The organism is Prosthecobacter fluviatilis (genome assembly GCF_055388355.1).
In genome coordinates this window covers 4189587-4247257 of sequence record NZ_AP043782.1, presented here as the reverse complement: position 1 = coordinate 4247257, position 57671 = coordinate 4189587, and the positions used below count along the sequence as shown (strand labels likewise).

38 protein-coding genes (2 of these 38 cut by a window edge) are annotated in these 57671 nt (G+C 60.6%); 15 read left to right on the top strand and 23 right to left on the bottom strand.

What is annotated here, in order from left to right; all coding sequences use genetic code 11:
- Window positions 1-6327, bottom strand: the start of a protein-coding gene (locus tag ACZ5WW_RS16635) for an autotransporter-associated beta strand repeat-containing protein (protein WP_377166221.1). 11514 nt of this gene lie to the left of the window's left edge; only the first 6327 of its 17841 coding nucleotides appear in the window; its start codon is at window positions 6325-6327; the stop codon falls past the left edge of the window.
- 422 nt (window positions 6328-6749) lie between these two features.
- On the opposite strand from ACZ5WW_RS16635, the gene ACZ5WW_RS16630 reads away from it, so the two are divergent.
- The gene (locus ACZ5WW_RS16630) at window positions 6750-7910 is read left to right on the top strand and encodes a hypothetical protein (protein ID WP_377166223.1); all 1161 of its coding nucleotides are present in this window, start codon (window positions 6750-6752) and stop codon (window positions 7908-7910) included.
- 6 nt (window positions 7911-7916) lie between these two features.
- Here the strand turns inward: ACZ5WW_RS16630 and ACZ5WW_RS16625 are convergent, their stop codons facing one another.
- From ACZ5WW_RS16625 to ACZ5WW_RS16610, 4 genes are all read right to left on the bottom strand, one after another.
- The gene (locus ACZ5WW_RS16625) at window positions 7917-8618 is read right to left on the bottom strand and encodes a response regulator (RefSeq protein WP_377166225.1); all 702 of its coding nucleotides are present in this window, start codon (window positions 8616-8618) and stop codon (window positions 7917-7919) included.
- A gap of 20 nt (window positions 8619-8638) precedes the next feature.
- Window positions 8639-10390, bottom strand: a complete 1752-nt coding sequence (locus ACZ5WW_RS16620; protein WP_377166227.1) for a PAS domain-containing sensor histidine kinase — start codon at window positions 10388-10390, stop codon at window positions 8639-8641.
- A complete protein-coding gene (locus ACZ5WW_RS16615; protein ID WP_377166229.1) occupies window positions 10387-11436 on the bottom strand; it encodes an ABC transporter substrate-binding protein in 1050 nt (349 codons plus the stop codon). Before ACZ5WW_RS16615 ends, ACZ5WW_RS16620 begins: the two co-directional genes overlap by 4 nt.
- A gap of 90 nt (window positions 11437-11526) precedes the next feature.
- Entirely contained in the window at window positions 11527-12723 is a 1197-nt protein-coding gene (locus tag ACZ5WW_RS16610) for a hybrid sensor histidine kinase/response regulator (protein WP_377166231.1), read from the bottom strand.
- An 82-nt stretch (window positions 12724-12805) separates the two neighbouring features.
- Between ACZ5WW_RS16610 and ACZ5WW_RS16605 the strand changes: the two genes are divergently transcribed.
- Genes ACZ5WW_RS16605 through ACZ5WW_RS16595 form a run of 3 tightly spaced genes read left to right on the top strand, consistent with a single transcriptional unit; the run spans window position 12806 to window position 17419 of the window.
- Window positions 12806-13267, top strand: a complete 462-nt coding sequence (locus ACZ5WW_RS16605; RefSeq protein ID WP_377166233.1) for a response regulator — start codon at window positions 12806-12808, stop codon at window positions 13265-13267.
- An 11-nt stretch (window positions 13268-13278) separates the two neighbouring features.
- Window positions 13279-13503 (top strand): PAS domain-containing protein, encoded by a 225-nt coding sequence (locus ACZ5WW_RS16600; RefSeq protein ID WP_377166235.1) that lies wholly within the window; start codon window positions 13279-13281, stop codon window positions 13501-13503.
- Window positions 13478-17419, top strand: a complete 3942-nt coding sequence (locus tag ACZ5WW_RS16595) for a PAS domain-containing protein (protein WP_377166237.1) — start codon at window positions 13478-13480, stop codon at window positions 17417-17419. The genes ACZ5WW_RS16600 and ACZ5WW_RS16595 overlap by 26 nt, the downstream gene beginning before the upstream one ends.
- 11 nt (window positions 17420-17430) lie before the next feature.
- Here the strand turns inward: ACZ5WW_RS16595 and ACZ5WW_RS16590 are convergent, their stop codons facing one another.
- Both ACZ5WW_RS16590 and ACZ5WW_RS16585 read right to left on the bottom strand, forming a co-directional pair.
- A complete protein-coding gene (locus tag ACZ5WW_RS16590) occupies window positions 17431-21126 on the bottom strand; it encodes a PAS domain S-box protein (RefSeq protein ID WP_377166239.1) in 3696 nt (1231 codons plus the stop codon).
- A gap of 442 nt (window positions 21127-21568) precedes the next feature.
- Entirely contained in the window at window positions 21569-23239 is a 1671-nt protein-coding gene (locus ACZ5WW_RS16585) for a response regulator (RefSeq protein ID WP_377166241.1), read from the bottom strand.
- Window positions 23240-23587: 348 nt separating this feature from the next.
- Between ACZ5WW_RS16585 and ACZ5WW_RS16580 the strand changes: the two genes are divergently transcribed.
- The 7 genes from ACZ5WW_RS16580 to ACZ5WW_RS16550 all read left to right on the top strand — a co-directional run bounded on the left by ACZ5WW_RS16580 (window position 23588) and on the right by ACZ5WW_RS16550 (window position 33225).
- A complete protein-coding gene (locus ACZ5WW_RS16580; protein ID WP_377166243.1) occupies window positions 23588-24298 on the top strand; it encodes a hypothetical protein in 711 nt (236 codons plus the stop codon).
- Between the two features lie 24 nt (window positions 24299-24322).
- Window positions 24323-24970: a response regulator gene (locus ACZ5WW_RS16575; RefSeq protein WP_377166245.1), complete on the top strand. Its 648-nt coding sequence runs from the start codon at window positions 24323-24325 to the stop codon at window positions 24968-24970.
- Between the two features lie 17 nt (window positions 24971-24987).
- Window positions 24988-26247, top strand: a complete 1260-nt coding sequence (locus ACZ5WW_RS16570) for an OmpP1/FadL family transporter (protein WP_377166247.1) — start codon at window positions 24988-24990, stop codon at window positions 26245-26247.
- Between the two features lie 139 nt (window positions 26248-26386).
- Window positions 26387-27835: a class I SAM-dependent methyltransferase gene (locus tag ACZ5WW_RS16565; RefSeq protein ID WP_377166249.1), complete on the top strand. Its 1449-nt coding sequence runs from the start codon at window positions 26387-26389 to the stop codon at window positions 27833-27835.
- Window positions 27828-30512: an ATP-binding protein gene (locus tag ACZ5WW_RS16560; protein ID WP_377166251.1), complete on the top strand. Its 2685-nt coding sequence runs from the start codon at window positions 27828-27830 to the stop codon at window positions 30510-30512. The genes ACZ5WW_RS16565 and ACZ5WW_RS16560 overlap by 8 nt, the downstream gene beginning before the upstream one ends.
- Window positions 30513-30526: 14 nt before the next feature.
- The gene (locus ACZ5WW_RS16555) at window positions 30527-31774 is read left to right on the top strand and encodes a response regulator (RefSeq protein ID WP_377166253.1); all 1248 of its coding nucleotides are present in this window, start codon (window positions 30527-30529) and stop codon (window positions 31772-31774) included.
- 260 nt (window positions 31775-32034) lie between these two features.
- On the top strand, window positions 32035-33225 hold the full coding sequence (locus ACZ5WW_RS16550; RefSeq protein ID WP_377166255.1) for a 3-keto-disaccharide hydrolase: 1191 nt from the start codon (window positions 32035-32037) through the stop codon (window positions 33223-33225).
- 71 nt (window positions 33226-33296) lie between these two features.
- On the opposite strand, the gene ACZ5WW_RS16545 is transcribed toward ACZ5WW_RS16550, so the two are convergent.
- The 8 genes from ACZ5WW_RS16545 to ACZ5WW_RS16510 all read right to left on the bottom strand — a co-directional run bounded on the left by ACZ5WW_RS16545 (window position 33297) and on the right by ACZ5WW_RS16510 (window position 41749).
- On the bottom strand, window positions 33297-34235 hold the full coding sequence (locus ACZ5WW_RS16545; protein ID WP_377166257.1) for an ROK family protein: 939 nt from the start codon (window positions 34233-34235) through the stop codon (window positions 33297-33299).
- A gap of 12 nt (window positions 34236-34247) precedes the next feature.
- Window positions 34248-34988: a type III pantothenate kinase gene (locus tag ACZ5WW_RS16540; protein WP_377166259.1), complete on the bottom strand. Its 741-nt coding sequence runs from the start codon at window positions 34986-34988 to the stop codon at window positions 34248-34250.
- Window positions 34985-35719 (bottom strand): hypothetical protein, encoded by a 735-nt coding sequence (locus ACZ5WW_RS16535; RefSeq protein WP_377166261.1) that lies wholly within the window; start codon window positions 35717-35719, stop codon window positions 34985-34987. The genes ACZ5WW_RS16540 and ACZ5WW_RS16535 overlap by 4 nt, the downstream gene beginning before the upstream one ends.
- A 415-nt stretch (window positions 35720-36134) precedes the next feature.
- Entirely contained in the window at window positions 36135-36923 is a 789-nt protein-coding gene (gene pstB, locus ACZ5WW_RS16530) for a phosphate ABC transporter ATP-binding protein PstB (protein ID WP_377166263.1), read from the bottom strand.
- Between the two features lie 2 nt (window positions 36924-36925).
- Entirely contained in the window at window positions 36926-37714 is a 789-nt protein-coding gene (gene pstB / locus ACZ5WW_RS16525; RefSeq protein WP_377166265.1) for a phosphate ABC transporter ATP-binding protein PstB, read from the bottom strand.
- Window positions 37715-37729: 15 nt separating this feature from the next.
- Window positions 37730-38911, bottom strand: a complete 1182-nt coding sequence (gene pstA, locus ACZ5WW_RS16520) for a phosphate ABC transporter permease PstA (RefSeq protein WP_377166267.1) — start codon at window positions 38909-38911, stop codon at window positions 37730-37732.
- Window positions 38908-40842, bottom strand: a complete 1935-nt coding sequence (pstC, locus tag ACZ5WW_RS16515) for a phosphate ABC transporter permease subunit PstC (RefSeq protein ID WP_377166269.1) — start codon at window positions 40840-40842, stop codon at window positions 38908-38910. The genes pstA and pstC overlap by 4 nt, the downstream gene beginning before the upstream one ends.
- A 91-nt stretch (window positions 40843-40933) precedes the next feature.
- Window positions 40934-41749, bottom strand: coding sequence for a PstS family phosphate ABC transporter substrate-binding protein (locus ACZ5WW_RS16510; RefSeq protein ID WP_377166271.1), 816 nt, complete (start codon window positions 41747-41749; stop codon window positions 40934-40936).
- A 308-nt stretch (window positions 41750-42057) separates the two neighbouring features.
- On the opposite strand from ACZ5WW_RS16510, the gene ACZ5WW_RS16505 reads away from it, so the two are divergent.
- Window positions 42058-43683, top strand: coding sequence for a porin (locus ACZ5WW_RS16505; RefSeq protein ID WP_377166273.1), 1626 nt, complete (start codon window positions 42058-42060; stop codon window positions 43681-43683).
- Between the two features lie 147 nt (window positions 43684-43830).
- Window positions 43831-44655, top strand: a complete 825-nt coding sequence (locus ACZ5WW_RS16500; RefSeq protein ID WP_377166275.1) for a hypothetical protein — start codon at window positions 43831-43833, stop codon at window positions 44653-44655.
- Between the two features lie 2 nt (window positions 44656-44657).
- On the opposite strand, the gene ACZ5WW_RS16495 is transcribed toward ACZ5WW_RS16500, so the two are convergent.
- From ACZ5WW_RS16495 to pyrH, 5 genes are all read right to left on the bottom strand, one after another.
- Complete coding sequence (locus ACZ5WW_RS16495) at window positions 44658-45569, bottom strand: alpha/beta fold hydrolase (RefSeq protein WP_464694162.1); 912 nt, start codon at window positions 45567-45569, stop codon at window positions 44658-44660.
- 67 nt (window positions 45570-45636) lie between these two features.
- Window positions 45637-48657 (bottom strand): DUF6600 domain-containing protein, encoded by a 3021-nt coding sequence (locus ACZ5WW_RS16490; protein WP_377166279.1) that lies wholly within the window; start codon window positions 48655-48657, stop codon window positions 45637-45639.
- A gap of 55 nt (window positions 48658-48712) precedes the next feature.
- Complete coding sequence (locus tag ACZ5WW_RS16485) at window positions 48713-49390, bottom strand: acyltransferase (RefSeq protein ID WP_377166281.1); 678 nt, start codon at window positions 49388-49390, stop codon at window positions 48713-48715.
- Between the two features lie 94 nt (window positions 49391-49484).
- Complete coding sequence (gene frr, locus ACZ5WW_RS16480; RefSeq protein WP_377166283.1) at window positions 49485-50051, bottom strand: ribosome recycling factor; 567 nt, start codon at window positions 50049-50051, stop codon at window positions 49485-49487.
- A 35-nt stretch (window positions 50052-50086) separates the two neighbouring features.
- Complete coding sequence (pyrH, locus tag ACZ5WW_RS16475; RefSeq protein WP_377166285.1) at window positions 50087-50824, bottom strand: UMP kinase; 738 nt, start codon at window positions 50822-50824, stop codon at window positions 50087-50089.
- Between the two features lie 77 nt (window positions 50825-50901).
- On the opposite strand from pyrH, the gene ACZ5WW_RS16470 reads away from it, so the two are divergent.
- Together ACZ5WW_RS16470 and ACZ5WW_RS16465 are read left to right on the top strand one after the other, a co-directional pair.
- Window positions 50902-52065, top strand: coding sequence for a trans-sulfuration enzyme family protein (locus tag ACZ5WW_RS16470; RefSeq protein ID WP_377166287.1), 1164 nt, complete (start codon window positions 50902-50904; stop codon window positions 52063-52065).
- Between the two features lie 105 nt (window positions 52066-52170).
- The gene (locus tag ACZ5WW_RS16465; RefSeq protein WP_377166289.1) at window positions 52171-53652 is read left to right on the top strand and encodes a PLP-dependent transferase; all 1482 of its coding nucleotides are present in this window, start codon (window positions 52171-52173) and stop codon (window positions 53650-53652) included.
- On the opposite strand, the gene ACZ5WW_RS16460 is transcribed toward ACZ5WW_RS16465, so the two are convergent.
- The 3 genes from ACZ5WW_RS16460 to ACZ5WW_RS16450 form a co-directional block, all read right to left on the bottom strand.
- Complete coding sequence (locus ACZ5WW_RS16460; protein ID WP_377166291.1) at window positions 53653-53907, bottom strand: hypothetical protein; 255 nt, start codon at window positions 53905-53907, stop codon at window positions 53653-53655.
- Window positions 53904-54257, bottom strand: a complete 354-nt coding sequence (locus ACZ5WW_RS16455; protein ID WP_377166293.1) for a hypothetical protein — start codon at window positions 54255-54257, stop codon at window positions 53904-53906. The genes ACZ5WW_RS16460 and ACZ5WW_RS16455 overlap by 4 nt, the downstream gene beginning before the upstream one ends.
- Window positions 54258-54327: 70 nt before the next feature.
- A protein-coding gene (locus ACZ5WW_RS16450; protein ID WP_377166295.1) for a PVC-type heme-binding CxxCH protein crosses the window boundary here: on the bottom strand, window positions 54328-57671 show its 3' portion. It continues 1336 nt past the right edge of the window; the window shows 3344 of its 4680 coding nt (coding positions 1337-4680); its start codon lies beyond the right edge, outside the window; its stop codon occupies window positions 54328-54330.

The following is a 57671-nucleotide window of genomic DNA, read 5'->3' as shown; positions in this document are numbered from 1 at the left end:
GACGATGGAGCCCTGGCTGCGGACGATGTCCGTGAAGTGCCAGGCCGCATAGTCTCCCTGCAGACGGATGGTGCCATTGATGACGTCTCCCCCCAGGGCAAACTCAATGCCGTAAACACCGCTGTTCACATTCACGACACCGATTTTTTCCTGGCCTGAAAACACGCCGGCACCGTTTTCGATGCGCATGCGGGTGTAGCCATTGCTGGTCACCACAAGGTTGTCGTTCAGGCGGTCGCGGAACTCGTCAATGCCAGTGCTGCCGGCGCTGTAGAGGAAGAAGGAGTTGCGGTCCAGCGCCATGCCCAGCATGCCCTGCAGGCTGCCGGCGCCGGTGACGCGGCTGGTGCCGCTGCCGCTGAGAAAGCGCCCGGTCCAGTCAGGCGCGTTGACATAAAAGGAGAACTCATTGGCTCCGGTGCGCAGAATGTCGCCGCTGCCATAGAGTGCACCGCCCTGCTCTCCAAGCCGGACGTAGCCATAGGTGTTGGAGGCAAGATTAAAGAGAGTGGGGCTGTCCACCTGCATCTGGCCGTTGAGACGCACCACACGGCCGGTGCCCGTGGTCAGCACCGCCCCGCGCCCTTCATAGCCGGTCCCGCCAAAGGTGATCCATTCATAAATGGAAGGGTCGGAGGTCGTGGCAAACTCCAGTGTGCCGTTCGCACCGACGATGGTACCGTCAATCCATGAACGGTTGGTGCCCAGCGCAGAAGTGGCGGAGGTCCCAGCACCTGCGATTTTCAAAGTGCCCTCACTGATCCACGTAAGCCCCCCATAGGTGTTCATCATGTTGGAGCGGATGATGTTGTCCGGTGCGCCTGTCAGCACAACGGTGCCGCCCCCCCTGATGGTGAGGTCGCCTATGTCAGGATTGCCATTGCTGGCGGGATCATCCACAAGGCCGAGCTGATTGGCGGTGTAGCCGTTGGCGGAGTTGATCTGACTGTACTCGCTGGTGATGTAGCCGTTGATGGTGAGGGTCTTTCCAGCCGCCACATCCAGGAAGCCGCCGTTGGCCCCCAGAAACAAGGTGCGCGCTCCGTCCAGGGTGACATCCTGCGTCACTGCCAGGGTACCGCCGTCAAAGTGGAGATTGCCGCTGTTGAGGATGGCCCAGACACCTGCCGGGTTTTCCGTTGTTCTGTTCGGGTCATCCAAGTTTGCCCAGATGCCGGTGGTGTAGCCGACACCGCCGCTGATCAATGACGTGGCGGTGACGACGGTGGTATTGGAATTGAAGGTGCCGACGGCAGCGGTGATGGGCGCATTGGCCGTGGTGAAAATGATGGAGGCATTCGTGTTGGCGGAATAGGCCGAGGTGAGGCCTGAATTGCCGTTGCCGCCGTTGTTGACACGGACAAGCTTGACGACGCTGCCATTGATCGCGCCCAGATTGCTCTCGCTGGAGATGCTCAGCACACCGTTGTTCAGGTAGATTTCCCCGGTGTTGGTGTTGGCGGCCGTCAGGATGGTGGTGCCGGTGCCGCCCATGACGAGGTTTGTCTGGGTGCCTCCGTTGTCCGTGATGGTGGCACCAAGGGTCAGCGTGCCGGTGCCGTAGTTGTGAATCATCAGGTCGTAGCTGGTGCCGCTGCCACTGAGGTCCGCATCAAAGCCGCTCGTGAGCGTGCCACCGCTGATGGTGTTCGCTCCTGTGTTAAGCGAGGAGATCAGGATGGCGCCGCCGCCCAAGGTCATGCTTTGGCCGTCCAGAGTGAGGCTTGCAGGGGCATTGAAGCGCAGGTTGTCCGGAGCAGCGGCACCAGTGAAAGCAACATCGCTGCTCACATCCACCGTGTTTCCTGCGGTGAAGTCACTTTCCGCAGCACCGGAGACATAGCCGGCATAGGCGCTGATGGCTCCGGAAGCGCCATTGCTGGCAAAGTCTGTGACGACGCCCAGCGCGCTGCCATAGGTGGCGTAGGACATGAGCCCCGTATTCGTGAGCCCTGAAGCCTGAAGCGTGACAGCCGCCGTTCCGGCACCGGTTTCGATGAAGCTGAGCGTGGCCCCCTGGCTCTTGGAGAAGCTGGCGGCAGCGGCACCAAAATTGAGCGTGGCTGTGAAGCCGGCCCCGGAGATGACATGGATGCCGGACTCACCGTTGAGGATGCGGAAGTTGCCAGTGAGGTTTTCCGTGCGGCTGGCCACAGTGTCGCCGATGTAGGTGAGCGAGCCGCCACCGAAGATCGCCTGGGCTGCGGCAATGCCAAAGTAGTCATTGCCCAGCAGGCTGCCGCTCGCTGCATTCCCCTGCCAGACGGCGCTCCCTCCCATGAAATTCCAGCGTTCCACGGTGGAGGCACCGGCAGTGTTGGCATTGAAGATCACCGTTCCTGGGCCGATGATCGTAGCGCTGGAGTTCACACTCGTGCCGTTGTCAAAAAGGCGCGAGTTGACCACCGTCGTGCCACCCCGTGTCTGCAGAAAGCGCAGATCACGGTCCCCCCCCTGGTTTTCAAAATAGATGCTGTAGCTCGCCGCGCCGTCTGAAGAGCCAATGTAAACAGTGCCGCTCTGGTTCTCACCACCTATGCTGATGGTTCCGTCGCGGTTGTTGTTGTACACATAAATCTGGTTGGACCAGTTCATCACCTGTCCGTCACGCGTGAGCATCAGATGGGTGTGATAGGTGTTGGTCCCCGCGCCATCGGCGCCCAAGGCCAGGCGTGTCCAGTAATCGTTGAGCTGGATGAGGGTGTCCGCTCCATCCGTGAGGAAACCCGTGCCGTTGTTGCCAGCGGCGTTCGGATCATACAGGATGCGGAAGTAGCCACGGTTGAGATCAAGCCTGCCTGTGGCGTCCCACTGCTGGAAGACGTTCACATTGCCCTCGTCATGCCCAGTCATCTGAAAGCGCAGCGAGTGATTGGCGTCCAGCCGCGTTTCAGAGTCCCCCGTGCGGAAAATGGAAGTGATCGAGGCATTGGCGGGGTCGGTGCCAAGATTGCCAGTGGCCACGTCCCGGTACTGCCCGTAGAGGTTGATCGTGTAAGCCTCACCGAAGTTTGAGGTGACCACAGGCGGATCGGCGTAAGGATCGCTGTCGGTGAAGTTTTGATTGTTGGCAGTGTAAATGTTGCCGTAGATCGAGAGCGTGCCGTTGTTGCGTGCAGTCACGGCATAGGACTGGAATTCCGAGCTTCCTGCCGCATCCGCGACGTCCAGTATGATGTCCCCGCCCCAGGTGCTCTGCGTGGCCCCTTCCGCGCGCAGCAAGGTGGTGGAGCCCTGGTAGGTGTTGGTAGCCCGGAGATTGATGCCGGTGATGTTGGTGCCGTACTCGAGAAGCAGCGCGGAGTTTCCGCCGACGAGGACTTCACGGCCTGCGCCCCCGGCGCCCAAAGCACCGGCGTGACGCACGTCCAGCACGCCCTGATCGCTGAGATAAATGTTTCCGGTGATGGTGTTCCAGGTGTCGAGGTAGAGCGTGTTGCGCCCCGTCTTGACGAGGTCGGTGGTGTTGATGATGTGGGAGCGGATGTAGGAGCTGTTTCCGACAATGAACTCGTACCAGTTCCCCGAATCGCGGTCGGTGTCGTTCCATCCGGCGTTGGAGTTGATGAGCGTGGACTGGCCGTTCATGTCCAGAAAGCCGCCGCGGATGACGCCCTCCATGTTGGCATTGGCGGCCTGGACGAAGCTGTTGATGTTGATGACGCCGGAATTGATCTTCAGCGTCTTCCCCTGCTCAATGATGATGTAGTCCTTGGTGGAGGTGCCGATGACCTGGGAGGAGGCGACTGCGTCAAAGCTGATGGTGAGGGAATTGATGGCGGTGTCCGCGGTCACATTGCGCCCGGCGTAGTTGTTTGCGTCGCCATAATTTTCCACGCCGGTGACGGGGGCGATGTAGCGGTTCACCAGCCAGTTGGTACCGGAGACCGGGTTGATGCTGGTGTCAAACTCGGCGGCCGTCAGCGGGCGGAGGTAGCCGTTGTCATAGGTCATGAGGTTCATGCCCATGCCGCTGTACATGTAGCTGCCCTGGGTGGATGAGAGTGGACGCGTATTGGAACCGAAGGCGGGGGTGATGAGGTTTGGCATGACGCCACCAAAGAGGCCCACAACGATGCGCTGGGACGTGGTGCCAGGCGCATTAGCTCCCACGGTGTTCAGGCCGGTGGCATCTACCAGAGCGATTCGGTCGTCCCCGGCCCCTGTGCCCCAGGTGTGCGCCGGGTTGGCATCGTAGATTTTCAGCACGCCGCCGTTGTTCCGGGTGAAGCTCTGGAACGCGCCGTCAAACCTGCCGCCGGCACGGGTGTCCAGCACAAGGAAGTTGGTGCCAAAGTCAGCCACCACATTGCCAAAGTTTTCCTGGTTCGTCACGGTGGCGTCAGTCTCCAGCAGGAGGTTGCCGTTGCGCAGGTTGGTGAAGCCGAAGTCGTTGATTCGGTCGTCATTGTTCGCGCTGGCATACAGCGGACTGGCCGAATTGTTCAGCAGCGCCAGCGAGCCCCAGCGTGTGATGGTGATGGAGTTCGCATGGCTGAAACTGCCGTCAGCGCCCGCGAGCGACATGTTGAAAATGACAGAGGCAGCCTGGCCGCCGTTGCTCCGGTCAAAGCTGTTGCTCACCCAGCGGCCGGTCGGCTGCTTGATGAGGATGTCACCGTTGAAGTTGACACTGTTGCCGGTGACGCGCATCTCGCGAGAGCCGCGCACAGTGAAGCCGGTGCCGGCATTGCCAGCGCTGGTGTTGTCAAAGACACCGTCAAACTGCTCCACTCCAGGATTGTCGAAGACACCGGTGGTGCTGTTGTAGCTCGCGGAGCCACCCCCGATGTCAAACAGGTTGCCGTTGCCACGGTCATCCGGGCCGATGCCGCCACCCACGAGGTTGATGGTGACGTTCGTGAAGATGTGGTCAAACGTGCGGCCAACCTCGCCGTTTCCCTCACGCTGGAAGACACCGTTGTTAAAATTGAAGGTCATGCCGTCAAAGACCAGCGTCTCCTTTGTCTGCTCTGCCAGGCTGCCTGTCCCCCCAACACTCGCACCCCAGTAGGAACCCACGGAAAAACGCGCATCGAGCACCGCATTGCCCTGAAGCGCCGTCTGGTAGATGTTGACGCCGTAGAGGTCATTGGTGGTGCGGCTGCCATTGGCCAGATCAAAGTTGTCATAGGGGTTGCGGTTGTAGGCCAGGTTCACCGTGAGGCCGTCCAGATTGATGCCGGTGGAAGCACCTGTCCCATTGAGCAAACCGCGCGACTCGAAGCGCATCTCCCCTTCATTGATGGTGAGCGACGCCCCGTTTGCGTTCAGCACATCGGCACCGCGGACGATGAAATCACCAGCACCGATCTTGGTGAGGTTCTTGCCGCCAAAATCGAGGATGGACGCTATGCCGGCATTGCCTGCCGTGTTGAGGCGCCGCTCCAGCACCATCGTCCCCTGAGAATCCAGCACCGCATCATCCGTGACGACAAGGTGGGAAAGGAAAGCTGTGCCCGTCGTGTTCCGCAGAGCACCGAGGCCATTGGGCCCCCGGCCGGCAATCATGAAAATTTCCGTGTCATCGGACTGATAATTGAAGGCCAGGCCCCGCAGGTCGATGCCCCCCCCCCCTGTGGCGATGGTCTCATTGCCCACACCCTGTGCCCCGGCGGCACGCGGGTTCGACTCATAGCGCAGCAGGCCGGACTCCACCACCAGCTGCCCCTGAAACGTGTTGCCCCCGTTGCTGAGGTACAAGAAGTTCAAAGACCCATTCACACCGGTCGGCGAGAAATCATTGAACCTGAGGGTGACCTGGCCTGCAGTGCCGCCAGATATCACTCCGGTGAGAAGCAGCCCCTGGCTGTTGGAGCTGTCGTAATTGTAGATGTCGAGCTCGTTGTTGAGCACGATGGCGGAGGAGATGGTGTCGTTGTTGCCACCATCCGTTTTGGTCAGTGTCGAGACGCCGCCGGAAGAATCAAACGTCAGCGTGCCGCCCTGAATGGTGTAGCTGTTGTTGCCCGTGGTGTCACCAATGCTGAGTTCACCCAGAGTCACCGGCACATCCAGCGTGATCGTGCGGTTGGCCGTAATGTCGATGGTGCTCAGGTTGGCAAAAGCGTCCTGGCCGCTTGGGTAGTCGGTGCCACCGTCCAGATTGTTCCAGTTGGCAGCCGTGCTCCAGTTGCCGTTGCCGTTCAATTTCCAATGCCCATTGAAACCGGGAGTCTGCGCATTGACATGCGGAATCACACATAGCACCAAAAATCCGGTCAGCAGCGCCATGAGAGAACACCCGGCCCTGGCTTTCAGCACTCCGGCACCGGAGCGGAAATAAATGCCGTGGAGACGGTTATTTTGTGGTAGCTTGGCTTTCATGAGTGGGGACGAGGTTGGGCGGCGCTGCCGGGCACAGCTCCGTGATTTGCCACTCATTCTGACTGAACGAATATTTCTGCCTATTGGGGCCGCGGCTTGGACATCAATGCGGTTTGACCGTGTCCCTCATTACACTTTCACCAGACACGAAACTGAAGGATCTGCTTAGATTGGAACAGCCCGGCATCATCCACACGCCAACGGCCCTTTGTGGTTGTGATTCAGGGAACAATTAACCTTTTCCTGACGTAGGAATTGGGCTTTCACGTTGGTGCCCCGCTGACACTCGGGCTTCAATCACCGCACACATTCTTAGCACCTGCAGTAGCATGCATTTATCTTCATCGTTGAGATCTCTCATTCCTTCGAGGCTGGGCAATCATCGCCCCCATCCCTTCGTTCTTGCCATCAGGGTTTCAGCCATGGCTCTGCTGCTCAGTCCTGCCTTCATCCCGGCCGGTGCGGAGGAGTCCTCCTCTCCTCCGCAAAACGAGCTCCATTCCTGCGCCCCTGGGCCCTGGGGGCGGGTGAGCTACTATTACTTCTACCTGGAGGCGCCTGACTATGTGGTGGAAAAGTTCCCTCTGCCCAACACGACCACGAAGTGGGTTTTTAATCTTGGCGAGCTGGACCGCGTCGAGCCCCTGCTCAGAAAAGCCGGCATGCCCCAGGAGCGCCTGGACCAGATTCTGGCCCCAAGGCGTGTGGTCAAAGACGCTCAGTACGCTTATGTCTTTCCCTCCGCCTCCGACCTGGAAAACCTGACCCCGGAAAACAGGGCGCTCATTTACACAGACCTTGCGCGCCTTCCCGCCAATGTGTTTCAGTACTCACCCGTGTTCTTTTTGACAGATTCGGTCGAGGAATGGGCCCGTGAGTCAGGGCTGCCGGCCTCCATCGTCAGCAAAATCTCAAGCCTCTCTTACAAGGCGGGCAACGCCCTCGTTTTTGCAGACATCCCCCTGCTGCTCAGTCAGGCTGAAAACATAGCCGAGGCACGCTTCATCATGCGCAAGCTCACACGCGTGCGCACTCTGATGGCCCAGCTGGAGCTTTCCAAGGAGGACTCCATTCCCGATCTCCTGAACTACTGGTCCACCGGTCTCGGCCTCCGCCAGAAAGAGCTCGAGCCTCTCATGCACGCCATCACTCATACCAAGGGGCTCTCACACCTGGACATCCTGCACCTCGTGCCCCCGCTGCCACGGAAGCTCCTCTACACCTATCCCGACATCAGCTACACTTCCGAAGGCCGCCTGCCAGACTGCCACTGGACCAGCCTCAATTTTTACAACCTCACCCCCCAGCCTTTCCTGCTGGACACACGGCTAGCCACCAGCCTGGTCAAACAGGATTTCGACAAGGTGGAGCCCCCTTATCGTTATGGCGATGTTCTCATGTTCATCACTCCAGACGGGCGCGCCGTACATTCGGCCACCTATCTGGCAGACGACCTCCTGTTTACCAAAAACGGCTCCAACCTCCTCACCCCCTGGCTGCTGATGCGGCTTCAGGATCTTTCCAAGCTCTATGATGTTGAGCCCGGCAAGGCGCGCATCGTGGGCTTTCGGCACAAGAAATAACCGCCGCTAGCCCTGCCCCAGCTTGCGTGACTCCACCCAGCGGATGGCAAACCGCGTGACTGCGGCGCCGTCTTCGAGCTTCATCTTGGTGCGGATGTTCATCCGGTGCACGTCCACCGTTTTGGGGCTGATCCGCAGCGACTCGGCAATTTCATGCGTGCCCCGGCCATCACCCATCATTTGGAAAATCTCAAACTCGCGGTCCGTCAGGGCATCCAGCCCGCCTTCCATGCGCGGCTTGCTGCCGCTCGTGTACGCCTTGAGTATCTGCTCGGAGACCGCGTCGCTCAGCCAGCTGCCCCCGGAGGCCACCTTGCGGAGTGCGGCTTCGTAAAGGTCATAGCCCATGTTTTTCATCATGTAGCCCTTCGCACCGGCCTTGAGCGCCCGGTGCGCGTAGTAGGCCTCGTCGTGCATTGAAATGACCATCATCACCAGATCGGGATGCACTGAATGCACATCCTTGATGAACTCCAGCCCGTTGCGGTCCGGCAGGGTGATGTCCACCAGCAGGATGTCCGGCATGTCGGACTCCACTTTTTCGAGCGCCGTCTTGCAGTCTGCCGCCTCCCAGCAGCATTCAAAATCCGGCAGGCTGTCGATGAAAACCTTCACACCGCCGCGCATCATGGTATGGTCATCGAGCAAGGCGACTCTCTTACGCACAGCCGGTGTTTCGTTGGAGGCTTTATGGGTGTTTGTGCTCATATGTTTTGAAACCCGAGAACTCATCGGCATGCAAGTGGCATTTCACAGACCGCCAGCGTCCCGCCTCCCGCCACATCCCGCGGCTGAAAGGACAGCACTGCACCCAGGGCGTCGGCACGTTGACGCAGCATGAACAATCCCATGCCTTTCCCCCGTGCACCCGGCGTTGGGTTAAAGCTGACACCGTCGTTCGCCACTTCCAGACGCAGCATGTCACGGTCCCTGATGAAACTGATGTCTATCCACGTGGCCCGCCCATGTTTGGCCGCATTCGTCGCCAGCTCCTGGGTGATGCGGAAAAGCAGAGCCGCCTCCTCGGTTTTCAGCACCCCGGAGTAATCCTCACACTCCACCCGGCAGCTGATGCCAAACGCACGCTCAATGAATTTGCACAGGTCGGCCACCGCGTCCGGCAGCTCCTGCGGCCCGACTGCCACAGACGCCAGGCCACGCGCAAAGCTCCTCGCGAGATCGGAGGCCTCGGCCAGCTCACGCGCCACATCCATCGCCAGCACACACTGCGGGTGCCCCTCCCGTTTCAGGCTGCCTCCCAGCACCCCGCTTTTCAGCTGCGCGGCCGCCAGGCGCTGACACACATCATCATGCAAATCCTGGCCGATTCGCCTCCGCTCGTTTTCCGCCGCCTCGACCTGCATCTTCTCCATCTCCTTTTCTGCGGTGATGATGCTGGCCATGCCCGCCACCTGCAGCAGGCCGGCCTGATTGGGGATGCGCCGGGTCGAAAAGCCGCGACAGCGGAGCCACTCGATCCTGCCCCGGGTGCGGACACGTATCTCGACTTCCTCCTCCAATGGGGCACCGCGCAGGGTCCGCAGCATTTTCAAGGCGGCCGCACGGTCCTGGCGCACCACGGCTCGCAGCCAGTCCCAGCGCCTCACCGAAAGCGTTTCAGCCGGCCGGCCAAACATGTCCTCATACGCCTGGTTCACGTAGATGTGCTCCGTGGGGTCCGGAGGCGCCACCCAGAATATGTCCCGCATGTTGGAGGCGATCTGGCTGAAGCGCCATTCGGACTCCTGCAGCCGGTGGGCTGCATCCGCGATGCTTTTGGAGATCGTCTCCAGCTCATCCCCTCCCCCGATGGATTCTGGCACCACCTCATGCGGCCCGATGTGCCTCACCTGCTCCACGATCGCCACCACACGTTCGGTGATCAGCATTTGCAGCAGGGCCCACAGCAGCAGGCAGCTCCCCAGCAGCACACAGGCCTGCGCCAGAGACTCATGCAGCGCATGGCCGACCGCGACAGCGATGAACCAGTTAAGGTCATACTCCAGCACCACCAGCCCCGTCTTCGAAGCCGTGCTCACATCCACAAAGGGGAAGACCGCAGTCAGCCGTCCTTTTTCGAGATCTTCGTGCAGCATGCCCTCACCGGACTCCTGCGCCTGCCGCATCAGGTTGGGGCTGATGGACAGCGGGCAGTTCCAGATCGAAACACCGCGCCACTGCTTGCGCGTGGCATTGCAGATGATGTCGCTGCCGTCAGAGATCACCCCCAGTCGGAGATCCGGATTCACCGAGGCATAGCTGATCGCCAGGTCGGCCGATTGTGAAAGGTGCCGTCTCAGAAAGTGCTGGGCAAAGCTCGACAGCCGCGTGCCCTCCTCATAAGCCTGCAGCCGCATCTCTTCAAAGCGCCCGTTCACATCATGCTGGTACTGCCTGCTGATGTTCAGGATGATCATCAGAAGACCAAACACCATCACAATCGCGGAAACCCGGAACTGCAGGCTGAAAAAACGCTTCACGGGGCTTCCTCCAGAAACTCAGAAGTGAACAGGCCGCTGACCCCGACCTCATGCTGCAGCATGCCCATTCGCAGCATCTCCGCGCTCATTTTTTTCAGGCACTCCTCCAGCCCGCCAGTTTTTTGGCTGAACAGCCGCCTGTTTTCCGCTGCGCCTGGCAGGTGCATTTTTTGCAGAGCCCGCTGCCACTGCTCCATCGTCAGGCCTTCGCGCCGCAATGTGGCGTCCTGGTCATTTTGGGCGTCCAGCGAGCCTGCCTGCGTGCTCAGTCCCAGGCAGGCGGACACTAGCGCACGCAGTTCGTGCGGGTAAGCCCGCAGCACCTCATCGCTCACCACCAGCACGCGGCTGCACTCCAGATCCATCTTGCCCGAGTCATAGACCACCGTGGCGCCTTTTCCCGTCAGGCGCGTGTACCACGGGTCTGCTGTCACCACAGCATCTATCCCCCTTTCCTTAAACGCAGTCTCTGTCTCCGCCAGATTGAGCGGGACCACCTCCACATCCTCCAGCGACATCCCGCTCGCCGCCAGCGCATGCCTCAGCAGGTACTCGCTCGAAGACCTGAGCTCCACACCGATGTGCTTGCCCCTGAGGCTCTGCATCGTGGGCGGCGCAGCCTGCCTGTTGCTTGCATCCGCCCCTTTAGGCTGGCGGTGTTCATCCCAGCGCCATCGGTGCCCCGCATGGGCCATGATCGCGTCGGACCCCCTGGAAATGCCAAGGATCATCACCGCACGTGGCATCGCGCCATCAGCCTCCAGGCGGATCAGCTCATCCAGAGTCACCACCGCCGCATCCACCACGCGCTTGCGGAATGCCGTCAGGACCGCCGTGGACCATGACATCTCGACCAGATTGATCCGGAGGTTGTTTGCCTTGCTGGCATCGCAGGCCATGACCAGACGCTCAGACCCCGGCCAGATGTTGACCGCCACCGTCAGCGGCCTTTTATGCTCAGACTCCGGCCATAGCAGCCCTGCCGCACACAGCAGCACACCCAGAAATGCGGCGGGAATCATGCGGATCTGGATGGATTTGCTCATGAGAGCTCCCAGTATCCTATCTTTTCTGCTCGCAGACCAGCTTAATGCTTCCAAACGCCCACAGCTAAAGACCTGCCTAAAGACACCGGGCTAACCACGCGCCAGACGGATGTGGTCCGAAATGATGCGGTCCAGCTCCCGGACTCCAAACGGTTTGTTCAGGTAGGCAGTGGCCCCCGCAGCCAGACATTTCTCTTTGTCCGCCGCACTCGCATGACCGGAAAGGCTGACAATCGCGATGCTCCGCGTCCTGGGATCTGCAGAAGCACGGATCTGCCGGATGGCACTCAGGCCGTCCACCACCGGCATGCGTACATCCATCAGAATAAGATCCGGCAGCAGAGCGCAGGCCTGCTCAATGGCCTCACTGCCATCCCGCGCCGTAATCACCTGGAAGCCGACGCTCTCGAGATAGTTCTTTGTGACGAAAATGAGCGCCGGCTGATCATCGGCGATCAAAATGGTGGGCTGGCGTGAAAGCGGTGGCGGCGGTGCTTCTCTGCACGTCGCCTCGTCACCAAGGCGCTCTTCCCGCACCGGAACCGTCGCCGAAGCCAAAACCATCGGCAGGCGGATCGTCATGCGGACTTCCTGCCCGGCTGCCTCTCCCACCTCAAAAGTGCCGCTGTGCAGTTTCACCAGCCGCTGCAGCAAAGCCATGCCGATGGGCTTGACCTTCCCCATCCTTTTCAGGAGGTGATGCGGTTCAGGCACAGGCTGGCTGATGCCGCCCAAAGTCTGAAGCTGCAAAACGCCCTCACCATAGCTCACGCGAAACCTGAGCCGGCCGCCTGTCTGCATGGATAAAGCAGCCGCCGAAAGCAGCTCCGTCATGATCTGCTGCAGCCGGTTCACATCGGCAAACACCGTCAGCTCCGGTGGCACCACCTCGGAACTGACCTGAATGGATCGCGACTGCACCAGCCCCGCAACCACGGCCAGACTGCCGGCACACTTGTCAGCCACCAGACATGGGGTCTCAGAGAGCACGGACACCCCCGCTTCAATTTTGCCCAGATCCACCACGTCGGCGATGAGCTGGAGCAGCTGACGTGCACTGTCCTGAATGGCCGCGACAGCTTTTTTCTGCGGACTCTCCAAAGGCCCGTAGATCCCCTCCAGCAACGTTTCCACCTGCGCTGTGATGTTCGCGAGCGGATTGCGTAGCTCATGCCCCATGCTGCCGAGAAATTCATTTTTCTCCGCAGCCGAGCCCTCAGTAAAAGAGAGACCCGGTCTGACCGGGTCATCCTGCCGAGCTTTAGGCGAGTCTAAATCAATATTCATTATCGTGCTTCACCGCCACAGGTGCCAGATTTGCTGTATGCTATTGCTGATTTCAGTCATAACCAGAAAATAACGAGCATTCATGCAGCAGGCAAATTGCCATTCCAATCGTTCAGGAAAATCCGGGGTGATCCTGCTTGTGGAGGACCATGATCTCTACCGTGACGTCGTTCGCGCCGCCTTGGCCAGATATCTGCCCCAGTTTGATCTTCTGGAGGCAGACTGTGTGGCGGCAGCGCTCCCCGTCCTCCATTCCCACCACGTGGACATTATGGTCATCGACATGACCCTGCCGGACGGATCCGCCATTGATCTCATTGAAAAAAGCGGATATTTCATCCAGCAGGGGATCAAAGTCATCGTGCTAAGCAGCCATTCCAGCGCCGATATGCTGCCAGTCTTGAGCCGTAGCGACGTGCATGGCTTCGTCTCAAAGGAGCAGGGCTTGAAGACACTGGCAGACACAATCACCGCCTTGCGCCCAGAATCGGATGAAATGGCATTGGAAAAGGTTTTGTTAATGACTGATCCTACTTCTGCATGATCATTCCATCCATGAAGACCGGCGCGGCCAACGATGATATGGGCATCAAAGGGCAGGGCGACTGGTTCCGCAGCGTTTTTGACTGTCTCAATGATGCTGTTTTCATTCACGACGTCGTCACGGGTGACATCTTGGAAGTCAACCAGCGCGCCTGCGAAATGTATGGCTTCGACGCTGATGAAATGCGGCGGCTTTCCACAGCAGCGCTCAGTGCCAACACCCCCCCCCTACACTGAGGAAGAGTCGCACCACTGGATGCGCAAGGCCGTTGAAGAAGGCCCGCAGCTCTTCGAGTGGCAGGCACGTGCCCGCTCTGGACGGGTGTTCTGGGTGGAGGTGAGCATGCGAAAGGCCGACATCGTCGGCAAAGAAAAGCTGGTCGTCACCGTTCGGGACATATCCAAACGCAAGCATGCTGAAAGCGAGCTCAGGCGCAGCGAAGAACGTTTCCGGACCGTGCTCGGAAATTCAAAGGACCCGGTCTACTGCCTCAGCCTGCCCACGCTCACGTATGATTACATCAGTCCTGCGGTGGAGCAGGTGCTGGGCTTCAGCATCGAGGAATGCATCGCCGGCGGGCTTCGCTTCATGCTGTCGCGCATCCACCCGGAGGACTACGAGTCAGAGCGCGAACGGCTGGAAAAAGTCATGTCCCGTGACCTGAGCGGTGATTTCCAGCCCGTGCTGGAATACCGCTTCAAGCACAAAAATGAAACCTACCGCTGGATCAGTGACAACCGCTCCATCGTCAGAGACAGCGAAGGCAGGCCGGTGGCCATCATTGGCAACCTGCGTGACTTCACCACGCGGCGCGAACAGGAGGAGGCGCTGCAGCAGCAGGCCCATGCCACACTCCTCTACCACCTGGAAAACACTTCCCTCGCGCTCGTGGAGTGCGACACCAACAGCCGCATCTGCCGCTGGTCCCCCCAGGCTGAAAAAATCTTTGGCTGGACCGAGACAGCCGTCATGGGAAACGATCTCGCAGCCTCGAACTTTGTTCACCCCGAGGACTTGCCGCGGGTAAAGGCCACACTCGGCCGGCTGCTGGACCGCTCCGAATCCCGCAACACCTGCATCAACCGCAATTTCACCAGCGACGGGCGCGTGATCGTCTGTGAATGGCACAACTCCGCCCTCCTCAACGAAGAAGGCGAGCTCCAGTCCATCCTCTCCCTGGCTTCAGACATCACCGTGGAGAAAAAAACGGAGGAGGCCCTGCGGGCCATGGCCGAAGGTGTGGACGCACGCAGCGGCGAGACCTTCTTCCAGTCGCTCTGCCTGCAGATGGCCCGCACCGTTGAGGCCAAATATGCCACGGTGGCCATGCTCCTGCCAGAGCGCGACCGGATGGTCAGGACTCTAGGCTTCTGCGCAGACGGCAAAGTGCTGCCAAACAAGACCTGCTCCCTGATCGGCACCCCATGCTACAATGTGACCAGCGGCGAGATCTGCTACTATGGCAGCAATGTCAGAGCGCATTTCCCGGACGACCAGATCCTGCAGGAACTGGGCGCAAACAGCTACATGGGCATGCCCCTCCACGCCACCGACGGACGCGTCATAGGCATGATCGCGGTTTTCAGTGACAATGCGCTGGACCATCGGGAGCGTCTGCAGGCCATGTTTCAGCTTTTTGCGGTGCGTGCCGCCGCAGAAATGGAACGCCACCAGGCTGAACTCGCCCTGCGGCAAAGCGAAGAACGCTACGCACTCGCAGCCACCGGCTCCACCGGCGGTGTCTGGGACTGGGACATCCGTACCGGAGGCGTTTACTACTCCGCACGCTTTCGTGAACTGCTCGGCTACAACCACGAGGAGTTTCCAAGCCTGTTTTTCGCCTGGGAGCAAAAAATGCACCCCGATGACCTGCCCCTGGTGCGTGCGGCCTTGGAGAGCCATCTGGAGCAGCATACCGAGTTCTGCATCGAGTACCGCATCCTGGTCAAATCCGGCGGGTATCGCTGGTTCGAAGCCCGCGGCCAGGCCTTGTGGGACAAGCACGGTGAGCCCTACCGCATGGCAGGATCCGCGCTGGACATTCACGAACGCAAGCTGGACGAGCAGCGGCTGCTCCGCCTGAACCGGCTGCATGCCATGTCCAGCAGCATCAACGAGGCCATCGTCCGCATCCGCGAGCCCCAGCTGCTCTACGAGTCTGCAGTCAGCATCGCCGTGGAGAAGGGCAACATGAAGATGGCCTGGATCGCCTTCTACGACGAAGCCTCTCAGAGCTTGAAGCCCGCCGCCTGTGCCGGCAGCCATCAGAACTACCTGGACGGCCTCACGCTCATCATACGCGGAGACCACCCCTCAGGCCAGGGCCCGGCGGGCCGCGCATTCAACAGCGGCACGCATCAAATTTCCAATGACATCGAGCACGACGAAACGTTCTACTTTCGGGAGCGGGCGCTCGAGCGCGGGTTCCGCTCCTGCGCGGCCTTCCCCCTGAAGCCAGGCAACGTTCCTGTCGGGGTGCTGCTCATTTATGCCGACGAACGCGACTGCTTCCAGGAAGAGGAAATACGCGTGCTCAGCGCCTTGGCCAACGACCTCTCCTTCGCCATGGAAACCGTTGAGCGGGAGAAGGAGCGCCAGCAGGCCATCGAGGCGCTGCGTGAAAATGAGCGCATGATTTCAACCCTGATGGGCAACCTCCCTGGCGCCGCCTACCGCGCTCTCATCGACGAAAAATGGACGCTGGAGTTCATCAGCGAAGGCTGCCTGGAACTCACCGGCTATGAGGCCGAGGTCTTCGCCAGCAACGGCGAAGTCTTCTTCGCCGACCTGATCCACCCCGAAGACCGCGAGTATGTGCGGCAGTCGGTCTCCGAAGCTGTGGCCGCCGGCAAACGCTTCGAGGTCAGCTACCGCATCCGCACGGCAGAGGGCGCGGTCAAATGGATCTGGGAGCGCGGCCAGGGAATTCCCTCCGAGGACGGTGTGATACGCCACATCGAAGGCTTCATGACTGATGTGACGGAAAAGCGCCGCATGGAATCGCAGTCGCTGCGCAATCAGCGCCTGGAAAGCATCGGCACGCTCGCCGGCGGCGTGGCGCATGACTTGAACAACGTGCTCACGCCCATTTTGATGTCCCTCACAATTCTGCGCATGAAACTGCAGCAGCCGCGGGACATCGAGCTGCTCAATGCCATGGAAAACAGCGCCAACCGCGGCGCCGAAATGGTGAAGCAGATCCTCAGCTTTGCGCGCGGCGTCGAAAGCCGCAGCATGCGCCTGCGGCCTCAGGATGTGCTGCAGGAAATCGAGCAGCTCATCCACGAGACCTTCCCCAAGTTCATCAAATGCCGCATCTCCTGCCCTGAAGAGATCTGGAACGTCGAAGGAGACCCCACTCAGCTGCATCAGGTGCTGCTCAATCTCTGCGTCAACGCCCGGGACGCCATGCCCGGAGGAGGTGAGCTGGACATCACCATGAGCAACGTGGTCGTCGATGAGCAGTTCGCCAGCATGCACCCGGACGCCAACATGGGGCCTCATGTCGTCTTTGAAGTGCGGGACACCGGTACCGGCATCCCCCTCGAAGTGCGGGACCGCATTTTCGACCCCTTCTTCACCACCAAGGAAATGGGCAAAGGCACCGGCCTCGGCCTTGCCACCACCCTGGGCATCGTCAAATCCCATCATGGTTTCATCGACCTCACAAGCCGCATGGGCAAAGGCACCGTGTTCCGCATTTATCTCCCCGCCAAGACAGACATCGAACACCGGGAAATCCAGGCGGCCGAGCCCAAGCGCAGCCTTGGAAAGGGTGAGCTGATCCTGGTCGTGGATGATGAAGCCGCCATTCTGACCGCCACCAAGCACACCTTGGAGGCCTTCGGCTACCGTGTCGTCGCCGCCTGTGACGGCACAGACGCCATCGCGACATTCCTGAAAAGCCCCGAAAAGCCCATCGCTCTCATCACAGACATGATGATGCCCAACATGGACGGACCGACGCTCATCCAGGCCCTGCTCAAAATCCATCCCGAACTGCCGATCATCGGCGCCAGCGGCCTCAGCCATCAGATGCAGGCGCAGGTCAACAGCCTGGGGGTGAAGCATTTCCTGCGCAAACCCTACAACGCCGACGCCTTGCTGGAAGCGCTGGGAGATGTCCTGCAGCAGTCACGAAAAGCGGCCTGACCCTGCAAGCCTCAGCGCTCGTTCAAAACGTGATGCAGCGCCCGCAGAATGGTTTCGGCCGTGTAGGGTTTGGGCAGAAACTGCCGAACCCCTGCACCTGCCGCCCTCGCAATGCTGCTGTTGGAATTGATGCCGCTCGCAGCAATGATGCGGACCTGGGGGTTCATTTTCATCAGCACCTGAATCGTGGTGGAGCCGTCCATGACCGGCATCCGCATGTCGGTCAGCACCAGGGCGATTTCGTGCTGATGCTTTGAGTAGAGCGTCACCGCCTCCACCCCGTCTGCAGCCAGCAGCACACGGTAGCCGTACGCCTCCAGAGTCTGACGCGTGATTTCACGCACCGCAGCCTCGTCATCGACCAGGAGGACGAGTTCATCATTCCCGCGTGGCAGCACCAGATCCTCGGCCACAGGCTCCTCCGCGGCCTGCTCCGCCTGCACCGGCAGGTACACATGAAAGCTCGAGCCATGCCCCAGCTCGCTGTAAACCCGGAAAAAACCGCCGTGGCTTTTCATGATGGCAAGCGCGGTGGACAGTCCCAGCCCCGTCCCCCTGCCCGTATCCTTGGTGGTGAAAAAGGGGTCGAAGATCTTTTGTAAAACCTCCGGCGCGATCCCCAGCCCGTCGTCCTCGACGCTGATCCTGATGTGCGGCCCTTCACGCGCCTCAATGTTCATCGCGGCGTATTGCGCATCGATCATGACCTGCGCCGCACTGATGGTGAGCGTGCCTCCGGCAGGCATCGCATCCCGCGCATTCACACAGAGATTGAGCAGCACCTGGTGGATCTGCGTCGGGTCCCCTGACACAGCGTCGCCGGCGGCAAGCTCGTCCTTCAGCCGAAGATGGATGTTCTTCGGGAAGGTGTCTCCGACGATGCGCGCCATGTCCCGCAGCACACGGCTGATCTTCACCGGCGCCTTCTGCCCCTCCAGCCCCCTGGCAAAGGACAGCACCTGGTTGAGCATGTCAGCGCCTCGCCGCGCGCTCGCCGAGATCGTTTCCAACGTCTCCCTGCTAGCTTCATCTTTGACACGCAGGTTCAGCAGATCCACCGACATCATGATCGGCGTGAGGACGTTGTTGAGATCATGGGCGATGCCGCCCGCCAGCGTTCCGATGCTCTCCATGCGCTGAGAGCGCAGAATCTGATCCTTCAGCCGCTTTTGCTCAGTGATGTCCGTGTTGATGGCCAGCACGCATTTGGGCCGGCCTTCGGCATCCCGCACCAGCGTCCAGCGCCCCTGCACCGTCACCTCTTCGCCCGTCTTGGTCACCTGCTGGATTTCACCAGCCCATTCGCCTTCGGTCAGCACCCGGCTGTTCTTCTCCTCAAACTGCGCATCGTCGGTGTAGAGCAGCTCGGTCACCTTGCTCCCTTTTGCCTCCCCGGCGGTCCATCCATAGAGGATTTCAGCACTCTTGTTCCAGTAGGTGATGTTATGGTCAAGATCTAGGACTATGATCGCATCATTGGCCTTGTCGAGCAGTGAAGCCTGCTGGCGCAGCATGTCCTCCACCTGTCTGCGCTCCCATTGCGCCAGCACCAGGGAGATGAAGTTGGCCATGGATGTCGCAAAGCTTTTCTCTTCCGGCAGCCAGGTGCGCCGCGGGCCCACATGCTCCTGGCAAAGCACCCCCGCCAGCACCCCGCCCACATGCAGCGGGGCATCCAGCATGGAGGTGATGCCCTGCGGCATGAGATAGCTTTCGGCAAACTCGCAGGTCCGCGGATCACCGCACGCATCATCCGCCACAATCGCTTCATTTTGCTCCATGGCACGGAAGTAGGCCGGGTAGTCCCCGCCACGCAGCTCCAAGCCGGAGGAATGACGCCGCGCGCCAGCCTCAAACAGCATCTGGCAGACGATGCTGCTGCGGTTTTGGTCATATCGCCAGATGCTCACACGCTCCACTTCCATCGCATGGGCAATTTCTTCGGTGATCAGACGGAATGCAGACTCCAGATGAACGGCCTGCATCACGCCACTGCGTATCATCCGGGCCAGCGCAACGTGCTGCCTCTCATAACGCAGGTTGCTTCTCCGCAGGCGGTCTGCCGCCTCCTTGCGCGCGGTGACATCGCGCTGAACAGCCACAAAATAAGACACCCGGCCCGCCAGGTCGGAGATCGGGACAATGTCTATCTCAACACAAAAGGCGGAGCCGTCCTTTTTGTAATTGATCACCTCCTCCTTGCTTGGCAGCCCCTTCGCGAGAGCCGCCCGCATCCGCCCCAGGGCAAAGCGGTCCGTCCCCGGCCCTTGCAGGAAGCGCGGGCTTCGCCCCAGCGTTTCTTCCTTGGTGTAGCCGGTCACTCGCGTGAATGCATCGTTGACAAACACAATGCGCGGGCCGGGCTCATCCAGCGGCCACGGTTCTGTGATCAGCACGATGTCATTGAGATGGGCAACGCAAGCCTCCAGCAGACGCAGCTGCTCCTGGTTGTGGCGTGATTTCGTGATGTCTTTGCACAGCACCACCATGTTCAGAGCCCGCCCGCCTTCGTCCCGGATGGCCGACACGCTGTTTTCCACCCAGGCCACCTGCCCGTTTTTGCACAGGTACCGTTTCTCGACGACGAAATCGTTGATCTCCCCCTCGATCAGCCTCTGGTTCAGCCTCAGCTTGCGTGACACATCTTCCGGATGCGTGATCGTGGCAAACGATCTCCCGACCATTTCCTCTTCGCTGTAGCCGGTGATGTTGCAGTAGTGCCTGTTGATGTGGAGAACCACGCCCCTCATGTCCGTGATCGCAAAGCCCACGCTCGCATTCGTGAACGCACGGCGGAAGCGCAGCTCGCTGTTTTTAAACGCCTCCTCCGCCAGCTTGCGCTCCGTGATGTCATGGGCCGTCCCCACCATGCGCACCGGCTGCCCGCTTTGTTCATCAAGAAATATCTGCGCGTCCTCGTGCACATGCCTGACTTCGCCGTTCGGCAGGATGATCCTGTAATCGGTCGAGTAACGCCCGCAGGTGCGGATCGCTTCGCTGACTGCCCCGCGAATCATCTCGAGGTCGTCAGGATGCACCGCACGGAAAAAGTTTTCTTGCGTCGTTTCAATGCCCCCCAGCTCATGGCCAAAGATGCGGAAAGCTTCTTCAGACCATCGGAGCGGATGGTTGCCTGGCCCGGCCGCCAGCGAAAGGTCCAGCTCCCAGCTGCCAAAATGTGAAATGCGCTGGGCGTCCGCCATCGTCGCCTCGCTTTGCCGGAGGCGTTCCTCGGCCCCTCGCCTCTCTGACTCAAGCTCCACAATCGCCCGCCCCTGCGCCTCCCGGTGGCGCAGCTCCAGTTCCGCATGCTTCCGCAAAGTGACGTCTATGCAGGTGATCAGCGCCCCGGCGCCCCCCCCCACAGGCAGAGGAATGATCGTGATTTCCAGCCAGCCCCCGCCACCGCCACCCACCTCGCACGCTTCGATCCTCGCCCCCGCAGACCGCCGCTCCAGCACCTCCTGAAGGGCACTCGCCCATCTCGCCGCCCCCTCAAAACGCAGGTCACATGCCCCGGTGAAAAAATCCAGACAGCTGCTCCCTCGTTTCGGCAAAATCAGATCCCGGCCAAAAACCTCCAAAAAGCGATCCTGCCCGCCATCCACCGATTGAATGACACCGCAGCAGTCCACCATAATGACCAGGCTGCAGGCAATCGTCTGCCGCTGCAGACTCAGCACACCATCTGAAGGGTCAGACTTCATCACAACAGCACAGCCAGATCTCCCGCCTCCTCAGGATGCCATGGCGTTTCCATCAGAGCGTGGACAATGCACCCCGCCTTTTTGCATTCGACAAGTCTAGCCACAAGAGCACGCATGATCGAAAAACAACGATCACGAGACCTGCAACCTTGAAACGGATTTGCCCCCGTAAGCAGCAGAAGCGCAATAGAATAGGATGGTGACCATACCGTTCCTTCGGTCATCGCCGGATGTGGTCAAGATACTCTGCGCATCAAATTATCCGGCAGCAGCCTCGCGATATAAATTCCACGCCCACTATGCAGGCTGAAATTTTGCCTCCGCCATCGCCTCTCACCTTGAGTGGCAATCTCAGCCTCCCTTGCCCCACCTCGAAACGAGCTGGCAGCTTCGTCTATAGGTACCGGGCACAGGCTGGCAGGCAACCACCCACCCCACCTGTTCACAGCCTCGCTGGCTGCAGCAGCGCCTGCCCCACGATGTTGAGCAGTTCCACCATGCCAAAGGGCTTCGGCAGGAAATTTTCGCCCGCCTTCAGCTCCTTCGCGTTGCTGAGCGTGGTAGGCGAGTAGCCACAGGTGAAAATCACAGGAAGCGTCGGATCTTCGGCTGCCAGCGCCTTCTCAAGGTCAAAGCCGCTGACACCGCCAGGCAGCTTCACGTCGATAAGTGCGAGTTTGATCACCGCGGCCTTCTCGCGCCAGATGGCCCACGCTTCATTCGCATCGGCGGCCGTCAGCACTTTGTGTCCCTGGCTTGTCAGCACATATTCCATCACCTGCCTCACCGAATCTTCGTCATCCACGACCAAAATGGTCGATGACTCCTCCGCTGCGCCGCGGTTGAGAAGTTTTTTCTCTGGCACTGCTGCCGCAGACGCGGTTCCAGTGGCGACCGGCAGATACACCGAGAACTCCGTCCCCACCTCCAGCACGCTGCGCCCTTCGAGCCAGCCGCCCTGCATGCGCACCAGCCCCTGCACGAGAATCATGGCGATGTCCGCCCCCCCCTCCTTCTCCAGAGAGAGTTTGGACGCATCCAGCAAAGCAGCCATCTCGGCCGGGGTCAGTCCCTTGCCCGTGTCAGAAATCGTCATCACCACAAAATCCCCAGGCTTTGCCTCCGCGTGAATCTGGCTGGCCGTGTCTGCGTCTGGGATGCACACCTGCCGGGTCTGGATCATGACCCTGCCACCGCCCGGCATGGAGTCACGCGCGTGGATCAGGAGGTTGAAAATAATCTGCTCCAACGCCGCCTGGTCAGACATCACCCCGGGCAGATCCGGCTGGTGGCTGATCTGGATGGAGATCTGCTCTCCCAGCGCCTTCTGCAGCATCGCCGCCTGCCCATCAATGACCTGGCCGAGATTCATCGGCTGAGGCTCCAAATAGTCGCGCCTGTTAAACGAAACAAACTGCGAGGTAAAGCCAGCCGCACGCTGCGTGGCGAGGATCAGTTCCTTCAAAGATGAAGATGGTAGCGAGCTCGTGCCACCGGCCCCCTGGGTGTGCTGCGCCACCTCCAGATGCCCCTGGATCACCGTCAGGTAGTTGTTGAAAAAGTGCGCCATCGCATCTGCAAAACGCCCCACCGTTTCTAGACGCTGATTACGGCAGAGCTGATCCTCCAGCTGCTTGCGGTGGTCCTGCTCCAGCCGGAGCCGGTTGCTGACATCTTCAAAACGTGAGGTGACTTCCAGCAGCTGCGCATTCAGGCTCAGATTCCGGTGCGACGTTTGGTTTTCCGCACTGTGCCTGAACGTCAGCGTGCGGATGAGCTGCGTGATTTCAAAGGGGACCAGCCTGAACTTGAAGACCAGCAGGTGCGGATTGGAACCAAGGTCGATCGGAATTTGCTCAAATGCCTCCAGCTGAGAAACAGCATGCAGCACCACGTGCAAGTCGCGCTGAGACTGCCACAGGCGGTTGATCACGTACCGGTAATCCTTGCCGTAAAAAAGACGGCCGTCCATAATCACAAGAGAAAACGGCTTGTGCCCCTGTGCGGCAGCTTCCACCAGAGCCAGTGCCTCCTTCTCATTCGCTGTGCAGACCACTTCTGGGGGCGGCACGGCCGCTTTGGCCTTGGCACTGCCATGATCAAAACCCAGCATGGCCGATGAACTGCCAGCCTGACCCGTATTCTGCAGCGAGTGCGAAATGTGCAGGTCCTCTTGCAAGGATCTCTCTTCGGTCACAATCAGAATCCGACTGCAGGCAGTAGAGTTGTGCTGAATGGTATTTAGATACATGTGACTAATGTTAGTTTCATATTTTTATAAAATTAATAAAAATAGCTTTATTTTTATGATAAATCATAGTTTGGATCCGCTTCACAAACATGAATATGTGAGAGTCATTTAGGATTAGCCTAAATATTAAATCAACATTTAGGTGCCGAGTTCAGCGAACTGTGGTTCTCCTAAATGCAGCGACATAATTGATTTAATTATTTAGGACCAATGCATCCCCCTTCCCTCGACGAAATAGAAAGAAATTCAGCCTCAACGCTGCTGCAATCGCTAAGCTGCCTGCTGCAAGAGGAGGATGCTCAGCGAGTGGATCTGGCCCACGTGCTGCACAAAGACATGGCCGGCGGCTTGGTCGCCTGCGCCTCACTGGGTGAAATGGTCCGCCATGAACTCGCCAACGGCGGAGATCCCGCCATCGTCACCAAGCTGCTCGGCAGCCTGGATTCCACCCTGCGGCAGACACTCCAGCTGGTGCGCGACCTCACCGAAAAGCAGTTCCCGCCAGTCTTGAAAGCCTTCGGACTTCACGTCGCCCTGCAGCAGCTCGTGCGCAACATCGGTGAAACGTTTGCCGGCTCTATCGTCCTCCACATCAGCGGTGACGAGCCCGCATTCGATCTCGCCAGCCGCCTCAATCTCTTTCGCATCATGCAGTCGCTGCTGAAGCACTGCGTCCGCTTTGCAGACACCTCATGGGTTGAGGTCAGCTGCCGGGCCTCCGCCGAAAAGCTCGAAATCACCATCGACCACGATGGCGGAGACAGCGTCTGGACAGAAAACGTGGACGGCTCAGAAATGGCCCTCGTCGAAGCCAGATGCCTCCTGCTCGGCTCCCGCATGCAGCTCATCGGTTCCGGCCCGGGCGGCAGTTCACGCATTTCTATCACGGCGCTCCCAACCCCTCTGCAGTCTGCTGCATAAACCTCCACGACTTTGAATACTCATATGCAATCCCCACCTCCATTCCGCATTTTGATTGTCGATGATCACGCTCTCGTGCGCGAGGCCTTCACCAGCATGCTGAAAAGTGAATTCCCCCAGGCCACCGTGGTTTCCACAGGCACCTGTGCGGAGGCCATGGTTGAAGCACGCATCCACAATTATGAAATCGCCCTGGTGGACATCGAGCTGGGCGACCGCTCGGGCATGGAGCTCACCACGGAGCTGCGCACCCTGCCCACCCCGCCCAAAATCATCGCCGTTTCGATGCACCAGGAGGAAACCTTCGTCTCCCGCACCATGCAGCTCGGCGCACGCTCCTATGTGACCAAGGACGCACCTCCACATGAGCTCTTTGATGCCATCCGCTGCACCCTGGATGGGCGCAGCTACATTTCCCGCGAACTGGCGCAGAAATTTGCAGACCGCTCCATCCGCAAAGGCTCCGCCGGCCAGGTGCACGAAAAGCTTTCCAACCGCGAGCTCGAAGTCCTCATGCAGCTCGCACGGGGCAAAAGCCTCAAGCAGGTCGCGCTGGATCTGTCTCTCAGCCCGCGCACCGTCGCTGTGCACAAGCACAACCTGTGTCGCAAGACCGGGCTCAAGGGAACTGTCGAAATTCTCCGCTACTGCCAGTCCAACGGCCTGGCATAACTCCGCCCCGCTCCACCATGAAAACACGCTACGCTTATGTCATTTTCGCCCTGGGCCTGGCCACAGCGGCAGCGCAGGCATCCGAAACATTCTCTGTGATACCTGACTCCGCCCAGGCGCTCAGCATCGTGGGCGGCAGATATGCCAATCTGAGCGATGCCTCAGCCGTGCGTGTCGCTCCGGCCAACATCCTGAAAATGGAGAAAAGCGAGCTGCTGATCAACACGGCCATGTGGCATTCAGACATCCGCTTTGAGCAGAACGGTGGCCAGAACGTACGGATCAACCGGCCCTGGGTCTTCCCCGCCAGCATGTACTTTGTGCAGCCCTTGCTGCCCGGCAGGCTGTCCTTTGGCCTCGGTGTCAGCACCCCGTACGGCCTTGCCGCCTACTACCCCAAGGGCATGGGCGGCGGCCTGCGCTATGCGCTGCCCTACGAGGCCAACCTGATGACGGTGGACATCACCCCGGCTCTCGCAGTGAAGATCACAGACGATCTCAGCTTTGCCATCGGCCTCGACATCTTGTACGCCGACCTGACGATGAAGCAGTTCTACGCCTGGAACAATATCATTCCGGGCGCGGCCGAAGGAGACATCAAAATCCATGGCCAGGGCTGGGGCTTGGGCGCTTATGCAGGCATCAACTGGACCTTTGCCAAAAGACATCGCCTTGCAATCATTGGGCGGCTGCCGGTGAAGGTCAATCTCAGTGGCGATTTCAAAGCCTCCAACATGCCGCCGGCGCTGATTGGCACCTTCAGCGAGTCCAGCAGCTTTAAATCCGACATGACCTTTCCTGCCTCCATCTCCGTCGGCTATGGTTTTGACGTGACAGACCGCTTCACCGTGGGCTTTGACTTCAAATGGGCGCAGAATTCCTCCCACGATGTCCTACCCCTCTTGATCGGCAACAACCAAGCTTTGCTCGGCGGCTCGACCAGCACCGTCTTTGGGTGGAGAAACTCGCTCGATTTCGGCACCGGGATGTCCTACCAGCTGAATGAACACTGGGCGCTGCGCGGCGGTTATCTCTATTCGGAAAATTCCCAGCCGGCGAACAGCTACACCCCCCTGGTTCCCGGCAATGACAGGCATGTCTTCAGCCTGGGCGTGGGCTGGCGGGGCAAAACTCGCGGCGTGGACCTCACGTATTCCTGCGTCTACTACCCCGCCCGTGTCATCAGCGGGGCGGCGTCAAACCCTCCCAACCAGTATGATGGCACCTACAAGCATCAGTGGCAGGTGCTGGCGCTGAGCTTCACGCAGAGGTTTTAACTCAAAAATGACACCGTGCTTTTTCCCCTCGCATGTCTCCAGCGCCTTCGTGGCACCATGCCAGACCGTGAGGAGGTCTTTTTCAACAAGGCTTGTGTTGTCATCAAGCTGCAACCCGCTTTAGCAGAGGATTCGTAACATGGAGAACACCGACAACGCACTGCCCAACCTCGCTTCCTCTGGGGAGCGGCTAAGTTTTATCATCTGCCGCAACAGCCAAGGGGCTGAAGTGCGCGGTACGCTGCACCGGCTCACGCGCTACCTGGGTGTATTTGAGGTTTACAATCCCTACAGCATTGTACAGCTCTCTGAAGTCCTGAATGACTTCAGGATCATGATGAACGACCGCGTCGTTTACACCGGCAGGGCCACCATCGCCAATTTGGTGAACACCGGCATCATGCTCATCTGCGAGGCCTCCCTCTCGGATGACGGCTGGATCGACATCGACATCCTCTCCCCCGCTCAGAACAAAGGCCGCCTGCTGACAGAGTTTGCCGAGTTCCTCCGCGAGACGGAAAAGAGCTACCGCGTCGTGCCCGAGTTCAAGATCGTGGTGGCGGACATGCACACCATGCTTTCCGACCTCCGTCGCTGGATGGAGCAGGTGGAGCTCGGTGTGCGCTCCCTCCCCACAGGAGACCGAATCCAGGCGGAGCGCGAAGTCCTCCTGCAGATGGAGGAGCCCATCGTCCCCACGGTTTATCCGCTGATGAAACGCTTTGAGGAGTCCGCCGCTGTCATCCCCATGGATCAGCAGCCGGTGCACCGCAGCTACATCAAGCGCCAGCTGCACCCGCTGGTGCTCTGCGCGCCGTTTGTTTACCGCACCTATCACAAGCCTCTGGGTTATGCAGGGGACTACGAGATGGTCAGCATGATGCTGCGCGACCCCTATGAAGGCAGCTCCATTTTTGCCAAGCTGCTCAACAAGCTCTACCTGGACATCCCGCCGGTGATCGCCCACCGCAACCGCATTGTCTACCTCGTACAGCAGCTGAAGGCAGAGACAGAGCGCATGGCCGCCCAGGGCAAAGTGGCCCGCATCTACAACCTGGGCTGCGGCCCGGCCCAGGAAATTCAGAACTTCCTCACTCACGAGCCCATCTCCGACTCGGCCGACCTCCTGCTGCTGGACTTCAACGATGAAACCATCATGCACACGACGCGCTCTCTGGAAGAGTTGCGCAACAGGCACCGCCGCCGCACAGGCCTGCGCTTTGAGAAAAAATCCGTGCATCAGGTGCTGAAGGAGTCCGGACGGGCGGCCGCACAGGCCGGCACCTACGACATGGTCTATTGCGCCGGCTTGTTCGACTACCTTTCAGACCGCATCTGCCGGCGCCTTCTGGAGATCTTCTACGACCTGCTCGCCCCTGGCGGCCTGCTCATCGCCACCAACGTGCATCCCAGCAACCCCTGGCGGAACTGGATGGAATACCTGGCGGAGTGGCACCTCGTTTACCGCGACGAGGAGCAGTTCCTCAAGCTCGCACCCGATCGCGCCCCACCTGGCTCCTTCCTCGTCAAGCCAGACCCCACCGGCGTGAACATCTTCCTCGAAGTGCGCAAACCTCTCGATGCCTGATGCCTCTCCAGTTTTAGCTGGTGGCCTGAAGGGAAACTTCCAGGCTTACGAGCAGGACATCCGAGTCCGCAACTATCAGCTCTGCGGCATTCTCGCCGTCGTGTTCATGCTCGCGGGCAGTACGCTGGACTGGGTGGTGTTTCAGGAAGAAGGCGTTAAGCGCTTTTTCCCGGCCCGTGTCCTTTCCGCCATTGTCAGCATTCTGGTATGGCTCGCTCTCAACACGGCCTGGGGCAAGCGTCTGCACCGCCTCCTCGGACTGCTCATGGCCATGCCCCTCATTGTCGGGATCGCATGGATGATTTATGCCAAAGGAGGCGCTGAGTCGCCCTACTATGCCGGGTTGAACCTCGTGATGCTCGGCGCTGCAATCCTCATGCGCTGGACTTTGGAGGACAGCATCCTGGTCGTTGTGCTGACCATGGCCTCCTACCTCCTGGCCTGCTACTACCATGGCCCGATCGCCAACCGCAGCATCTTCTTCAACAACTTGTACTTCCTGTTTGTCACGGGCGTGTTCACCACCGCAGGCACCTGGTTCTACAACACCATCCGCTTCTCCGAGTTCAAGCTGCGTCATGACCTCGACCTCAACCGTGCCGAGCTGGAGGCCAGCAACCAGAAGCTGCGGGAGCTCGACGAAGCCAAAAGCCGCTTCTTCGCCAACATCAGCCATGAGCTCCGCACCCCGCTGACCCTGCTCATCGCACCGCTGGAAAGCCTGATCCAGCGCGTCACCTCCACCCGCTCGCCGGAAGAGCGCGAGCTCATGGACACCATGCACGGCAACGCGATGCGCCTGCTCAAGCTCATCAATGATCTGCTCGATCTCGTCCGCCTCGAGTCCGGCCGCGCCCAGATTCGCGCCCGCCGTGTTGACATGGGAGATTTCATCAATGGCATGGCCACCGCAGTCGGCGCCGTGGCCAAGGACAAGCGCATCCACCTTCAGACTCATGTGGACGAAGGCATCGGCACCGTGATGGCTGACCCGGAAAAGCTCGAACGCATCTGCTTCAACCTGCTGTTCAACGCCCTCAAATTCACCGCCGCCAACGGCACCGTCAATTTCAGCGCGCTCAAGGATGACACGTGGCTGGTCGTGGAAGTGCGTGACTCCGGCATGGGCATCCCGCCGGACCAGCTCCCTCATATCTTCAACCGCTTCTGGCAGGCAGACACCTCCTCCCAGCGCAAATTCCAGGGCATGGGCATCGGCCTTGCCCTGGTCAAGGAACTCGCCGAGGCACAGGGTGGCAGCGTGTCCGCCGCCAGCGTGGTGGGCAAAGGCACCACCATGACCATCAGGCTCCCTCTGCTTCAGGGAGACTCGGCCCCCGCTGAAGACTCTGCTGACGAACCGGCCGAAGAGATCGAAGCCGAGTCCACCCAGAACAAGGACTGGATCGCTGACCTTTACCGCCGCGCCGAACTCTTCCCTGCAATGACCTCGCTGCAGGCCACCCTGCGCCCCGTGGAAACAGGGGTCGGACGCAGCCGCAAGCCCAAGCTGCTCATTGCCGACGACGAACCCGACATGCTGCGCTTCCTCAAAAGCCAGCTCAGCGACACGTTTGAAGTTCTCGAGGCTGTTGACGGCCAGCAGGCTGTGGAAAAGGCCGCCCAGTTCCTTCCCGACATCATTCTCTCCGACATGATGATGCCGGAAAAAGACGGCCTCCAGGTATGCCGTGAGCTTCGCGAACGAAGCATCACACGCTCCATCCCCGTAGTTCTGCTCACTGCGCGTGCGGATGAGAAAACCAAGCTTGAATGCCTTGCCGCCGGCGCCAACGACTTCCTGCCAAAGCCCTTCTCGCTTACGGAGATCATGGTGCGCCTCAAAAATCTCGTGGACTCGCGCCTCTTTCAGAAAGAGCTCGTCGCGCAGAAGCAGCAGCTCGAAAATGCCCTGGAGCAGATCAAGGAGACCGAGTCCCTGCTAGTGCAGAACGAAAAGCTCGCCTCGCTCGGACGCCTGAGCGCTGGTTTGATCCACGAGATCAACAACCCCCTCAACTACGCCCGCCAGGGCCTTGGCATCATCAGCCGCTCCGCCAAATTCTTGCCCGAGGAAGAACGCGCCGACTTCGCCGACACCGTCAAGGATGTGGAAGAAGGGGTCAACCGCGTCATCCAGATCATCTCCGACCTGCGTGGCTTCACCCGCACCACCAACCAGCTCAATCACGCCTTTGACTTGAAAACCGTGGTCGCCACCGGCCTGCGCTTTTTCTCCCACGTCTGGAAGGACGGCATGCAGCGTGAGGTGGACATCCCGGACGACCTCGAAATCCGGGGAGACAGCAACCAGTTCGTCCAGGTGCTCATCAACTTCATCCAGAACGCTCTGGATGCCATGTCCACCAAGCAGTACCCAGAAGGAGAGTCCGCCTGCATCAAGCTGTCCGCCTTTGCACGCGGGGACAGGATCCTCTTCTCCATCAAGGACAACGGGCCGGGCATCCCTCAGGAGATCCGGGACAAGATTTTTGACCCGTTCTTCACCACCAAGGACGTGGGCCAGGGCATGGGGCTCGGACTTTCCATTTGCAACCGTATCATCGCCGACCATGGCGGGCGCATTGAAGTGCGCAGCCAGCCCGGCCAGTTTACTGAGTTCATCCTGGAAATGCCCTCTACCAACAGCCCTAACAACAACCACGCCGATACTTAGAAGGACCTCACCATATGCAAAACCAATACGACCTCAAACGCTATGCCGTTCTCTATGTTGATGATGAAGAGAAGGCGTTGAAGTATTTCGAAAAGACCTTCGGGGACGAATTCCGCATCCTCACCGCCAACAACGCCGCTGACGGCCTCAAGCTCATCGAGCAGCACGGTGAAGACATTGGCGTGCTGCTCTCCGACCAGCGCATGCCCGGGGAAAAAGGCGTTCAGCTCCTCGAGCGCGCACGCCAGCTCCGCCCCCGCCTTGTGCGCATGATGGTCACCGCCTATGCCGACTACGATGTCACCGTCGATGCGGTCAACCTCGGCAGCATCTTCCGCTACATCTCCAAGCCCATCCAGATGGACGATGTGCGCAACACCCTGCACCGCGCCATGGAGTTCTACATCCTCCAGCAGGAGCGCGACGGCCTGCTGCAGGAAAAACTCTCCGTGCTGCAGAACCTCCTCATCACTGACCGGGTGATGAGCCTGGGCGTCGTCGCCGCCGGGCTCACCCAGCACCTGAACCAGCCACTGCGTGCCGTGCATGCCTTCTTGGACATGACCGGAAGGCTGGGCCAGCAGAACTTCGACCTGGACCGCCTGCGGCAGGCCACCTTCTGGCGTGACTTCCACGCCCATGTGGTGCGCCAGGCCTCACGCATCGCGGACCTGCTGGGAGAGCTCCAGTCTGCCGCCGGCGCAGAGCACAAAATGGATGCCGCCAATGTCATCCAGTCCTTGCTGGATCAGCAGCGCTCAGCCTTCACCGCCAAGGGCATCGAGCTGAAATTTGAGGCTGACGGCGCTCTTCCCGCAGTCCAGGCCAGCCGCCCTGCCTTTGAAAAAATGCTGCACCTGCTGCTGCAGACGGAGCTCTCCCTGCTTGCCTCCGGCACGCACGTCACACTCGCCGCCAAGGCTGCGACCGGCGCCGCAGATGCCGGCGGTCTGCACCTGACACTGACTGACACCGGACCCGGCCTGGCAGGCGACGTGCTTCGCTCCGTGTTTGATCCCTTCTTCACCCACGCAGACGCCAGCACAGAAGGCCCCGGACTCACCCTCATGGGAGCCTTCTTCCTGGCTTATCACCTGGGTGGCCGCATCACCTCGCAGCGCAGCGCCAAGGGCCTCGTGCTCGACATCGTGGTGCCCGCTGCGACACCCGCCCCGCTCGCCCCGGCGGAGGGCAGCCGCGAATTCATCACCAACGTTTTGATGAACGACATCCTCTGGGAGCGCCTGCTCCCCAACGGCTGATCGTTCCTCTGAACAGCCCGTCCTTTGGAAGGTGCGCCTGCTGCCGTCGTTTTATGACGGCCATGCGCACCTTCTTTTTTGCCTCCTCTCCAGCACGGGCATCGCCACTCCGAACGTCAACCGCCACGCCGACTTAAAAGCCAAACTCAAAGCCTGGGAGGCAGAGATGGATGCCTCCGAGCTCCAAATCTGGGTGAGATGAGACCTTTGCGAATCCTCATTTGCTCCCCTCCTCTTTCCATCTACCTCTCTCCACCACCATGAAACGTACCACGCTTCACATTCTCGCTCTGCCCCTGCTCACCACCGCCGTATTTGCAGACGGCGCGTTCTACGGCGATCCGCCTGACGCCACCCACCCTTGGGCCATCCATGACATGAACCGGCCTCAGCCCACTCGCGTGGAGCCGGGCACTTTCAGCACCCAGGACAAGCCGGGCACCCCGCCCTCGGATGCCATCATCCTCTTCGGCGGGAAGCCCGAGGAAATCGAAAAATGGCAGGCTGACAAGACTCCGGCTGAACCCACCAAATGGGAAGTCAAAGACGGCGTGCTGCAATGCGTGCCGGGCAGTGGCTATGTGCGCACCAAGCAGGAATTCTCCGACTGCCAGCTCCACATTGAGTGGAGCGCCCCCTCCAAGGTCGAAGGCAACAGCCAGGGCCGGGGCAACAGCGGCGTCTTCCTCATGGGCCAGGTGGAGGTCCAGGTTCTGGATAATTACAACAACCCCAGCTACCCCGATGGCATGGCGTCATCCATCTACGGCATCAATCCGCCCATGGTGAATCCGCTGCGCGCTCCCGGGGAATGGCAGACCTACGACATCGTCTTCCGCCGCCCCATTTTCAAAGACGGCAAGGAGGTTGATCCCGGCTACATCACCGTCTTCGTGAACGGTGTGCTCACGCAGGACCACACCCCCCTCGAAGGCGGCGGCGGCCACATGAAGCGCTCCTCCCCGAAAGCCTTCCCGGACAAGGGCCCCCTCAAGCTGCAGGACCACGGCAACCCCGTGCGCTACCGCAACATCTGGTACCGCCCGCTGCCCAAGCGCGCCATCGACGGCGGTGAAGCCAGCCACATGAGCGAAGCTGCCACAACTGCCAAGCGCGAGGAAATCGCCAAAGGCATCCGCGAATCTGCGGCCAAGCTCGATGGCATCGAAAAGATGCTGCACTTCTTTGAGTCCCTCTGCTATGCGGACAATGCCGAGGCGCGTGAATTTGCCACCGCAGCCGTGCGCGATTTCGCCAGCGCCATGAAAGAGGTGCCCCCCGGCAAGATCGAATCCAAGAAGAACGAAATCCTTCAGGTGACCAAGGCGCTGCGTTACCTGACCAAGTTCAAAATCCTGCCGGAAGACATCGACGCAAAGAAGGACCTGGAAGCCATCATCAAGGTGGAAGACTGGGAGCCCAAGCCGCAGCCCAAAGGAAAGAAAAAGTAGTCTTCAGTGAATTACAAAAAAGGCCCGGCTCCGAAAGAGCCGGGCCTTTTTTCGTTCAGACGCCGCTGGGATCAGACCGCGTCTGCTGCCAGGGCGGCGTTGCCGATGATGCCGGCCTCGTTGCTAAACCGTGCGGGCAGGATCTGCAGGCGCTCCCAGACCACGGTGCTGAGCATGCTCTGCACCTTGTTCTTGAGCGGGTTAAAAATCAGGTCTCCGGCCTGGGCCACGCCGCCGCCGATCACGAAAGCGTCCGGATTGAGCAGCCAGGCGATGCTGGAAATGGCGGTGCCAAGCCAGTCGGCCACCTCGGCCCAAATCTGACGCGCGATGTCATCTCCGGCCTGCGCGGCGTCTGCGATCTTCTTCGGCGTGCAGTCAGCGATGTCTTTCTCGATGCCCGCCTCGGAGTAGCGCAGCACGGCATGCTCGGCGATCTGCTGGTTGCCGGTGTACTTTTCCAGCGCGCCCAGGTTGCCGTAGTGGCCGGCCTTGCCGTTGTAGTCGATGCTCATCTGACCGATCTCTCCGGCCACGAAGCCGCTGCCGCGGAACATCTTGCCGTCCAGCACCAGCCCGCCGCCGATGCCGGTGCCAAGGGTCATGCCAATGACGTTTTTCAGGCCGCGCGCCGCACCATGGCGAAACTCCGCATAGGTCATGGCATTGGCGTCATTTTCCACCAGCACAGGCAGGCCGGTCTTTTCACCGAGGATGGCCTTGAGCGGCACATGCTTCCAGCCGGGGACGTTCGTCAGCTCATGCACAAAGCCATGATCGAAATCCACGAGGCCGGGAACACCCACGCCGATGGCGCAGATGGCGGGATAGGTCTTTTGGAGTTTCGCCACACGTGCCGCCATTTCTCCTATGAGCGCAGCAGGCCCGTGGAACTGTGCGGTGGGGATGGGCTCGTCGGTGATGAGAAGTTCATCGCCACGGCACACACCGAGTTTCACGGAAGTGCCGCCAAAGTCGATGCCGATGGAAGTTTTGTCAGTTTCAGCCATAAAGCCCCGCCTTCAGAGCGGGGCGCGGAGATTGCCCACCAAACGCAGTCCGTGCAAGGTCAAATCCGGGTCGGTAGCGATGTCTTCGCCCATGCCGGAAATGATCCATTCGGCATCGCCACCCGTGGCGACGATGCGGATGTCTGAGCCGCCGAGCTCCTTTTTGAGAGCCTCCAAGATGCCTTTCACCATGCCGCGGTAGCCAATGGCAGCACCGGCGAGGATAGCCCCCTCCGTGGACTGGCCGATGGCGGTGGTGGGCTCGCGCAGATCCACGCTGGGAAGAAGGGCGGTGCGCTCGTGCAGGTAGTCCGTCATCAGCCGCAACCCCGGCGCGATCACGCCGCCGATGTAAAACTTGTCGGCCGAGAGAATGTCAAAGGTCACGGCGGTACCGAAGTCGATGACGATGCCGGGGGCACCGTGCATGTGGGCAAGGGCAACGGCGTTGGCAAGGCGGTCAGCACCGATGCTCTCAGGCTTGGGGTAGCGGATGCCAATGCCGAGAGGAGCGTCATGGCGCAGCTCGATGAGGGTGCTGCCAAAGACTTCGCGGAAGGCGGGGACGACTTTAGGCACGACGCTGCAGATGACGGCGTTTTCAAACTGCCAGCCTTTGACCACCTCACGCACGGCGGCGGGCGAAAGCTCGCGCGTGGGGTGTTCGCGGCGTTCCAGAATTTCCTGATCTGTGGCGAGGCCAAATTTGGTGCGCCCGTTGCCGACGTCGATGAGCAGCTGCATCCGGCTCATGATTTGGGCGTTTCCGCAGCGGCGTCTTTTTTGGGCTCTTCCTTTTTCTCCTTGTCCCTTTCCTTGGGAGCCTCGCCAAAGGTGTTCAGGTTGAACATGTTTTCAGGCGCGGTCTTGGGTTCCGGAGGCTTGGGGCGAAGGGGATCTCCCTCCACGACGAGGGCCTTGGGCGGATCCTTCACGTATTTCACGCACTGATAAAGGAGATTGTAATTGTGGCGCAGCGCGGCCGGGTAGGCGATGCGGCCGGGCTCTGTGACGTTTTCACGCAGCAGCTTGCTGGCAAGGCTGCCAAAGACATCCCCGCCGATCTTGGCGGCCTGGGCCACGGTGCCGCCGACCACCTGCCCTGCGGCTCCGGCCACCTGTTTGCCGCCACTGCGAAACATGTCGCTGCTGATGCGTCGTGACTGAATGGAGATGGCGGCCTGGGAGGACAGCAGGGTGCCGTCTGGCGCGAAGCTCATCTCCAGGCTGGCGTGATCGTCAGACGAAAACATGCCGCGCAGATGGTCCACACGCACAGAGATGAAGACGCCGCCATCCGGCGCAGTGGTGACTTCCGGCTTGTAGGTGCGGTAGTCGACCTCGGAAAATTTGTACTCGGCTGCCTTGTGCTTCTCTTTGTTCCAGCCCCCGAGACTCTCGCCAAATTTTTCAACATCCACCTCCACGCCGGCGCGGGCGGCGCTGGCAATGAGAAGCAGCAGGGCAAGGGGGCGGAGATTCATGACTCCGCACAGTGCTGCAAGAAACGTTTTTTTCAACTTCGGGGTGGGGCGGGCTGACGTGGCCGCCTGACTAACACGATGGCCACGAGAACTTGCAGGACCGTGGCACAGCCAATGATGAGAGTGCAGCGGTTTCTTTCCTCAGCGCGCGCGTCCATGTCCTTTAGCAGACGCCCGGTCAGCCTTTCCAACTCCTGGAAGTAACGGGGGTCACGCCTGTCGTGTTCGGCCATGAACTTAAAAGGAGCTCTTGTCTCATGGATGGAGCCCAAGGTCGTGCGCCATAGAAGCCCCACACTCCCGACGGTGGTGAGACACAGGAGAGCGGAGATGATGATAAGAAAGCGATTCATGGCACACCCGAGCCGCTACCGGTCGTGTGTTCAAACCCAGGATGCAAGACGAGAGCGGACCGTCACGTCAGCCGGCCGGTGATGTAAGCCTCGGTCTGGGCATCACGGGGATGATTGAAGATGTTCATCGTCTCGTCTTCCTCGATAAGGCGGCCTTTGTAGAAGAAGGCGGTGCGGTCGGCGATGCGCTTGGCCTGCTCCATGTTGTGCGTGACGATGATGAAGGTGTACTGGCCGCGGAGCTGGTGGATGAGCTCCTCGATACGCGCGGTGGCGATGGGGTCCAGAGCGGCGCAGGGCTCGTCCATAAGGAGGATGCGCGGCTGCAGGGCGATGGCGCGGGCGATGCACAGACGCTGCTGCTGCCCCCCGGAGAGTCCGGTGGCCACTTCGTGGAGCCGGTCTTTCACTTCGTCCCAGAGAGCGGCGGAGCGCAGGCTGCGCTCTGCGGCTTCTTCGAGATCGTGGCGGTCTTTGACGCCGGCGACACGGAGGCCGTAAACCGCATTTTCAAAGATGGAGCGCGGGAAGGGATTGTACTTTTGGAAGACCATGCCCACGTTGCGGCGCAGGCTGATGACATCGACCTCAGGCGCGTAGAGATCCACGCCGTCGATCTTGATTTTGCCGCTGACGACGCGGGCGGATTCCACCAGGTCGTTGATGCGGTTGATGGAGCGCAGCAGGGTGCTTTTGCCACAGCCGGAGGGGCCGATGAGGGCGGTCACGTCCTCGCTGCGCATGTTCAGATCGACATCAAAGAGCACCTGGTTGTCACCATAGGCATAGTTGAACTTCTCCACCTGAATGAGCGGCTCTGCGGCGGTGGGAGCTGGGGTTTCGGCGGCCATTTTTAACTGAAAGTGCCGCGCAAATAAGACTCGGTGAGCTTTTCGCGCGGATTGGTGAAGAGCTCCTCCGTGGGCGCAAACTCAACCAGCTTGCCGAGGTGGAGGAAGGCCGTGTAGTCGGAGACGCGCACGGCCTGCTGCATGTTGTGGGTGACGATGACCACGGTGAACTCCTTCGCGAGCTGGTGCATGAGCTCCTCGATCTTGAGGGTCGAGATGGGATCAAGCGCGGAACAGGGCTCGTCCATCAGCAGCACATCGGGCACCGTGGCAATGGCACGGGCGATGCAGAGGCGCTGCTGCTGGCCGCCTGAGAGCGCCAGGGCATTCGCATGCAGGCGGTCTTTGAGTTCCTCCCAGAGAGCGGCGTGGGTCAGCGAACGTTCGACGGCTTCATCGAGCACGCTTTTGTTTTTCTCGCCGTGGATGCGGAGACCATAGGCGACGTTTTCGTAGATGCTCTTGGGGAAGGGATTCGATTTCTGGAACACCATGCCGACCTGCTTGCGGAGCTGGGTGAGATCGACGTCCGCGTCGTGAATGTTTTTGCCTTTGACGAGCACCTCCCCCTTGGTCACGCGCGCACCTGTGACGCGGTCGTTCATGCGGTTGATGCAGCGCAGCAGGGTGCTCTTGCCGCAGCCGGAGGGGCCGATGAGCGCGGTGACGCGGTGGTACTCGACCTTCAGATTGATGTCATGCAGCGCCTTGCTGGCACCGTAGGAAAAATCCATGTCCCGCACCTGGACGACAGGCGGCGGTGCGGACTGGGCGGTGGGATCGGCGGACATGAAAGGAGAAAGCAGTTACCAGCGATACTTGGCGCGCAGGCGTTTGCGCAGCATCACGGAGCTGGCGGCCAGTGAGGCAACCAGGACAAGGAACACGAAAACGGACCCATACTGCGCACGCTCCGCATACTCGTTCTGCGGGATCTTCGCGGCCAGGGTGTAGATGTGATAAGGCAGCGCCTGCACCGACTCAGTGAAGATGCCTAGGAAGCGCTCCACGCTCTGTTCCCAGTGCGCAAAGATGGAGGCGTCTGCAGGGAGCGGCGGCAGGTCTTTCTGCCAGGGCAGCTTGTCTTTGAACGCCAGCGCGGCGGTAAACATGATGGGGGCCGTTTCACCGGCCGCACGGGCGATGCCGAGGATGCTGGAGGTCAGAATGCCGGGTGTGGCAAAAGGCAGCACGCTGTAGCGGATGGTCTGCCAGCGCGTGGCCCCGAGCGCCATGCTGGTTTCACGGAAACCCTGCGGCACCGCCTGCAGGCACTGCTCGCTGGCGGTGATGATGACGGGCAGAATGACAAAGGCGAGCGTGAAGCCACCGGAGAGCACGCAGGTGTCCCAGCCTTCAAAGCTCAGGGTGGTGAAGCCCAGCGGGATGGAAAACACGGAGCGCTCTGCGGGCACATCGACAAAGGTCGGCGCGGTCAGGACGAAGGCCCCCAGACCAAACAGGCCGAAGACCACGGAAGGCACGCCAGCCAGGTTCAGGATGGCAAGCCGCACCGTTTCGAGAAACTTGCCGTGCCGGGCATACTCGCTCAGGTAGATGGCGCAGGCGACGCCAAGAAACAGCGCCACCCCCACGCTGACGATCACCAGCAGGGCGGTGCCAACGATGGGCCCCAGAATTCCCCCGCCGGAGTACGAGATGGTTTTCTCTGCGCGGAAGTTGTCGCCCAGCTTCTTTTTGACCGCGTCAGATCCGTTCACATCTGTTTCAATGTGGTTGCCCTGCCGGTCTTCGATGACGTGCAGCGTGGCGGGCAGTTCGGTGAGAAACTTCGTGTTCACGAACGGCCATTTCGACTGGAAGGCCACAGGCGCCCCTTTGATGAAGATGTGCAGCATGATCGCCAGCGTGATGAGGACGACGACGTAGCTGCCGATGCGCAGGCCCCAGCGCGCAGCGGTCTCACGCTGCTGGATGCCGGAGCTGTCTCCGGCAAAAGGGTTTTCGTTGGTGGGGGCAGGGTTCATGCCTTGTGGGGTTCGAAGCGGCGTGCCACGGCGCGCGCGCACCAGTTGACGAGCAGCGAGATGGCAAAAAGCACAATCCCGACCATGAAGAGCGCCTGCCAGTGCGAGCTGCCACGGGAGACTTCTCCCAGCTCTTGGGCGATGATGCCGGTCAGGGTGTGTGCCGGATGGAAAATGACGCCGGGTCCGGCGCTGAAATCAGGAATGGCGATGCGATTTCCCGCGACGAGCAGGACGACCATGGTCTCACCGACAACGCGGCCGAGACCGAGCAGGATGGCGGAGAGGATGCCGGAGATGCCAGCGGGCACAATGACGCGGAAGACGGTCTGGAGCTTGGTGGCGCCGAGGGCGTCGGAGGCGTCGATGTAAGCACGCGGCACGTTGTTCAGCGCATCTTCGGAAAGGCTGAACATGGTGGGCACCGCCATGAAGGCGAGCAGGCAGCCGGCATTGAACATGTTGAGGCGTTCCTGGATGGGAAAGCCGGGCACCCATTGCAGCCAGCCCCATTCACTGACGTCCTTGATGAGATTGCCGACAAGAGAGATGCCGATGAAACCCAGCACGACGGAGGGGATGGCCTGGATGAACTCGATGATGGGCTTGATGATTTCCTTCTCCCGGTCGCTGGCAAACTGATTCGTGTAGATGGCGGCCACCACACTGACGGGCGTCGCGATGAGAATGGCAATCGCAGCAATGACCAGAGATCCCGTGAGCAGAGGGACAAATCCAAAGAAGTCCTGCCAGGAGCTGTTCGTGATCCACTGGGTGCCAAAGAAGAAAGCGCCGATAACGCTGAAAATCGAGACCGGTTTGTCCCAGTGCCACCCCTCCAGCCTTGCTGCCGCAGACCTCATCTCACGGGCATGTGCCGGAATCTTTTCCCGCACCTCATTCACCAGCTTCAGAGCGGCCTTGGTCCCGGCTTCTTGAGGCAGCGCAGTGGCCGCTTTTTCAATGACCACGGCGTATTTTTCCACCTGCTCGCGCAGTTCAGCCGTGCGTGCGGTGATCTCCTTGATGCTGTCCCCCAAATTGACGGCTTCGGACACGGACTCCTCTGCCTCCTTGGTCAGGCTGGCTTTTTCTTTCGGGTCGGTTTCTTTGGCGGCGGCCTCCAGGAGGCGCAAGCGGTTGGTCTCGAGCACCTCAAACTCCACGGCCTTTTCCTTCGTTTCCAACGCTTTGGCCTTGAGTTCGTCCACCACCTCCTGCAGCGGCTCCGTGGCTTCTTCAAACTCCTCCTGGGCGGTCACCAGCGCAGCAAACTTGGCGCGCGCCTCACGGTCTTTGGCCGCAAACTCCGCCACGAGTGCCTGCAGCAGCGGCGGCAGGTCTGGGACCTCCGGCGTGAGTGCAGCAAACTCCTGCTGCAACTGCTCGCGTTCCGCCGTGCTGAACAGCGCGGGGTAATCCAGCTCTTTTGCAGCGCTGGCGGAAGCCGCCTGCAGCTCACGGCGCAAAATTTCGACCTGCTCTGTTGCAGGGGGTGTCTTTTCAAGCGCTTGCGTGAGCGATTCACGAGGCCGGGCCGTTTTGTCCTCCAGCTGCCGCTTGAGCAAAAACGCCGCGTCGCGCCGGTCGCGCGCCGTTTTGCTGATGGTTTCCAAGGAAGCGCCCACCGCCTGCCGGAGACTGCTGGAGAGAGCCTGGTTCCGCTGCAGCGGCTGGTCAATGATGTCACAGAACTCCAGCCCCGCACGGCGGTAGGTCTGCAGCTCGCGCTGATAGGTGGGCAGAAAATCGATGCCCTCACGCAGCAGAAACACCATGATGAGCACGAGGACGATGATGGCCACGCTGGCGTTGCTGCCGAAGAAGTATTTGATCACCTTCTGCGGATCGAGCCCGAGAATGGTGCGTTTGCGACTCCTGAGCAGGACACTGCGCAGCGGAGGTCTGCTGGGCGTCGAAAGGCTGTTCATGGGGTGGGAGTCTTGTGGGCGCCGGAGCAAAAAAATCCGGCGGTCGAGAGCATGTCTCTTCCGCCGGACTGCTGAACCGGTCAATCAACAGTTACTTTGCAATGCTCAAAGGAACGAAGCCCGCTTTGCTCACGATGGCGTCCCCGGCCGGGCTGAGGCAAAAGTCGATGAAGGCCTTGGTGGTGCCGGTGGGCTCGCCACTGGTGTAGAGGAAGGTAGGGCGGGACAGCGGGTAGGATTTCACTGCCGCAGGGCTGGGGAAAGCCCCCGCGATGGAGACGACCTTGATGCCTTTCGCACCAGAGTAGGCGTAACCAACGTAGCCGATGCCGTTCGGGTTGGAGCCCACTTCTGCGGCGATCTGCTCGTTGCCAGCCATCTTCTGGCTGTTTTTGCCGTATTCGCGGCCTTTCATGGCCAGGCCGATGAAGTCCTTGTAGGTGCCTGAGGAGGTGTTGCGGGTGTAGACGGAGATAGGGCCGGGAGTGCCGCCGACTTCGCTCCAGTCCTTGATGTCTCCGGCAAAGATCTGCAGAAGCTGCTTTTTGGAGAGGTCGGCGACGGGGTTGTTCTTGTTCACGACGACGGAGATCATGTCCCAGGCCACTTCATATTCCGTGAGAGAGACGCCCTTGCTGCGGCAGAGGGTGCGCTCGTCCGCCTTCACCTTGCGGCTGGACATGCCGATTTCAGCGGTGCCGGAGGCAAGGTTGGTGAATGCGGTGGAGGAGCCTTCCGCGGCAATGTCAAAGCTGACTTTGCCCCCTTGCTTTTTGAAGGACTCGGCAAGTTGTGGCACGAGCTTGGCGCCGAGCGTGTCGGATCCACGGATGCGCAGGGTGGTCTGAGCCTGAAGCGAAAGCGCGGCGGCCAGAGTGGTGACAAGGGTAAGGAAGACGATCTTCATGTGGAGGTTGTAGGATAGGAGGGCTTTGTGCTGGTCCCGCCGCCGGTTCATCGCGGGAGACGGGGCGGATATTGAAGGAAGGGGACGGGCGGTCAAAATGCGCACTGTGACGAAAGCGTCACAAAACAGATAATCAGCGCCTTGCCGAGGCTCAAGCAGCTTTTGAACTGTGAATAACCTGCATTCGTGACGAAAGCGTCACATTAAGAACCTCGCGGGGGAATCAGGTTACAGGCATGTGACATTGCTTCTCAGGGGTGTCTGACCCGCCATGGGGAGCTCCCTGAACTCACCTGAACACCTCACACATGCGCCTCAAACATTCCCGCATCTCCCGTGTCCTGGCTGCTTTTGCAGCCGTCTCCATCGCCTTGCCTCCAACTTTGCCTCTCACTGCGGGCCCGGCCATGGAGAAGCTCTTTCTCATCATGAAGGCCAAAGGCACCCTGAGCCAGGAGGAATATGACATGCTCGTGGCCGCCTCCCGCGAAGAGGACCAGCAAAGGGACAAAGCTGCGGCGGCTGCCGCTCCGGCCACCACCACCCCGGCGCCTGCCGCAGGCCAGCCTGCCAACACCGCCGCCTTGGAAAAGCGCCTGGCCCAGACAGAGAGCAAGCTCGGCAACCTCGAAACCGCCCTCAATCGCGCCGGAGGCACCACGCTGGAAAAACGCCTGTCACAGACCGAAAGCAAGGTGGGCAACCTCGAAAACGCCCTCACCACCACCCGCGGGCAGATCGAGGACATTTCCAAGATCACTGACAACACCTCCCCCTCGACCATGTCCGCCGCAGAGCTGGACGGCCTGCTGGCCGACAAGTGGTATGAACGTCTGAAAATGAAGGGCTACCTCCAGGTGCGCACAGATTCCGTCATGCACGAGGACGGCGGCCAGCTTCACATTCAGAATGACCCCTTCGCCAATGACCAGTCCAGCATCGGCATCCGTCGTGGGCGCCTGGCTTTCAGCGGTGACCTGACCAACCACGTCTATCTCTACTTCCAGGCCGACTTGTTTGGCGGCGTCAATGGCAACGGCGGGGTGCAGGCACGCGACTACTACGCCGACGTCTCCCTGGACCCCGCCCGCGAGCATCGCGTGCGCATGGGTCTGTCCAAAGTGCCTTATGGCTATGCCACGATGCAGTCCTCCCAGAACCGTCTTGCTCTGGAGCGCCCTGAAGCCATCAGCACGGCTGTGGAAGGCGAGCGTGACTTTGGCATCTACTACATGTATGCACCTTATGAGATCCGTGAACGTTTCAAAAACCTCGTCAAGATGGGTCTCCGCGGTTCGGGTGACTATGGAATGATCGCCTTCGGAGCCTACTCAGGTCAGGGCATCAACAAGCCGGACACCAACGGCCAGCCACACTGGGTGGCCCGTGCCACCTATCCCTTTGAGTTCGACAACGGCCAGTTCCTCGAAATCGGCATCCAGGGCTACGCCGGGAAGTTCAACACCACCACGGCGCCCATCAACGGTGTGACGCCCAACAACGGCAATGGCAACAACCGCGGCATCACTGACGCACGCGTCGGCATTTCCGCCGTGCTGTATCCGCAGCCTTTCGGCATCGAAACAGAATGGAACTGGGGCAAGGGGCCTCAGCTTTCCAACGACATGCGCACCATCACCTCCGCGAGCCTGAGCGGGGGTTACGTCCAGGCAAACTACCGCCACGTGTTTGCCAGCCAGAAGGAAGTCATCCCCTTCGTCCGCTGGCAGACCTACAACGGCGGTCGTAAATTCGCCGTCAACGCACCCAAGGACAAGGTGAACGAAGTGGGTGTCGGCGTGCGCTTCATCCCCTATCCGGAGCTTGAGCTCACGGCCATGTTCATGCACGGCATGCGCACCAACACCAACGTGGCTCCCTACAACAATGTGAACTACGACTACCTCGGCATTCAGGCCCAGGTCAATTTCTAAGCCTTTAGGTTGAGGTTGAGACGGAGGTCGGACGCATCGGGAGTGCGTCCGGCCTCTTCATTTTCCGGCACTTAGGCCGAACGGATGCAAGGTTGCTTTGTCTGAGACTTCCCTTAGCTTTCCCCTTGCTCCACCCCCGAGGGCCTCATGGAAACCACTCTCCAGCAGATTTTGTATGTCGCGGCGGCCATCGTTTTTGCCATCGCCTGCCGTTCCTTCCACAACCGCTTCATTCAGAAGCTGGGGTGGCTCTCCCTGCTCGGCGCCTCTTACCTCAGCGGCTATTTCCTGACTGACACACACGTCGGGGGGGCCATCTTTGTCGGCGCCTGGTTCATGCTGCCGTGGATGGAGATCGTCTTCCGCGTGCGGCGGCTGCGATTTCCCATCAAAAGTGAGGTCAAACACCGCTTCCCCCCTTCACGTGAAATCTTTCCGGAACTCTCTGAACTCAGCAGCGAGGCGGAGGACGACGGATTCAGCGAAGTCGGGGACACCGGCTGGCAGTTCAGCCAGACGGACTACTTCATGCGCCTGTTTTACCATGCGGAAAAACGCATGCAGGCCGCCATCGCGCTGGCACAGCAGGGGGAGTTTGGCTTTTCCTACGTCAGCCTGACCTCACGTGCGACAAGCGGAGTCACCTTCACGACGACGAACTACCCGTTTGCCGCCACCATGAAGCACTCGCCCAAGCAGCGGCTGAACCGCTTCACCCATGCAGGTTCGTTTGCCGACCTGCTGGAGCGCCACGAGCAATTTCTCCAAAACGAAGGCATCCGCCTCGAAGATCTGGCACTGCAGGACACCGAGTACCTGCACGCCTACATCGAGCGTGACATGAGCGTGCTCATTGACCACAACATCACCGCCGGCGTCATCGAGCCCACGGGCAACGGTGAATTTCGCTACTCCTGGCGCGGGTGCATCTTTCTCTACTGGCAGGTGGTGAAAGACATGCTGCGGGTGTAATGTCAGGGGCGGGGCAGCCACTCGCGCAGCCTGGCCATCGTGAGCGCCGTGTGGGTGAGCAGGAAGAAATGATCTGCCTGCGGCACGGTGAACTGCTGTGTGAGAGGGGCAAGCTGCCGCAGCTTTCCGATGCGTCGGGCGAAATCTCCCGATTTCACAAAGTGCTCCTCACCACCTGCGATGAACGCCGCCTTGGCAACGCGGGGAAACTTCTCAAGCAGGTCTTCCGGCGGATAGGCCGCGATGCAGATGAGGCGGTCAAAACGTTCCGGGTGCCGCGTGTAGATGTCACAGGCACCAAAGCCGCCTGCAGAGAGCCCCATTAAAACCGGCTTGAGCATCGGCCGCCCCAACCGTGCGCCTACTGCCTGGACACACTCCTCCACATACTCGCCGGAGATGGTGGAGGTGTTGATGCCATAGGCGGGACAGATGATGATGCTATTGCCGAAATGCTCGGCCAGAAGATGCTGATACCATAAAAAACTGCCACCGTAGCCGTGCAGAAACAGCAGCACGGGCGTCCGGGCATCCGCACCGTCGGGGACATGCACCAGCGCGAGGCCTTCCAGTGGATGTTTTTCGGCAAAACAATACGGGAGGGCGGATTCCACGCCGGAGTATGCCGGCGAGCTGGAGATCTGTGTGTAACGCTCCGCCACCAAGGGGCGCATCTTGGCAGCTTGCGCTGGCGTGAGGCTGAGCAGCGAGGGCTGTGACAAAGCGAGGGCGACGATGGCAGATTCTGGCAGCGTGTTCAGCGCCAGCCGAAACATGGGCAGAAGATCTGACGCCGGAGGTCTGAACTCAGGTGGTGGTGCAGCATGTGCCGTCTTCCAGGTGATGCGGACGACTTCATCTGCACACAACGACATGGCGCCATGGAGAAGGACTATCGGAAGCAGCCAGCGCATGCAGAGCATCTTCCCACCGGGCTTGTCTGGCCACAAGACTGAAATGGTTCCGACCAACGGAGTCCCATCACATTCCTGGCGGCCGGTTGCGCGCCGCCTCTGCTGCTGCGCGCTGGGCTTCTTCCTGGGCACGGCGTGCCTGCTCTTCGGCCTGGCGCTGTGCCATCTCCTGCGCCCGTTGCACAGCCTCCTGCTGGGCACGCATCTGCTGCTCTGCGGCGGCGCGGCGTGCCTGCTCCTCCGCCTGGCGCTGTGCCATCTCCTGCGCTCGCTGCGCGGCTTCCTGCTGGGCGCGCATCTGCTGCTCTTCAGCAGCACGGCGTGCCTGCTCCTGTGCACGCTGCATTTGGCGGGCGGTTTCTTCAGCTTGGCGTTGCGCCATCTCCTGCACCCGTTGCGCGGCCTCCTGCTGGACGCGCATCTGCTGCTCTTCAGCGGCGCGGCGTGCCTGCTCCTCCGCCTGGCGCTGTGCCATCTCCTGCGCTCGCTGCGCGGCTTCCTGCTGGGCGCGCATCTGCTGCTCTTCAGCAGCACGGCGTGCCTGCTCCTGTGCACGCTGCATTTGGCGGGCGGTTTCTTCAGCTTGGCGTTGCGCCATCTCCTGCACCCGTTGCGCGGCCTCCTGCTGGACGCGCATCTGCTGCTCTTCAGCGGCGCGGCGTGCCTGCTCCTGTGCACGCTGCATTTCGGCCTCCTGCTGGCGGCGGGCAGTTTCTTCAGCCTGGCGCTGCGCCATCTCCTGCGCCCGTTGCGCAGTCTCCTGCTGGGCACGCATCTGCTGCTCTTCAGCGGCGCGGCGTGCCTGCTCCTGTGCACGCTGCATTTCGGCCTCCTGCTGGCGGCGGGCAGTTTCTTCAGCCTGGCGCTGCGCCATCTCCTGCGCCCGTTGCGCGGTCTCCTGCTGGGCGCGCATCTGCTGCCCTTCAGCGGCACGGCGTGCCTGCTCCTGCGCAGCACGCTGCATTTCCTCCTGCTGGCGCTGTTGCACGGCAGCAGCCTGGGCAGTCGCGGCCTGCTCGGCAGACATCCTCTCAGCGGCCGCTCGCTGCTGCGCGGCGGCAGCTTCGGCCTGCTGGCGTACTTTTTCTGCCTCGGCGGCAGCTGCCTGATCGGCAGCCATGCGTTGCTGCTGGGCTGCCTGTGCCTCCTGCTGGGCAGCGGCCTGCATACGGCTTTTTTCTGCTTCGGCATTTGCGGCAGCCTGCTCAGCGGTCCTGGGTTCTGTCATGGCACGGTCCGGGATTTCACGCTGCCGCCGCTCATGGGCGCGGGTCCTCTCCCGGGCAGCATCTGTGCTGATGATGCCAGCTTCGGCAGCCGCAGTGGCCGGTGCTGGCTCAGCTGCCTTAGTCTCTGTCATTGCAGGCGGTGGCGGGACGGCAGGTGTGACCGTTCCAGGCTCGGCAGCAGGCACAGCTGCGGTCGCGGCTGCCACAGGTGGGACTGAAGGCGTGGCAGCAGGCACGCTGCTGTCCGCATTCTTGCTCTCAGCCCGAACCTCCGGCTGGCGCGGAGCGTCCATGGCTGTCTGCGCCTGACGCTCAGGCTCCCTCTTTGCGCCTGAGCCAGACTCGGGAACCCTCTCCGGGCGCACCCCTTCCTGAGCCGGTGCAGCAGGCACCGCAGGGATGACCTGAAGCCCGCCAGCACGACGCGAAAAATGCGGCTGCGTGCTCCCATACCCTGGGCGCCGCGGCTCTGCCTCCGTGGTCTTCTCTGGCGTCACGGGTGCAGCTGCCGTCGGCTGCACAGCAGCTGTTCTGGTTTCCTGCGGCGGTTCATTGCGCGGCGCTGGCGCGCCATTGACGACCGCCGGAACATCGGCCGCCTGTTGTGAGGGCAGGTTCGGCATACGCCCATGGAAGGGCCGCTGCTGCACTGCGGCGGCTTCTTTCTCCCTGGCAAGGCTCTCGCGGATCTCCGTGACTTCCCGCTGCGGCACGCCCTCAAATCCGCTCATCCGGGTCGGTTGTTGGATGCGGTCTTTGACTTCAGGACGCACGATGCGGGCTCCCGGCTGTGCAGCTGGCAGCTGAACCATGGCCAGAGGCGCCGCAGGCTCCATCCTTCCATGCGGATGCCGCTGCAGAGGCACCTGGTCGGCACGCACTGCCTCCACCTGCCGCTGCGGCACAGAGCGCCCGCAGGCCTGCTCCATTTGCACACGGGGAGGCCCGCCATGACTGGTGAACGCATGTCCCTGCCCCCGGCTGGGGACAATCTGCGTCACATTCACACTGTGCTGGAAAATGGTGGTCTGCCGTGTGACCGGTGCATAGACGTTGATGTAGGTCGGGCTCACAAACTGCGTGGTCTCGATGAATGTATAGCTTGCGGGCCCCAGGCCATAGCGTGAGTCACAGTCGCGATACACGCCGCTGCACGCTCCCGGCTCTGGCGGCAGAGGCGCCCAGCCCACGCAATCGCGGCTTTGACGCCACGCCACCCACGCCGGAGCCCACTCGCTGCCAGGCACCCAGACCCAGCCATAACGTGCCAGGTTCAGCCAGCGGCCGTAGTGGTAGGTGGCCCAGCCAAAAGGCTCGTTTGACTGCCATGCCCAGCCAAGGGACGACCAGACCCAGCAGCCATCCACATACGGCCTCCAGCCCGCCACAGTGATCGTCGGCCGCCAGCAGTAACCGTAGCCGTTCACTTCAAACCAGCGGCCATAGGGCGAGAGGCGCTCGTAGAAGAGCGAATAATCCGGCAGCGCCACGGGCGGCGGCGTCTTGAGCGGTGGCGTGGAATGCATGCGCTGCGCAATGCTGTCACTCTGACGCCGTGCAGCATCCGCCTGAGCACGCAGATCGTCATTCTGACGCTTCAGGGTGTCCAGCGAATCCCGCAGTTGCGCATTCTCACGATCTTTGAGGGACTGCGCCATCTCGGCCAGCTGCTTGTCCATCAGGGCCGTTTTGGTCTCGATCTCCAACGCCTGGCGCTGGAGGGCATCGCGGGCTTCGGCGAGCTGCCCGTCTGTTTCTGCCGCAGGTGGCGTGACAGCCGCAGGCGGCGTGGGTTTGTCACAGCCTGCCAGCGCAAGGACAGCCGAGGCGACACAAAGACAGCGAAAAGACGGTTTCATAAATGTGGGTTGCTGCTCTGACTCCCACCACTGAGATTGTATTCAATCCCTCTTTTTAACGCCGCCGCTTCACCACCTGCTGGGTCTGCCGCGTCTTCAGCATCAGATCTGCCTCCAGCACGCCGCTGAAGTGTGTCAGCGGATAAACGACGCAGCGCCGGCCGATGATGCTGCCGGGGCTGATCACGCTGTTGCAGCCGATCTCGGCGTAATCTCCGAGGACTGCCCCAAATTTTCTCAGGCTGGTGGGAATGACATCCGTGTCTGTTTTGACCGTGACCTCCAGCCGGTCCAGGCGCACATTCGAAAGAACCACCCCTGCCCCAAGATGCGCCTTGTGGCCGAGGATGGAGTCACCGACGTAGTTGTAATGCGGGATTTCGCAGCCGTCGAAGACCACGCAGTTTTTGAACTCGCAGGAGTTTCCCAGCACGCAGCCGTCACCGATGATCACGTTTTCCCGGATGTAGCAGCCGGCGCGGATCTGGCAGTTGCGACCGATCCAGGCCGGCCCTTTGATGACTGCACCGGGCTCGATCGTGGTGCCCTCATCAATGAAGACGTCTTCGCCGATGAAAGCGCCCGGGGGCACCTGAACGCGGATTTCCCGCTGCAGCCGGAAGTCGAGGTAAGATTCGATCCGCGCCAGTGCCGTCCAAACGGGCGAGCCATCCGGAAAAAGGATGCCATGCTTCGTGTGGCTGAGGTCAAGGTAGTCGCGCGCAGAAAACATCAGCAAAGTTCCAAATGTCAGAGTGAAAGGTTCAAGTCTCAGAAGGTTTCATTTCGGGCTGGACTTGAAACCTTGAGCTTGAAAGCAGACCGGCCTAAACGGTCATGATTTCTTTTTCCTTCGAGACAACGTGCTGGTCGATTTCGGCGATCTTCTTGTCTGTCAGGGTCTGGATTTCCTTTTCCATGCGGTGCAGATCGTCCTCGGTGATGTGGCCGTCCTTCTCACCCTTCTTGAGAGTTTCAAGCGCCTCGCGGCGGGCGGAGCGCACGCGCACACGGGCTTCTTCCCCCAGGGACTTGCACATCTTGACCATCTGTTCGCGGCGCTCCTGGGACAGGGCGGGGATGGGCAGGCGGATGACCTTGCCCTCGATGCTGCCATTCAAACCTAGACGCGACTCGCGGATGGCGCGGTCAATGTCCTGGAGTGTGGAGGAGTCAAAGGGCTCGATGCGGATCAGCCGCGCGTCCGGCGTGGTGATCATGGCGAGCTGCTTCATCTTCATGTGGCTGCCGTAGCTCATCACGTGCACATCCATGTTTTCCACCAGCGTGGGGGAGGCCTTGCCGGTGCGCACGGTGGCAAATTCGTGGATGGCATGCTCCACGGCCTTGGTCATAGCCTCGTCGGCCTCCATCATCGTCAATTCGGGGTCCATATGCAGATCAGTCTAGGGTTGGAGTGGGGAACAGCTCAGCCTTTGGCATCCACCATGGTGCCAATGTGCTCGCCCACAAGCGCACGGCGGATGTTGTCGGGCTCGTTCATGCTGAAGACGCCAATGGGCATGTTGTTCTCCATGCACAGGGAGAAGGCGGTGGAGTCCATGACCTTGAGCTGGCGGGTGAGACACTCGTGGAAGCTCACGCGGTCAAACTTGACGGCGTTGGGGTTTTTGGCGGGATCGCAGTCGTAAATGCCGTCCACCTTGGTGGCCTTGAGAACGATCTCGGCATTGATCTCGCTGGCGCGCAGCGCGGCGGTGGTGTCTGTGGAGAAGAAGGGATTGCCCGTGCCGGCGGCAAAGATGACCACGCGGCCCAGCTCCAGATGGCGCATGGCCTTGCGGCGGATGAAAGGCTCGGCCACGTTGTCCATCTTGATGGCGCTCTGCACGCGGGTGGGCACGTCCATGGCCTCCAGCATGCTCTGCACGGCCAGGGAGTTCATGACGGTGGCCAGCATGCCCATGTAGTCGGCGGTGGCACGCTCCATGCCTTTGTTGCTGGCGGTGATGCCGCGCCAGAAGTTTCCGCCGCCCACGACGAGGGCGATTTCGAGCCCGGTCTGGTGCGCTGCTTTGATCTGCGCCGCCATGTCTTCGACGATGGGGGGGGAGATGTTTTCCTGGCTGCCCGGCTCTCTCAGCGCTTCACCGCTGAGTTTAAGCAGAACGCGACGGAATTTTCTAGGGGCGGTGGAGTCGGACATGAAAGATCAGAGTATAACTCATAAAGCATGAGCGCAGGGGCCTTGCAAAGCTAATTCTGCATGGCACTCATCACGGCATGAAAGAAGACCCAACCATCCCCGCCGACGCGCGCTTCGAAACGCGTGCCATTCATGTGGGCCAGGACTACCGCAGCGAGACCGGCGCGGTGATACCGCCGATCTACATGACCTCCACCTTTGAGAGCGGAAATCCCGGGAGCTTTGACTACACCCGCTCCGGCAACCCGAACTTCCGCAACCTGCAGACTACCCTGGCCAGCCTGGAAAACGCGAAGCACAGCACCGTCTTCGCCAGCGGCCTCAGCGCCATCTCCGCCATCCTGTTTTCCCTCAAGACCGGCGACACCATCCTTTCCGAGCAGCAGATCTACGGCTGCACCTACCGCATCTTTGAGAAGGTGCTCAAGCGCTTCGGCGTCAAAATCAAATACGCCAACCTCACCAACCCGGAAAACTACGATCTGATCGCCCGGCTCAAGCCCGCACTGGTCTGGCTGGAGTCCCCCACCAATCCCCTCCTGAAGATCCTCGACATCAAGGCCATCAGTGAGGCCGCGCACAAGGCGGGTGCCGTGGTGGCGGTGGACAACACCTTTGCCTCCAGCCTGCTGCAGCAGCCGCTCGATCTGGGTGCCGACCTCTCCCTGCTGAGCACCACCAAGTACACCAACGGCCATAGCGACGCCCTCGGAGGTGCCGTCTGCACCAATCTGGATGAGTGGCAGGAGAAAATGATCTTCGCCCAGAAGGCCATCGGCCTGCAGCCCAGCCCCTTTGACACCTGGCTGACCTCCCGCGGTGCCAAAACCGAGGCCGTGCGCATGGAGCGCCACTGCTCCAACGCCCTCGAACTCGCCCAACGCCTGGAAGGCCGCAAGGGTGTGAAGAGCGTGAAGTACCCCTTCCTTAAGAGCCACCCGCAGTACAAGCTGGCCAAGAAGCAAATGTCCGCTGGTGGCGGCATGCTGCTGGCCGATTTCGGCCTCAGCTACGCGGACACCCTGGCCTTCATCCGCCGTCTGCGCCTCTTCACCCAGGCCGAGAGCCTCGGCGGCATCGAAAGCCTCGTCGCCCACCCCGCCAGCATGACCCACGCCTCCATCCCCAAAGACGCCCGCGAAGCCGCCGGTGTGACCGACGGCCTCGTCCGCTTCTCCGTCGGCATCGAGCACGTGGAGGACCTGTGGAAGGACATCGACCGGGCGCTGAAGGGGAAGTGATCTCGACCATGTTTTGTGCCACGCCGGCACAGCCTTGATTGTCCCCCCCGGCAATAGCCGCATTCCCTTGCACTTGCGCAGGTGTGAAGAAAAGTGCCGCCCCCAATGACCGATCTGTTTACCCATCCTCTCTGCAATGCCGAAGACCTCGGCAAGGCGATCCCTGATCACGAGCTCGGCGTGTCCGTGTGCCTGCCGCTGTGGAAGCATGTGATCGGCTATGAGGAGGGAGATCAGGAAATCGTCTCCAAGTTCAAATCCGGCTACCCGCGCTTTTGCTGCCCGCCCGCCATCACGCGACTCTTTGCAGCAGCGGAAAAGAAATTTGCCGCATCTGGAGAACGCTGCCTGGTCTTCCCCCGCCCCGTGCATGCGGAGCGCTGCATCAAGTTCATCGGCACCGGCCGCGCGGTGGAATGGACCGCGCACAACCTCGGCGTCGCCATCTTTCCGGCAGACAACTACGTGCAGGCCCGCAAGTTCTGGCGCTTCTGCGGCGAATGCGTCAGCACCCGCCAGGCCTGCGATGCCCTGGGCGAGCACAAGAGCACCGCAACCGCCGAAGAAGGCAAGGCCGCGAACCGCACCATCCGCGAGCGCATCGCCAAACTGGCCGGGCAGCAGCCTGAGGATGTGTTTCTCTTCCCCTCCGGCATGGCGGCCAACTACGCCGTGCACCGCATGCTGACGCACTGCTTCCCGAATCGCAAGACCGTGCAGCTCGACTTCCCCTACGTGGATGTGCTGAAGCTGCAGCAGTTCTTCGGCAGCGGCGCGCACTTCCTGCCGCTGGTGAAAGACAGCGAGTACGAGGACCTCAGCGCCCTGCTGCAAAAAGAAGCGGTGGCCGGCATCTTCTGCGAAGCGCCGAGCAATCCGCTGCTGCGCTGCGTGGACTTCGAGCGCCTGCTCTCCATCCGCGCCGCCGCGCAGCCGGGCGTGCCGATCATCGTGGACGACACCATCTCCACCGTGGCCCACGCGAATGCCCACCGCGTGGCCGATGTCGTGACCACCAGCCTCACCAAGAGCTTCTCCGGCGTGGGCGATGTGCTGGCCGGAAGCGTGGTGCTGAACCGCAACTCGCCCCATCATGCCGCCTTCTCGGCTTTCCTGACGGCGCATGCCGACCACGAACTCTGGCGTGGTGATGCCGTGGCGCTGGAGCTGAACAGCCGGGATTTCACCGAACGCGCCGCCAAGATGAGCCAGAACGCGCAGGCGCTGGCGGATCATCTGCGCCAGCATCCAAAGGTGGACGCCGTCTGGCACGCCAGCCGCGAGGGCGGCAAAGGCTATGAATTTATCCGCCGCGCGGATGGCGGCTACGGCTGCCTCTTCTCCTTCACGCTCAAGAATCCGGAGCAGACCAGCGCGCCCTTCTACGACGCCCTGCGTGTGTGCAAAGGGCCGAGCCTCGGCACGAACTTCACCCTCGTGTGTCCCTACACCCTGCTGGCCCACTACGAAGAACTCGACTGGGCCGCAAGCTGCGGTGTCAGCCGCTGGCTCATCCGCGTGTCCGCCGGACTGGAGGACACGACGGATCTGATCGCGCGGTTTGATGAGGCGCTCGCCAAGGTCTGATCATTTGCGTGACCGCCACCAGTAGCTGAGGAAGTGCCCCAGCCCGCTGAACTTGTGCTGCGGATCGACCCAGCGCTCGATGACATAGAAGGCGAAGTAGTAGGCCCGGCAGAAGCCCCATACGCACAACGCCAGCAGCAGCGCCGTGCGCCAGCTCCAGTTTTCAATGAGCAGGATGGACGCAGACATGAGGCCAATGACGAGAAAGAGCCAGCCTTTCAGCCACATGGCCTTGGTGGATTGCAGGTCTTTCATGGATGGGGCTTGGGTGGCAGCAGCACTTCTTTGATGCGTTTGGCTTTTTCGATCACCTTCTGCGCCTTTTCGATTTTTGTCGTGGGCGGTGGCGAAGTCGATGGCTCTGGCACCGCAGGCTTTTTCGGCCACGCAAAATAAAGAACCACGGACAGCAGACTCAGCGCCAGCGTCGTATGCAGGCAGCTGCGAATGAGATACCGTGTCTCCTCCGGCAGCTTTCTCTGTCGTCGTGGCCCGGCGAACTTCGTGCAGCGGCATAGCCAGAGCACGCCGTAAACGATGTTCTCCACCACATAGTACAGCAGCTGCAGAAGCCGGATCACCAGCTCCACCGCTGCTTGAGCCAAGGCAGAGAAAATGTCGCCTACCGCATCCATGGTGCGGAACCGTAAGCCGATGCTCCGCGATGTCGAACGATCACTTCTTCTCCAGCTTCACGTAATCCAGCCCCACCATGTATCCCGGCACCGCATCCGCATGCTTGCCGGTGATGGTGAAGGTGAGCTGATGCTCCCCGGCGCCGAGTTCGTGGGTGCCCCAGTCGAGCTCATCGCTGTGGATGACCTTGGAGCCGTTGTACCCATCCCATGCGGTGGCTATTGGTTTGTCATCGAGTGAGACATCGATGATGGCGTAGTCTCGCGCCAGGGTAAGCGCGGCTTTCAGGGCGTATTTCCCTTTCTCCGGCACCGGCAGTGCCAGCGTCAGTTTCTGCCCCGGCTTGGCCCCCGTCCACCAAAGCTGTGAGGCCCCGCTCCACTCGGCTCCAAAGCCACCCATCCCCTGCGGCTTGGCATTGCCGCCCGTTTTGTTCAAGACCTTCAGCGACTCGCCTTCGATCGCTCCGGGTATTGTAATACCGGCTTTAGCCGGTCCGGACGCCCCGCTCTGCAAATACTTCACCAGATCAATCACCTGCTCCGGCTTGAGCGCATCAAACAACCCCTCGGGCATCGTGCTGAGCTTGGACACCTCGCGCTTCGCGATGTCCGGCTGCGGCAGGGTGAACTCCACACCGCCCATCATCGCGATCTTCACCGCGGCGGGGCTTTCCTCCTTGATGACGCCGCTCATCACGCGGCCATCCTTCATGGTGAAGAGGTTGAGCTGGTAGGCCTTGCCGATCACCGCATTCGGATCGAGCACGTTTTCGAGCAGGTAGTTCAGATCCGCACGATTGCTGCCCGTGATGTCCGGTCCCACGCTCTGGCCTTCGCCAAAGAGCTTGTGGCACTGGCCGCAGGTCATGGTGAAAAGCATCTTGCCCTTCGCCAGATCCCCCTTCGACAAAGCCGCAGCCGTCAGCAGCTCGCGATACTTCTTCGTCCGCTCGCCCAGGTCCGCCTTCGGCGCGTTCACATCACCCCAGGCCGATTTGATCAGCGCATTGATCTCCTTGTCATCAAAAGCCGTGAGCTGGCGCACCAGGAAGGGAGAAAGCGCCGTGGCAGGCACCGCCTTGGCCTCCACGGCTTTCAGCAGCTCTTTGGAGCCCTCTTTCGTCGAAGCCAGCGTGTTGACCGCATCCGGCAGTTCATTCGCAGAGAGCTTCGGCAGCAGCGCCCCCAGCACCTTCGGCGTTCCCGCATCTTTGAGCGAGGCCAGCGCCTGAATCGCCTTGCGCCTCAGCGAAGCCGGAGCGTCCTGCGTGAGGATCTGCTGCAGGAGCTTAGCCGTGCCCCCATCGCCAGTCTGGATGAGGACACCAAGCGCCTTCTCGCGCTCATTCACCGGTGCACTCGCTAGTGCCAGCCGCTCGCGGAATGTTTGCAGTGCGTCCGCATCGCCAAACAAAGCGCTGAGCTCGGTCACCAGCTGTTCCGTAGTCCCGGCTTTAGCCGGCACGCCGGCCTTAAGCTTCGCCGCAGTCGCCGCCCAATCCTGCGGCATCGCCAGCTTGCCCGCACCACGTGCACTGCTCAGGATCATCCCCAGCGTCGCCTCACGCTTGGCCGCATCCGGCTCCTTCGTCAGCTCCGAAAGCATCGAAGCCCGCCCTGCATCATCTGACGACAGACGGCGATAAATGAACTCCGTCACCTTCGGCAGCTTCGACACCGCAGCCAGCTCCAGCCCCACCTTCGGATCCGCACCCACAAGCGGCTCGATGCCATACCAGATCAGCAGCGGGATCATGGGATCGTCCTTGTCTTCGCCATGCTTGAGGAGAGCAGTGGCAAGGGATTTGCGTTGGTCTTGCGGCAGTCGCTGGAGCGCGGAGGCAATTTCGCGGCGGACGAGGGGTGAAGGATGTTTTTGAGCTGCGTCATTCAAAATTCGAAGATCTGTGCCCGCGAAACCCACCTGTGATGCAGCCAGTCGAACGCGCTGCGCATCGAACCACGCATCCTGAACAGCAATGATTGGCTTTTGAAGATATGCCTGGGGCTTTAAAATGAATCCAAGCCATTGATAACGGATGGCTTCCTCTTGAGTCAATATCTGTGGGGGCTCTTCGTCAGACCAAAAGATCTTAACCAGCAAGGATGTTATTTTTTCTTCTGACGCTGGATCCGATTGGAACCTTTCCATCAGCACCCTCCTCGCCATCCGCGACTCCCACTCGTTCTCCGTCTGCACCGCGAGCTTCGCCAGCGCCTCATCACTCTCCTTCGCCAGATCGCCTTTCCACGGTTTCCAGCCGTCGTAGCTGATGCGATAGATGCGCCCATTGCTCCGGTCCCAATTCTCCACCGCATTGCTCCCTCGGTGGCAGATTTGTTCATCGCTCCAGTCACTGACATACAGCGCACCATCAGGCCCCACCTTCTGCGTCACCGGGATGAAGTGCATGTCATTGGCACGCATAAAGTCACTGCCGTGCTTGCCCACATACGTGCTCGCATGCGGGTCCGTGTAGTTCGTCACCAGGCGATGCCCATGAAGATTGCCGAAGATGAGCTGATTCCGATACGTCGGCGGAAAAAGGCTGCTCTGATAAATGGCCAGTCCGCAGTGCGCGTGGCCGCCGCCGAGGGCGTTGGTGTCATCATTCACGATTCCGGCACCCGTGGTTTTGTCGAAAGCGACATCAGGACGCGCACTGCCCGCATAGTGCGCATGGTCGGCGATGGTCTTGATGTCCTCATACGTGTAGGGATTGAAGTGCTGCCCGGCCTGCCGCTGGTAGCGCCCGCCCGGCACGATGTGGTAGAGATGCGGGATGACGCAGGCGGTGACGAAGAACTCGCCGTACTGGTCGTAGTCCAGCCCCCAGGGATTGCTGGTGCCTTCGGCAAAGATTTCAAACTCATGCCTCACCGGGTGGTAGCGCCAGATGCCTGCATTGATGGGCTTGCGCTGATCATCCGGCGTCCCCGGTTTGCCCACCCGGCTGTGAGTGAAGACCCCGTGGCAGCCATACAGCCACCCGTCCGGTCCCCAGATGAAACTGTTCAGCGTCTCATGCGTGTCCTGGCTGCCCCAGCCATCGAGGAGAATTTGTGCATTGAAGCTCAAACCAGGAACCGGGCTTATCATGCTTCCGCCAATCGGGTCGGGTCTGTCATCATGATCTCGATCAGGAATAAACATCAAATACGGTGCCGCCCCCACCCACACACCGCCAAAGCCCAGCTCGATCCCGCTCACTAGATTCAGTCCTTCACAAAAGATCTTCTTCGTCTCAAAGACACCGTCGCCGTCCTTGTCTTCAAGAATCTTGATGCGGTCCTGCCCCGCACCCACCTCACGCGGTTTGGGGTAGCTGTTTCCCTCCACCACCCAGATGCGTCCGCGTTCATCAAACGTGAACGCAATGG

Excerpts from the sequence above, each read along its gene's own strand:
- ACZ5WW_RS16630 (WP_377166223.1), top strand. The coding sequence starts at position 6,750 with ATGGCTCTGCTGCTCAGTCCTGCCTTCATCCCGGCCGGTGCGGAGGAG.
- ACZ5WW_RS16625 (WP_377166225.1), bottom strand. The coding sequence starts at position 8,618 with ATGAGCACAAACACCCATAAAGCCTCCAACGAAACACCGGCTGTGCGT.
- ACZ5WW_RS16615 (WP_377166229.1), bottom strand. The coding sequence starts at position 11,436 with ATGAGCAAATCCATCCAGATCCGCATGATTCCCGCCGCATTTCTGGGT.
- ACZ5WW_RS16610 (WP_377166231.1), bottom strand. The coding sequence starts at position 12,723 with ATGAATATTGATTTAGACTCGCCTAAAGCTCGGCAGGATGACCCGGTC.
- ACZ5WW_RS16605 (WP_377166233.1), top strand. The coding sequence starts at position 12,806 with ATGCAGCAGGCAAATTGCCATTCCAATCGTTCAGGAAAATCCGGGGTG.
- ACZ5WW_RS16600 (WP_377166235.1), top strand. The coding sequence starts at position 13,279 with ATGAAGACCGGCGCGGCCAACGATGATATGGGCATCAAAGGGCAGGGC.
- ACZ5WW_RS16590 (WP_377166239.1), bottom strand. The coding sequence starts at position 21,126 with ATGAAGTCTGACCCTTCAGATGGTGTGCTGAGTCTGCAGCGGCAGACG.
- ACZ5WW_RS16585 (WP_377166241.1), bottom strand. The coding sequence starts at position 23,239 with ATGCTGGGTTTTGATCATGGCAGTGCCAAGGCCAAAGCGGCCGTGCCG.
- ACZ5WW_RS16580 (WP_377166243.1), top strand. The coding sequence starts at position 23,588 with ATGCATCCCCCTTCCCTCGACGAAATAGAAAGAAATTCAGCCTCAACG.
- ACZ5WW_RS16575 (WP_377166245.1), top strand. The coding sequence starts at position 24,323 with ATGCAATCCCCACCTCCATTCCGCATTTTGATTGTCGATGATCACGCT.
- ACZ5WW_RS16570 (WP_377166247.1), top strand. The coding sequence starts at position 24,988 with ATGAAAACACGCTACGCTTATGTCATTTTCGCCCTGGGCCTGGCCACA.
- ACZ5WW_RS16565 (WP_377166249.1), top strand. The coding sequence starts at position 26,387 with ATGGAGAACACCGACAACGCACTGCCCAACCTCGCTTCCTCTGGGGAG.
- ACZ5WW_RS16560 (WP_377166251.1), top strand. The coding sequence starts at position 27,828 with ATGCCTGATGCCTCTCCAGTTTTAGCTGGTGGCCTGAAGGGAAACTTC.
- ACZ5WW_RS16555 (WP_377166253.1), top strand. The coding sequence starts at position 30,527 with ATGCAAAACCAATACGACCTCAAACGCTATGCCGTTCTCTATGTTGAT.
- ACZ5WW_RS16550 (WP_377166255.1), top strand. The coding sequence starts at position 32,035 with ATGAAACGTACCACGCTTCACATTCTCGCTCTGCCCCTGCTCACCACC.
- ACZ5WW_RS16545 (WP_377166257.1), bottom strand. The coding sequence starts at position 34,235 with ATGGCTGAAACTGACAAAACTTCCATCGGCATCGACTTTGGCGGCACT.
- ACZ5WW_RS16540 (WP_377166259.1), bottom strand. The coding sequence starts at position 34,988 with ATGAGCCGGATGCAGCTGCTCATCGACGTCGGCAACGGGCGCACCAAA.
- ACZ5WW_RS16535 (WP_377166261.1), bottom strand. The coding sequence starts at position 35,719 with ATGAATCTCCGCCCCCTTGCCCTGCTGCTTCTCATTGCCAGCGCCGCC.
- pstB (WP_377166263.1), bottom strand. The coding sequence starts at position 36,923 with ATGGCCGCCGAAACCCCAGCTCCCACCGCCGCAGAGCCGCTCATTCAG.
- pstB (WP_377166265.1), bottom strand. The coding sequence starts at position 37,714 with ATGTCCGCCGATCCCACCGCCCAGTCCGCACCGCCGCCTGTCGTCCAG.
- pstA (WP_377166267.1), bottom strand. The coding sequence starts at position 38,911 with ATGAACCCTGCCCCCACCAACGAAAACCCTTTTGCCGGAGACAGCTCC.
- pstC (WP_377166269.1), bottom strand. The coding sequence starts at position 40,842 with ATGAACAGCCTTTCGACGCCCAGCAGACCTCCGCTGCGCAGTGTCCTG.
- ACZ5WW_RS16510 (WP_377166271.1), bottom strand. The coding sequence starts at position 41,749 with ATGAAGATCGTCTTCCTTACCCTTGTCACCACTCTGGCCGCCGCGCTT.
- ACZ5WW_RS16505 (WP_377166273.1), top strand. The coding sequence starts at position 42,058 with ATGCGCCTCAAACATTCCCGCATCTCCCGTGTCCTGGCTGCTTTTGCA.
- ACZ5WW_RS16500 (WP_377166275.1), top strand. The coding sequence starts at position 43,831 with ATGGAAACCACTCTCCAGCAGATTTTGTATGTCGCGGCGGCCATCGTT.
- ACZ5WW_RS16495 (WP_464694162.1), bottom strand. The coding sequence starts at position 45,569 with ATGCGCTGGCTGCTTCCGATAGTCCTTCTCCATGGCGCCATGTCGTTG.
- ACZ5WW_RS16490 (WP_377166279.1), bottom strand. The coding sequence starts at position 48,657 with ATGAAACCGTCTTTTCGCTGTCTTTGTGTCGCCTCGGCTGTCCTTGCG.
- ACZ5WW_RS16485 (WP_377166281.1), bottom strand. The coding sequence starts at position 49,390 with ATGTTTTCTGCGCGCGACTACCTTGACCTCAGCCACACGAAGCATGGC.
- frr (WP_377166283.1), bottom strand. The coding sequence starts at position 50,051 with ATGGACCCCGAATTGACGATGATGGAGGCCGACGAGGCTATGACCAAG.
- pyrH (WP_377166285.1), bottom strand. The coding sequence starts at position 50,824 with ATGTCCGACTCCACCGCCCCTAGAAAATTCCGTCGCGTTCTGCTTAAA.
- ACZ5WW_RS16470 (WP_377166287.1), top strand. The coding sequence starts at position 50,902 with ATGAAAGAAGACCCAACCATCCCCGCCGACGCGCGCTTCGAAACGCGT.
- ACZ5WW_RS16465 (WP_377166289.1), top strand. The coding sequence starts at position 52,171 with ATGACCGATCTGTTTACCCATCCTCTCTGCAATGCCGAAGACCTCGGC.
- ACZ5WW_RS16460 (WP_377166291.1), bottom strand. The coding sequence starts at position 53,907 with ATGAAAGACCTGCAATCCACCAAGGCCATGTGGCTGAAAGGCTGGCTC.